The organism is Affinundibacterium fentianense, from assembly GCF_018139545.1.
Lineage (GTDB): Bacteria > Pseudomonadota > Gammaproteobacteria > Burkholderiales > Burkholderiaceae_D > Undibacterium > Undibacterium fentianense.
Window position 1 is genome coordinate 612,664 of sequence record NZ_JAGSPJ010000001.1, and the last position, 57,671, is coordinate 670,334.

The 57,671-nt window shown below is 44.3% G+C and carries 46 protein-coding genes and 1 tRNA gene (1 of these 47 running past the window's edge); 24 read left to right on the forward strand and 23 right to left on the reverse strand.

What is annotated here, in order from left to right; translation table 11 throughout:
* From KDM90_RS18225 to KDM90_RS02835, 12 genes are all read right to left on the reverse strand, one after another.
* Positions 1-11,255: calcium-binding protein (locus KDM90_RS18225; RefSeq protein ID WP_329605284.1), on the reverse strand; the 11,255-nt coding region annotated here is incomplete at its 3' end.
* A gap of 5 nt (positions 11,256-11,260) precedes the next feature.
* Positions 11,261-12,157 (reverse strand): hypothetical protein, encoded by an 897-nt coding sequence (locus tag KDM90_RS02785; protein WP_212674033.1) that lies wholly within the window; start codon positions 12,155-12,157, stop codon positions 11,261-11,263.
* Positions 12,158-12,380: 223 nt separating this feature from the next.
* Positions 12,381-13,820, reverse strand: a complete 1,440-nt coding sequence (locus KDM90_RS02790) for an HlyD family type I secretion periplasmic adaptor subunit (protein WP_212674034.1) — start codon at positions 13,818-13,820, stop codon at positions 12,381-12,383.
* A 72-nt stretch (positions 13,821-13,892) separates the two neighbouring features.
* A complete protein-coding gene (locus tag KDM90_RS02795) occupies positions 13,893-16,043 on the reverse strand; it encodes a peptidase domain-containing ABC transporter (RefSeq protein ID WP_230409563.1) in 2,151 nt (716 codons plus the stop codon).
* A gap of 843 nt (positions 16,044-16,886) precedes the next feature.
* Positions 16,887-16,976, reverse strand: a tRNA-Ser gene (locus KDM90_RS02800).
* Between the two features lie 104 nt (positions 16,977-17,080).
* Entirely contained in the window at positions 17,081-19,105 is a 2,025-nt protein-coding gene (locus tag KDM90_RS02805) for a putative bifunctional diguanylate cyclase/phosphodiesterase (RefSeq protein ID WP_212674036.1), read from the reverse strand.
* Positions 19,105-20,286 (reverse strand): EAL and HDOD domain-containing protein, encoded by a 1,182-nt coding sequence (locus tag KDM90_RS02810; protein WP_212674037.1) that lies wholly within the window; start codon positions 20,284-20,286, stop codon positions 19,105-19,107. Before KDM90_RS02810 ends, KDM90_RS02805 begins: the two co-directional genes overlap by 1 nt.
* Positions 20,287-20,502: 216 nt before the next feature.
* Complete coding sequence (gene hemW / locus KDM90_RS02815) at positions 20,503-21,780, reverse strand: radical SAM family heme chaperone HemW (RefSeq protein ID WP_212674038.1); 1,278 nt, start codon at positions 21,778-21,780, stop codon at positions 20,503-20,505.
* On the reverse strand, positions 21,777-22,370 hold the full coding sequence (gene rdgB / locus KDM90_RS02820; protein ID WP_212674039.1) for an RdgB/HAM1 family non-canonical purine NTP pyrophosphatase: 594 nt from the start codon (positions 22,368-22,370) through the stop codon (positions 21,777-21,779). Before rdgB ends, hemW begins: the two co-directional genes overlap by 4 nt.
* Before the next feature lie 11 nt (positions 22,371-22,381).
* Positions 22,382-23,119 carry a ribonuclease PH gene (rph, locus tag KDM90_RS02825; protein ID WP_212674040.1) on the reverse strand — a complete coding sequence of 246 codons (738 nt, stop codon included), beginning with the start codon at positions 23,117-23,119 and terminating at the stop codon, positions 22,382-22,384.
* A gap of 4 nt (positions 23,120-23,123) precedes the next feature.
* On the reverse strand, positions 23,124-24,059 hold the full coding sequence (locus tag KDM90_RS02830) for a PP2C family protein-serine/threonine phosphatase (RefSeq protein WP_212674041.1): 936 nt from the start codon (positions 24,057-24,059) through the stop codon (positions 23,124-23,126).
* A gap of 61 nt (positions 24,060-24,120) precedes the next feature.
* Positions 24,121-25,131, reverse strand: a complete 1,011-nt coding sequence (locus tag KDM90_RS02835; RefSeq protein WP_212674042.1) for a serine/threonine protein kinase — start codon at positions 25,129-25,131, stop codon at positions 24,121-24,123.
* 150 nt (positions 25,132-25,281) lie between these two features.
* Between KDM90_RS02835 and KDM90_RS02840 the strand changes: the two genes are divergently transcribed.
* From KDM90_RS02840 to KDM90_RS02855, 4 genes are all read left to right on the forward strand, one after another.
* On the forward strand, positions 25,282-26,199 hold the full coding sequence (locus tag KDM90_RS02840; RefSeq protein ID WP_230409564.1) for a YicC/YloC family endoribonuclease: 918 nt from the start codon (positions 25,282-25,284) through the stop codon (positions 26,197-26,199).
* A 90-nt stretch (positions 26,200-26,289) separates the two neighbouring features.
* Positions 26,290-26,937, forward strand: coding sequence for a guanylate kinase (gmk, locus tag KDM90_RS02845; RefSeq protein WP_212674043.1), 648 nt, complete (start codon positions 26,290-26,292; stop codon positions 26,935-26,937).
* Between the two features lie 9 nt (positions 26,938-26,946).
* Positions 26,947-27,150 (forward strand): DNA-directed RNA polymerase subunit omega, encoded by a 204-nt coding sequence (gene rpoZ / locus KDM90_RS02850; RefSeq protein ID WP_212674044.1) that lies wholly within the window; start codon positions 26,947-26,949, stop codon positions 27,148-27,150.
* A gap of 45 nt (positions 27,151-27,195) precedes the next feature.
* On the forward strand, positions 27,196-29,463 hold the full coding sequence (locus KDM90_RS02855; RefSeq protein ID WP_212674045.1) for a RelA/SpoT family protein: 2,268 nt from the start codon (positions 27,196-27,198) through the stop codon (positions 29,461-29,463).
* A gap of 11 nt (positions 29,464-29,474) precedes the next feature.
* On the opposite strand, the gene greB is transcribed toward KDM90_RS02855, so the two are convergent.
* A complete protein-coding gene (gene greB, locus KDM90_RS02860; protein WP_212674046.1) occupies positions 29,475-30,032 on the reverse strand; it encodes a transcription elongation factor GreB in 558 nt (185 codons plus the stop codon).
* A 253-nt stretch (positions 30,033-30,285) separates the two neighbouring features.
* On the opposite strand from greB, the gene KDM90_RS02865 reads away from it, so the two are divergent.
* Together KDM90_RS02865 and KDM90_RS02870 are read left to right on the forward strand one after the other, a co-directional pair.
* Positions 30,286-30,933 carry a response regulator gene (locus KDM90_RS02865; protein ID WP_212674047.1) on the forward strand — a complete coding sequence of 216 codons (648 nt, stop codon included), beginning with the start codon at positions 30,286-30,288 and terminating at the stop codon, positions 30,931-30,933.
* A 74-nt stretch (positions 30,934-31,007) separates the two neighbouring features.
* The gene (locus KDM90_RS02870) at positions 31,008-32,678 is read left to right on the forward strand and encodes a GGDEF domain-containing protein (protein ID WP_212674048.1); all 1,671 of its coding nucleotides are present in this window, start codon (positions 31,008-31,010) and stop codon (positions 32,676-32,678) included.
* Between the two features lie 98 nt (positions 32,679-32,776).
* On the opposite strand, the gene KDM90_RS02875 is transcribed toward KDM90_RS02870, so the two are convergent.
* The 5 genes from KDM90_RS02875 to KDM90_RS02895 form a co-directional block, all read right to left on the reverse strand.
* On the reverse strand, positions 32,777-33,115 hold the full coding sequence (locus KDM90_RS02875) for a flagellar protein FliT (RefSeq protein WP_329605285.1): 339 nt from the start codon (positions 33,113-33,115) through the stop codon (positions 32,777-32,779).
* A 3-nt stretch (positions 33,116-33,118) separates the two neighbouring features.
* Positions 33,119-33,595 (reverse strand): flagellar export chaperone FliS, encoded by a 477-nt coding sequence (gene fliS, locus KDM90_RS02880; protein WP_212674049.1) that lies wholly within the window; start codon positions 33,593-33,595, stop codon positions 33,119-33,121.
* 15 nt (positions 33,596-33,610) lie between these two features.
* Positions 33,611-35,056: a flagellar filament capping protein FliD gene (gene fliD, locus KDM90_RS02885; RefSeq protein ID WP_212674050.1), complete on the reverse strand. Its 1,446-nt coding sequence runs from the start codon at positions 35,054-35,056 to the stop codon at positions 33,611-33,613.
* Between the two features lie 117 nt (positions 35,057-35,173).
* A complete protein-coding gene (locus tag KDM90_RS02890) occupies positions 35,174-35,545 on the reverse strand; it encodes a flagellar protein FlaG (RefSeq protein WP_212674051.1) in 372 nt (123 codons plus the stop codon).
* A gap of 79 nt (positions 35,546-35,624) precedes the next feature.
* A complete protein-coding gene (locus KDM90_RS02895) occupies positions 35,625-38,048 on the reverse strand; it encodes a flagellin N-terminal helical domain-containing protein (RefSeq protein ID WP_212674052.1) in 2,424 nt (807 codons plus the stop codon).
* Between the two features lie 618 nt (positions 38,049-38,666).
* On the opposite strand from KDM90_RS02895, the gene fliK reads away from it, so the two are divergent.
* Genes fliK through KDM90_RS02910 form a run of 3 tightly spaced genes read left to right on the forward strand, consistent with a single transcriptional unit; the run spans position 38,667 to position 40,984 of the window.
* Complete coding sequence (gene fliK, locus KDM90_RS02900) at positions 38,667-39,905, forward strand: flagellar hook-length control protein FliK (RefSeq protein ID WP_212674053.1); 1,239 nt, start codon at positions 38,667-38,669, stop codon at positions 39,903-39,905.
* Positions 39,898-40,203, forward strand: a complete 306-nt coding sequence (locus tag KDM90_RS02905) for an EscU/YscU/HrcU family type III secretion system export apparatus switch protein (RefSeq protein WP_212674054.1) — start codon at positions 39,898-39,900, stop codon at positions 40,201-40,203. Before fliK ends, KDM90_RS02905 begins: the two co-directional genes overlap by 8 nt.
* Positions 40,204-40,222: 19 nt before the next feature.
* On the forward strand, positions 40,223-40,984 hold the full coding sequence (locus tag KDM90_RS02910) for a flagellar brake protein (protein ID WP_212674055.1): 762 nt from the start codon (positions 40,223-40,225) through the stop codon (positions 40,982-40,984).
* Here the strand turns inward: KDM90_RS02910 and fliE are convergent.
* Positions 40,981-41,328 (reverse strand): flagellar hook-basal body complex protein FliE, encoded by a 348-nt coding sequence (gene fliE / locus KDM90_RS02915; RefSeq protein WP_212674056.1) that lies wholly within the window; start codon positions 41,326-41,328, stop codon positions 40,981-40,983. The two genes, KDM90_RS02910 and fliE, sit on opposite strands and share 4 nt — an antisense overlap.
* Before the next feature lie 213 nt (positions 41,329-41,541).
* Between fliE and fliF the strand changes: the two genes are divergently transcribed.
* The 15 genes from fliF (at position 41,542) to KDM90_RS02990 (ending at position 55,929) form a co-directional block, all read left to right on the forward strand.
* Positions 41,542-43,239: a flagellar basal-body MS-ring/collar protein FliF gene (gene fliF, locus KDM90_RS02920; protein ID WP_212674057.1), complete on the forward strand. Its 1,698-nt coding sequence runs from the start codon at positions 41,542-41,544 to the stop codon at positions 43,237-43,239.
* Positions 43,232-44,227, forward strand: a complete 996-nt coding sequence (fliG, locus tag KDM90_RS02925) for a flagellar motor switch protein FliG (RefSeq protein WP_212674058.1) — start codon at positions 43,232-43,234, stop codon at positions 44,225-44,227. Before fliF ends, fliG begins: the two co-directional genes overlap by 8 nt.
* On the forward strand, positions 44,220-44,900 hold the full coding sequence (locus tag KDM90_RS02930; RefSeq protein ID WP_212674059.1) for a flagellar assembly protein FliH: 681 nt from the start codon (positions 44,220-44,222) through the stop codon (positions 44,898-44,900). Before fliG ends, KDM90_RS02930 begins: the two co-directional genes overlap by 8 nt.
* Entirely contained in the window at positions 44,897-46,288 is a 1,392-nt protein-coding gene (fliI, locus tag KDM90_RS02935; protein WP_212674060.1) for a flagellar protein export ATPase FliI, read from the forward strand. Before KDM90_RS02930 ends, fliI begins: the two co-directional genes overlap by 4 nt.
* Positions 46,289-46,331: 43 nt before the next feature.
* Positions 46,332-46,769, forward strand: a complete 438-nt coding sequence (gene fliJ, locus KDM90_RS02940; RefSeq protein ID WP_212674061.1) for a flagellar export protein FliJ — start codon at positions 46,332-46,334, stop codon at positions 46,767-46,769.
* Positions 46,770-46,849: 80 nt separating this feature from the next.
* Positions 46,850-48,349 carry a flagellar hook-length control protein FliK gene (locus KDM90_RS02945; RefSeq protein WP_212674062.1) on the forward strand — a complete coding sequence of 500 codons (1,500 nt, stop codon included), beginning with the start codon at positions 46,850-46,852 and terminating at the stop codon, positions 48,347-48,349.
* Between the two features lie 327 nt (positions 48,350-48,676).
* Positions 48,677-49,171, forward strand: a complete 495-nt coding sequence (fliL, locus tag KDM90_RS02950) for a flagellar basal body-associated protein FliL (RefSeq protein WP_212674063.1) — start codon at positions 48,677-48,679, stop codon at positions 49,169-49,171.
* 6 nt (positions 49,172-49,177) lie between these two features.
* Complete coding sequence (fliM, locus tag KDM90_RS02955; protein ID WP_212674064.1) at positions 49,178-50,191, forward strand: flagellar motor switch protein FliM; 1,014 nt, start codon at positions 49,178-49,180, stop codon at positions 50,189-50,191.
* The gene (fliN, locus tag KDM90_RS02960) at positions 50,184-50,612 is read left to right on the forward strand and encodes a flagellar motor switch protein FliN (RefSeq protein WP_212674065.1); all 429 of its coding nucleotides are present in this window, start codon (positions 50,184-50,186) and stop codon (positions 50,610-50,612) included. The genes fliM and fliN overlap by 8 nt, the downstream gene beginning before the upstream one ends.
* A complete protein-coding gene (gene fliO, locus KDM90_RS02965) occupies positions 50,612-51,055 on the forward strand; it encodes a flagellar biosynthetic protein FliO (protein WP_212674066.1) in 444 nt (147 codons plus the stop codon). The genes fliN and fliO overlap by 1 nt, the downstream gene beginning before the upstream one ends.
* Before the next feature lie 115 nt (positions 51,056-51,170).
* Complete coding sequence (fliP, locus tag KDM90_RS02970) at positions 51,171-51,893, forward strand: flagellar type III secretion system pore protein FliP (RefSeq protein ID WP_212674484.1); 723 nt, start codon at positions 51,171-51,173, stop codon at positions 51,891-51,893.
* Between the two features lie 10 nt (positions 51,894-51,903).
* Positions 51,904-52,173, forward strand: a complete 270-nt coding sequence (gene fliQ / locus KDM90_RS02975; RefSeq protein WP_212674067.1) for a flagellar biosynthesis protein FliQ — start codon at positions 51,904-51,906, stop codon at positions 52,171-52,173.
* Positions 52,174-52,183: 10 nt separating this feature from the next.
* Positions 52,184-52,987, forward strand: a complete 804-nt coding sequence (gene fliR, locus KDM90_RS02980; RefSeq protein WP_212674068.1) for a flagellar biosynthetic protein FliR — start codon at positions 52,184-52,186, stop codon at positions 52,985-52,987.
* Positions 52,988-53,003: 16 nt separating this feature from the next.
* Complete coding sequence (locus KDM90_RS02985) at positions 53,004-54,566, forward strand: NAD(P)H-hydrate dehydratase (protein WP_212674069.1); 1,563 nt, start codon at positions 53,004-53,006, stop codon at positions 54,564-54,566.
* Positions 54,567-54,687: 121 nt separating this feature from the next.
* Positions 54,688-55,929 (forward strand): glycosyltransferase, encoded by a 1,242-nt coding sequence (locus KDM90_RS02990; protein ID WP_212674070.1) that lies wholly within the window; start codon positions 54,688-54,690, stop codon positions 55,927-55,929.
* Positions 55,930-55,954: 25 nt separating this feature from the next.
* Here the strand turns inward: KDM90_RS02990 and KDM90_RS02995 are convergent, their stop codons facing one another.
* The 4 genes from KDM90_RS02995 to KDM90_RS03010 form a co-directional block, all read right to left on the reverse strand.
* Positions 55,955-56,257: a 2Fe-2S iron-sulfur cluster-binding protein gene (locus tag KDM90_RS02995; RefSeq protein ID WP_212674071.1), complete on the reverse strand. Its 303-nt coding sequence runs from the start codon at positions 56,255-56,257 to the stop codon at positions 55,955-55,957.
* Positions 56,258-56,264: 7 nt separating this feature from the next.
* Entirely contained in the window at positions 56,265-56,567 is a 303-nt protein-coding gene (locus KDM90_RS03000; protein WP_212674072.1) for an SCP2 sterol-binding domain-containing protein, read from the reverse strand.
* Between the two features lie 12 nt (positions 56,568-56,579).
* Positions 56,580-57,233 carry a class I SAM-dependent methyltransferase gene (locus KDM90_RS03005; RefSeq protein WP_212674073.1) on the reverse strand — a complete coding sequence of 218 codons (654 nt, stop codon included), beginning with the start codon at positions 57,231-57,233 and terminating at the stop codon, positions 56,580-56,582.
* Positions 57,234-57,306: 73 nt separating this feature from the next.
* Positions 57,307-57,671: the 3' portion of a CysB family HTH-type transcriptional regulator gene (locus KDM90_RS03010; protein WP_212674074.1), read on the reverse strand. The gene runs 577 nt beyond the window's last position; 365 of the gene's 942 nt are visible here — the last part of the coding sequence; the start codon falls outside the window, past its right edge — the gene reads right to left on this strand; the stop codon is at positions 57,307-57,309.

Here is a 57,671-nt window from a genome sequence, read left to right on the forward strand (position 1 = left end):
GGAATACGAATCGAATCAGTCCCACCGAAACTTAATATCAAATCATTTGCGGATCGGGACAATACGACCATCTCAGGTGTTATGGCGGCACCCAATTGCAATATATCTCCACCTTGATTAGAACTCTCATTCAATGTATCGACACCATCACCTACATTAAACTGGAAGGTATCGCTCCCTGATCCACCATTGAGGGTGTCGTTACCTGCTCCGCCAATCAAGGTGTCGTCACCACTATTTCCAATCAAAGTATCATTGTCTGCGCCACCATCTAGTACGTCATTGGACCCAGCTCCAGTCAATGTGTCCGAACCGGCAAATCCATTGATACGATTTGCCATTCCGGTCAATCCCGTCAAGCTATCAATTCCACTAGTTCCGTTATAGGTAACTTTCGATGCGACAGCAGCATAATCCCAGATCGTACTGTCATCGAATTTGATTTGTTCAATAGCGCCATAATTCGTATTTCCATAAAAATACGAATTTATACGAATCGAATCAGCGCCTCCAAAGCTCAATATCAAATCATCACCCGATCTCAATGGCTCGGTCGTCGTTGTTGTGATAACAGCTCCAAATTGCAAAACATCTGTGCCCTGTGCAGAAACCTCGTTAATAGTATCAATGCCATCGCCAAGGTTGAATTGGTAGGTATCATTGCCAATACCGCCTTTGAGCGTGTCATTACCGCCACCGCCAATCAATATGTCGTCGCCATCACCTCCATCCAACACGTCAGCTAGAGATCCGCCCGTTAATGTGTCATTTCCTACTAATCCATTAATGCGATTTGTTGCATCAGATAAGCCAGTTAGGGTGTCCGCAGTGCTTGTACCGTTATAGGTAATTTTCGAGGTAATCGTCGCATAGTCCCAAATCGTGCCGTCGTTAAATTTCACTTGTTCAACGGTTCCAAAATTTCCATTACCGACAAAATAAGATGTGATTCTAATTGAGTCCGCACCGCCAAAACTCAAGATCAAATCGCTGCCAGATCGCACAACCGCACTAATGGAAGCGCTAATGGACGAACCGAGTTTTAAGATATCGGTACCTTGATCCGAACGCTCATTGATCGTATCAATCCCATCACTAAGATTAAATTGATAGGTATCATTTCCTAGGCCACCATTAAGAACATCATTCCCGGAAGCACCGGTCAAAATATCATCGCCATCACCGCCATCTAAGGCATCAGAAAATGCACTACCCGTTAACGTATCGTTGCCATCTAAGCCGTTAATACGATTTGCCGCATCACTTACTCCGGTCAAGATATCTGCACCAATCGTGCCATTGTATATGAGTCTTGACGCAACAGCAGCGTAGTCCCAAATCGTTCCGTCGCTAAACTTCACTTGTTCAACCGCACCGTAGTTCGCGTTTCCAGAAAAATAAGAGGTAATTCGAATTGAATCGGCCCCACCAAAACTCAAAATCAGGTCATCGTCAGAACGCGCTGCTAGAGTCATTACTGGAGTGATGGTCACACCTAACTGCAATACATCCGTACCCTGCAATTTGTTTTCATTAATCGTATCAATGCCATCACCTTCATTATATTGATACGAATCATTACCTAAGCCACCTTTTAGGACATCATTTCCTAAACCGCCAACCAAGATGTCATCGCCATCACCGCCATCTAAAATATCGTCGTCGCTTGCACCAGTAATGCTGTCACTGCCAGCTAATCCATTAATACGATTAGTGGTGTCCGACAAACCAGTCAAATTATCCGCACCACTTGTCCCAGAATAAGTAATCTTAGAGGTAATCGTTGCATAATCCCAGGCGGTGCCGTCAGCAAATTTCACTTGTTCAATCGTACCGTAGTTTGAATTACCTGCGAAATAGGAGGCAATTCGAATTGAATCTGCACCTCCAAAGCTGAACAACAAATCGTTATCGGAGCGCGATACGATAGTCATTGCAGGCGTAATGCTTGCACCTAACTGCGATACATCTGAGCCTTGACCACTCGCCTCGTTGATCGTATCAATGCCATCACCTAAGTTAAATTGATATGTGTCGTTTCCGATGCCACCATTTAGAATATCGTTGCCGATACCACCAATTAATGTGTCGTCACCTGCATTACCATTGAGCGTATCGTCGCCAGTGCCACCATCTAGGACATCGCCTAAAATCGAACCGTTCAAGATGTCGTTACCAGCCAATCCATACAGGTGATTTGGCGCGTCTGACAAGCCACTTAGTGTATCTGCGCCACTCGTACCGTTCACCGTGAGCTTCGAAGCAATGCTCAAATAATCCCACATTGTTCCATCAGCAAATTTTACTTGCTCAATGGTTCCGTAGTTCCCATTGCCAGAGAAATTCGAACTAATTCGAATAGAATCTGCACCACCGAAACTCAGCATCAAATCATTACCTAATTTTGACACTACCGTCATGGCGGGCGTAATGTTGGTACCTAATTGCAGACCATCCGCACCTTGTGCAGTACTTTCGTTAATCGTATCAACACCATCACCAAGGTTAAATTGATACGTATCATTTCCTAGGCCACCAATAAGAACATCATTACCTATGCCACCGGCCAACATATCATCGCCATCACCGCCATCTAAGACATCAGCGAAAGGACCGCCCGTTAAAGTATCGTTACCTTCTAAGCCACTAATATGATTTGCCGCATCGCTTACACCGGTCAAAATGTCTGCACCACTCGTGCCGTTGTATACAAGTTTTGAGGCAATAGCAGCATAATCCCAAATCGTGCCGTCACTAAACTTCACTTGTTCAACCGTACCGTAGTTCGCGTTTCCAGAAAAATAGGAAGTAATTTGAATCGAATCGGCTCCACCAAAACTCAATAACAAATCATTTCCTGAGCGAGTCAAAATAGTCATCGCTGGCATAATAGTGGCACCGAGTTGCAGCACGTCCGTACCTTGCTCACTCAACTCATTAATCGTATCAACGCCATCACCTAAGTTATACTGGTACGTATCATTGCCAAGGCCGCCATTGAGCACATCGTTGCCCGCTCCGCCAGTTAAACTGTCGTCACCTGCAAGCGCGTTAAGCGCATCATCACCCTCAAGCCCCTTTATTGTGTCCGGACCATCTGTTCCTGTTAGTGTGTCTGATCCAATCGTTCCAGTAATAGAAGTATCCGCCATTAAAACCTTGAGCGAAAACACATCGAAAATAGTAAGACCTGCTGTATCTTTAGCACTCACTTTGATATTCAATGTCGCGCTATCAATAGGTGTTCCGGAGAAAGTTTTTGTAGCGCTATTAAATTGTAACCAAGCGGGCAAATTACTTCCGTCTTCAAGCGTTGCGCTCAATGTCAAGGTGTCACCAATATCTGGGTCAGTGAAACTTCCGTTAGTAATGGTGTAGGAATAAGCAGCTTGCGTCGTTATAGTTTGATCTGGCACGGGAATATTCAATACTGGACTGGCATCATCATTTTGAACCGTCAGCATGAAAGACTGGTTCACACTCAACCCAGATTTATCAGTGCCAATAAGAGAAAGTTCTAACACTCCCAAGTTGGAAACTGATGGAAGACCAGAAATAAGACGCGTGTTGTTATCAAAATTTAGCCATGTAGGCAAAACTGAGCCGTCTTTCATTTTGAGACTATAAGTGACGCTATCGCCCAAATCATTGTCAACAATTGTATTTGCTGGCACTGCAATAGAAACTCTATTGTTTGGATGCACAACAACGTTAGACATGGTCAGATTATTTATAGGTGCATGATTAATCAAGAACGAAGAAATCTTCGCAAAGTCCCAGCTGGTTCCGTCAGAAAATTGAAGCTTGTCGATCGTACCGTTGTTAGCATCAACCACGAAGTAATCTTTGATTCGCACAGAATCAGTGCTAGCAACGTGCAATATCAGATCACTATTTTGCCTTTCCACTGTCATACCAGAAGGCAAAATACCTGCGCCGAAAACTAAGGTATCCGTACCCTGATTTACTTTTTCAATAATCGTGTCGCTACCGTCACCAAGATTAATTTCGTAGGTGTCATCTCCCGTGCCACCCAATAACTGGTCATCCCCCGTACCGCCAACCAAAGCATCGTTGAGATTTCCACCATAGATCGTGTCATTCCCGCCCAGACCAAGCAAGCGATTTGCCTGTCCATTCACGCCCAATAGGGTATCCGCATTTTCAGTACTGACTGAAAACTTATTACGCACATCAACATTCGTCCACTTCACGCCATCTGCAAACAGAATATTTTCTATTGTATTACCGTCAAAATAGCTACGAATTCGAACTGAATCAGTCGCATTAAATTGAAGAATGAGATCGGTACCGTCAACAGCTAACACCGTATCCACTGCATTCAAGCCCGTACCTAATTGCAGCGTATCTGTTCCATACGATGCAATGCTTGATTCAATAATCGTATCCGCATCATCGCCTTTATAAAAAATATAGGTGTCATTCCCAAAAAATCCATTGAGGGTGTCGTTTCCTTTCCCACCAATTAAAGTATCAGCCTGCTCCGCACCTACAATGACATCGTTGCCGCCTAAACTATTGATGGTATTTGCCACTCCCATTTGTCCAAATAACTTATCATCACCTTCACTAGGATTTAGACTAAATTTCGAATTGAAGTACGCCTTATCCCAAACGACGTTATTGGAAAATTTAATTAATTCAACACCACCTCCTAAAAAATAGAGTGGCATGCGAATGCTATTGTTCACATCAAAAGTTAAAATAAGATCGTAATTTTCAATGGTAGCCGTGGTTGTTTCTGGCAAAATTCCACTACCAAGTTGCAAGGTATCCACACTACCATTCGCTAGCGAAGGCGATTCATTGACTATATCTTTACCATCACCTAAATTATAAATATAAGTATCATCGCCAGCACCGCCATCAATACTATCGTCACCAACACCGCCATCAATCAAATCATTGCCATCTTGCCCTTGCAAGGTATCATTCCCTACACCACCATAAATCATGTCATCACCAGCACCACCTAACAGTATGTCGTTGCCTCCATTTCCATAAACGAAGTCATTGCCTGCACTACCACCAAAGACATTTGCATTCTCATCGCCAATGAAAGTTTTTCCTACTTTGTTAATGATGTCTGAGCTAGTCCAAGTCGTGCCATCCGAAAAATTCAATTCATCGATCATATTGTCGGCGCCAAAAGACGCTCCGGGCGCGAAGAATCCTAGAACCGTAATTTTGTCGCTTGTTCCATTGATTGAAACAATTAAATCTTGCCCGGCGCCATCACCTGAACGGCTAATTTGTACATCGCCAGGTGAAACCGTCGTATCAAATTTAATATGATCAGTTGAACTTAACGTGCCGGTATTTCTGATCGTATCTTGCCCCATGCCACGTCCAAAAACATAGGCAGATCCATATCCAGAGATTAAGCTATCATTCCCTATTCCGCCTATGAGTGTGCTGGCAAAACCCTTAAGTATGTCATTGCCTTCACCACCATCTAGCAGATTGTCACTTTGATCTAGACCGGTTTCCAAGTAATCATTTCCAGCACCTCCATAAATTTGGTCATCGTTGCCACCGCCACCATAGAGATGATCGTCACCACCAGCACCATTAATTACATTTTCATTCGCATCGCCATAAATGATATTCGCTGAATCATCACCAAGAAATACCATCGTACTAATTTTTTCTAGGTCCCATTTAGTACCATCCGAAAATCGAATTTGATCAATGGGTGTTGATCCCGCTAGGCCTAGTAAAAAATTAAAGAATCCGTCGATCCGAATTGAGTCAGTACTACCTCTGATTGAGACAATTAAGTCGGTCTTATTATTAGGGTCTTGCAACACAGTTACATCAGAAGGAGTCACATCGGCAAGCATTGATATGAAATCAAAATCAGCGCTACTATTGGATGCCAAAATTTCATCTTGCCCCATTCCGTGTCCAAACACATAGGTATCGTTACCTCCATTACCTACGAGAATGTCATTACCGAGACCACCTATTAACGTATCGTCACCATCACCGCCATTAAGGTTATCATCCGCAGAGCCAGCATCTAAGATGTCATCACCAAAACCACCATTCAATTGATCGGAACCATCGTCACCAACAATTTGATCGTTCCCATCATCACCATTCAAAGTATCTACGCCGCTGCCTCCACGAATATTATCGTTACCAACACCACCATAGATTTCATCTTTAAAGTCCCCACCTACTATGGTGTCATCACCGTTTTCACCATAAATTATATTCAAACCACTACCACCAAAAATCTGATCAGCTCCATCTCCACCATATAAATGATCTGAGCCATCTCCACCATAAATGGTGTCATTTTTCAAACCACCCAAGATCTGACCAGCTTCGGTAATACCAAAAATCATATTTGCAAGGTTCAAATAACCTTGGGTCGTGCTATTTGCGTTCCCATACAAAGTAACAAAAGGAAAGTGTGCGAATAAATGAGCATAGTCCCATATAACCCCATCAGAAAAGGTAACCTGATCGATACGACTTTCATCGTAATTAATTCCAAAGAAACCTTTTATGGTGATTGAATCGTTTGTTTCTTTGATCCTAAAGATCAGATCTACACCATCGCTGTTATTTGAACGCACAAGAACAATATCTTCAGGTGCGATACCAATACCAAATTTAATCGTATTTACACTTGGTTGCTCAGAATAAGAATCGATTGAATCTGCGCCATCACCTCTGGAGAACAAAATTGTATTGTTACCACCACGAGTTTGTATTACATCGTTACCAGTACCCCCTTCAAAAAAATCATCGCCGTCGCCCGCTAAGAGTTCATCCTCTCCATCACCGCCGTGCAATTCATTATTCCCAGCGTCGCCCAACAAATGATCACTTCCATCACCACCGCTCAAAGTATCGTCACTTGATCCACCTCTTATAACATCATCGCTCGCGAAGCCCACAATTTTATTTGAAACGGAAAAATCTCCTGCAATTTCAGTTTGCATTTGATAACCTTGATCAACAAGAATTCTAACGATAGCGCGGTAATCCCAAGCACTACCATCACTAAATCTAATTTGTGTTATGACTTCCGTCGAAGGTGTGAATTTCTGAGTAGTAAAATAATCAAAGATGTTAACACTTTGTCCAATACCAAAACCGAGTATCAAAGCATTACTTTGCTTTGACACTTTAATGATGTCTTTTGTAATTCCCGCACCGAATTTTAGTACATCATTCTCATTTCCATTTCCCAACAAAATGACATCAGCACCATCTCCAACGTTATAGACAAACGTGTCGTTACCAGTATTCCCTTGCAATTGATCATTACCGTGGTCACCAACAATTACATCGTCTCCTGCATATCCAATGATTAAGTCGTCTCCGTCACCGCCATTAAGGTAGTCATAACCATTTTTTCCAAAAATCCGATCATTTCCACCTAGTCCAAATACTACGTCACCAATATTTTTTGAATCTAGAACCTCACCATTTGTCAAGGCCGATGTAATTAGCGCGTTAAATTCGGGATCATTTGGATCAAAACTCCCAACGAACTCATCAAAATTTGAATTTGCAACCAGATTTCTGTTTAAAAGCAATAACACAAACTCATGAAAAATTTTACTGCCCGAACTAGGTTCGTTTATTATTGCATTCTTAAGAATTGACACCGTTGGCAATAGATCTGCAATCAATTCTTGCGTTGTCGAACTTCGTGAAAATTTAATCGCGTCATATATTGGTTTCAGCGAAGTTTGGCTTAGCCACTCACAGTACAAGTTAGCAACAAGAAGGTCATATTTGGCATTAAGAGCCGAACTTTCTTGAGGTCCACCAGTCGGGACTCCACCCGTTACTTGTTTAGAAAATTGACGCCCTCCAAATTGCTCTAGTACTGTAAGTTTTTGAGCGTTAAAAGCGCCACGACTATTTACTTCGACACGATCAGCACCCGTCCACTTAAATAAAATTTGTTCAAAAATATCGGTTTTGTTATTTTCAAAAGTAGCACTGAGCATCTCTCGCACAAGCGTTTCGAGTTTGCCACTGCTATCTCGCGCCAATGCTTGATGTAAATCATAAACTTTTCCATCTCCTCGCAGATTCGGCAATATAGCAATTGAATCTGGAATATCAATTTCAACGTCAGGAAAAGAAGTTCCTAGATATGAATCAAACCAAATGTCAGACACCTTATAGGAAATTCCATTATTGGCGGTATAGCTACCATTTTGTCTGTGAGCATTGTTTTGCGCATCAATATATGTAGACGATGTATAACTGATTCCGATCGATGTCACGCCGACAGTATCTAAAGAAAACAACTCGCCTGTATTCGTGTAGCCGTTTGCATCAAGATCACGCCAGATTTTCAATTTTATCCAATCCAAATCCTTAACATCAACCACGCCATCGAAATTTGAATCATATTCTTTCAATGCATCAAAACCGTTGGCTGCATATGAGCCATTCGCCAAGAAGGTATTATTCCCAAACAATTCGTTGCCGTTATCTACAGTGCCATTACCATTTTTATCGACAACGAGTAACCCATCGTTGGGTCCAATCCACCCTGTTCTCTCGGAAAAACCATCGTCTTGATGGTCAAAGAACGCAGCACCATCCCGTCGCCTTGTCTCGATTATTTCATCTCTGTTCAAATCTAAGACCAAAGGGGAAACCATGTACTCAGCAAAATCAAAAGGATCAGGAAAACCCTTGTCATCCCGAAGTACTATTCCCAAATTAAATTGCTTAAAATCTTTTACTGTGATCTTGCCATCAATTATTAAATCACCACCATCCCAATCATATGTGTGCTTTCCATCTCTACTTTTATAAACAGAATCTCCTTTTTTTCGAAAACCACCAGTCAAACGAATACCGTCAACAAGTATTTTTCCCTTTTCGTCAATAATTACATCCAGACCATCTCCCGTTTTATAAGTGTATCGATCAAAACCATTACCACCGATCAAAACATCGTCACCTTCGCCACCATCAAGCGCATCATCACCGTCACCGCCCAAGGTAATATCCTTACCAGCCCCCCCAAACAATTTATCATTTCCATCATTACCTTCAAGATAATCGTCGCCTTGGTTTCCTTCAACCTGATCATCACCTCCGCCACCATATATGGCATCGTCATTTTCACCGCCAAGAATATCGATTTCGCTGTTTTCAGAGCCAAATTTAAGATACCTCTCAACATCCGACATTCCGCCGATTCGGAATTTAATTTCGGACAAGCGATCTTCCACATTCCACAAAAATTGGAGGCTATTATCGAACGAATAATTTCCATCGTTACGAAAATTTTTATAGTTAATCCATGAAAGCATTTGCGCACGATCAGTCAAAAACCGCTCGCTGAAATTTTCAAGACCTTTACCGCGATCATTCCCATCAAGCGCATTGTCGGCATCCCATTTCTTTTTTAGTGTTTCGTGCACGCTTCCCAATGTATTAATCACTGTTGCATCATTTGATTTCAAAAACAATGGCAACAAAAAATAAGTATTTAAGAAAAATGAAAAATCATCTCTCGCCATTTGTGCATCACCTGCAGAACAGGTAATTAGAAATTTACCGTTCAAATTTAATTCATCAATTTTCTTTCCTATTTCACTAATTCGTTTATGAAGCGCTTCCCTGTCATTGATGTCAGCCCATGTACCGCCAGATGGATTTCCTTGCAAAGGATATACGGCATATCCAAGTAATTTGCTCAACGAATTTAAGACATTCTCTAACACATCACCTTCCGCCAATCCTTGTGCGCCGACGATTATATTGCCCACTTGCCCTGGGTCGGATTCCTCGCCTTGTACTCGCCTTTGAAGATTAGAAGCAATTTGGAATATCGAACTCAAGCTAGCAGGAGTCGCATTGGGATCAAGTGTTGTCAGTAGATGTTGAACACGCAGAGAATCTACTAATAGGACCAAGCTATGCGTATCGCCAAAGTCAGTTTTTGCGTAATTTGGAACAAGTAACTTCGTTTCACCAAATAAAAAATTTGATTCCCCAAAAACTGAACCAACATAGCCATTACGCCAAAGTGGTTGATCTTCAATATAGATCGGCACACCACTACCATAATGGTGCTGCGAGTTAGCTACTGCAGATGGATACGGATTTCCATATAAATTGACCACTGGACTCATATAAGAGTTTTGGATATACGTACGGGGGTTTTCATACGCTTGGCCTAGACCATCAAGAATTCCGGACTTATACGATTGCGTCATTTTCGATGCACGCAAAATGCCAAGTTGATAGTCGAGATTAATGGCACCAATACTTGGTATCGAAACCGGCCCCGCATTATCACCTAGACCTGACGGAATGCCATTATTTACGCGTGTAGCTTCATCAAAAATCAATTTCATGCGTAAAACTGCATTCTTTAAAATGCGAAGTTGATCGACTCTTTGCGTTTGCACTACAGAATTTTGGATTTCATTTGCTTGGGCAATTTCGAATAATATTCTGCTATTGGCTCTAGACAAGTCACTATCATCGATAGTCAAGGAATTCAACGTCGGCCGAATATCTTGATAAATCTGCCTTGCGATCTCGTCGTTAAATAAGTCTACATTCCCATTAATTTTGCTTACATAAAACTGATTTAATGCGCCTGTCAAACTTTGACCCGGTAAAACTTCGCCGACACCAGCACCGTTAAACGTAAAAGTATTTGTAATCGGGTTACTTGACCGAACACCATTTGATACCTCTTCCGCCATCAACATATTAAACGACGTTGCAATCGATGCACCTAAACTATAACCAGTTAAATTAAACTGTTTTCCGCCAGCAAGTGGTCCGTTAGGTACTGACAAGCGATCATACCAATCGACCATGTCATTTAGCTGACCAAAAGCAAAGCCGAATTCCTTCAATTCTAAAGTGTTAGTCGCTTCGTTATCACGCGCCGCATCATCAATAAATTCGGTCGAACGTACCGACATGACCAGTTCACCTTCTACATAACCTAATGCTTCGTTTGATTGCGTGCATTTAAATAAAGTGCCGCTAAATCCAGTTGTGGTGTTGGAGATGTGTTCGATTACTGTCCAAAAATTGCCGAAATCTCTGGCTAATTCTGGTGGGAATTTGCTGGCATGTGTATTGCCTATTTTTAAATTTTCAATATCCAATAACCCGCCAACTTTTCTACCAGGGACTCCGTCTTGTACGACACCAAATAATGACTCTGCGGCCATTTGTAAATTCGCGTATTTCAAGTATTGTGTAATTTGATTTGGCATAGCGATTAATCCTTCTTCGGTTTTAATACTTGGTCTACAAAAAAGCGAACTGATGTGTTAGGCCACAATTTATCATTAGGGCAAAGTAGAGCGAAACGCCATGGCTGCCGAGCGTGCGCAAGGCTTCCCTGACCGGGCTCATAGACATATCGAATTTTTTCCGCCAAGATCTCTTTCGTTTCTTCATCCTTTACAGTTATTTTTACTCCGGCAATCCACAATTTTCGATCGTCTGGATCGATAAAATTCACTAATTCGACTGAATAGCGCGCAACACGTCCCGTTACCAAATCCTTAGACAAATCACGAAAAATTGCTTGATATTTATAACGAAATATCCGATGTTCATCGTCTATCACATCGACAAATCGATACCCAGGCAAAACATCTTGTTTCATGTATCTAAGTTGTGGACGAGGATCACTTGTCACATATCCACGAGACTCTCGCTTGTCTTCGTGATGCTCCCATCCTAAAAACTCTTCAATATATCCATTCGCCTGCCGTTCATGGGCCAACGCCGCATCAGGCCAATTTGGATCCTCAACCTCCGTTCCTTGTTCATCTGGTCGAACGTTCCTCAACAATATTCCCTCGACGTCATCGACCGTACGATAGATTTTCTCGCCAGAACTTTGACAACGCAGTTGAAACTGCGCCTGCACTTTGTCCATATGCGACTTCCAAACTTGTTGCTCTTGATATCTCAGATAAAAATAATATGCCACAGGCAATACCAAACATACCAATGCCAAAACAATACAGACAATCTTCCACCACCACCCGTCAATCGTAAACAAAATGATGGCAATTACCCCTAAAACAAAGAGCCAATACAATACGCCTATGCCCTGTAAGGCCGCACCAAACGGCGTAAGGTCTAATGGTGTTCCAGTTAGCATAAATATTCCTTATCAGTTTTCTTCATATTTTGAAGACCAAAAGATTTTGCATTTCTAAACAATTTCTGATTTTGTGTAGGCCTCGTTGGCTTCGACGTCTGAACGCATTCTTCCTACTTTACGCGTTCGTTCTCCTGATGAACGTGATCTTGCGACATCAACACTTCTACTAATACAAACAATTCGGGGCTTTGGGCATAGTTCAAAATAATAGTTTTTCGCGCTACCTTTCCCTACCTGCTTCATTAATCGCCTTCTGCACAGGCGACAACAAATATTCCAACACACTACGTCTACCCTGATTGATCTCCGCTACAATTTGCATCCCCGCATTGAGCTGATGTTTATTACCTTGTGCATCAATCAAACTCTGTTGATCCAATTGAATGCGTGCCTTATAAGTCGCGATCGTACTGGCGTAGTTTTCATTCGTGCCTGCCGCATTGGAGTTGTTGCCCGTCGTGTGAGGTTTATTTACTTCAGTCGCATCGGCACTGAGATGGGTGAGCGTTCCACTTAACATGCCAAATCGTTGAAACGGATAAGTCGCGATTTTGACTTGTACTGCTTGACCGACCTCAACAAAACCTACGTCTTCGTTTTTAATATTGACGTCGGCATATAGTTGTTCATCTTTCGGAACTAGGGTCATGAGGACACTGCCAGGTTGCGCCACTGCACCAACCGTGGTGGTGGCAATGTCTTTAATGGTTCCGTCTTGCGGAGCTTTGAGCTCCATCAAACCTTGCTTGTAACTGCTTTTAGCGAGATTGGGTTGGATCTGTCCAATCTTTTGTTGGATATCAGCAAGTTCCTTTTGTAGCTCGGATTGGTAAGTACTTTTGAGTTGGATGATGCGTTTTTGTTGGGCGATGATGGTGGCGTTAAGTGCAGCGATTGTGGCTTGTTGGGCGTCGAGATTCTTTTGGGTTTCGATGGCAGCACGCTGTTTTTCTGCACTTTGTGATTGCGTGACTATGCCTTCTTTCTCCAAATCAGCATAAGCATCAGCAGTCTTCTTGTGTGAAGGTAAGGTTTGTTCGTATTTACTTAAAATCTCTATCGCGCTCTTGCGTTCGTGTTCTGCTTTTTGGAGTAATGCGAGTTCTTGATCTACGTTATCGCGATGATTTTTTCTGTGGGCTAGGTATTGATCGTAGATTTGCTTGAAGAGGCTCAAGTCGTCACCTGCTTTGTTTTGCATGGGGACGTCGTTGAGTTCAGCTTGTATTCTGCGCACTTGCATTTGTTGGGTGTGTAGATCATGGTTAATACTGCTTTGATCGGCATTGGCTAAGGTGGTATCTAGTCGTGCTATGACCTGGCCTGCTTTGACGCTGTCGCCTTCGTTGACTAAAAGTTCTTTAATGATTCCTGATTCTGCAGGTTGCACGATTTTTACTAAGGTTTGCGGGACTAATTTTCCTTCGCTACTGGCAATGATGTCGAGTTTGCCAAATGCTGCCCAGATAACGAGGATGAAGACTAGCATCGAGACTGACCATAGGACGATGCGACCAATTTGACTTGGTGGATTATTTTGAATTAGTTGTAGTGGATCGTGCCAGCGCGTGGGTGGACGCAATTGCACGACCTGTGAGGTGGTCGCATTGCTTGATGCTTGTGTTGACGACACAGATTGATGGGCGCTTGTTTGATTCATTCTTTTTGCTGTGGTTTGTTTTAGTTTGTTTTAGTTTGTTTTGCTCTGATATACGTTCGTCGGTGTTAATGTTTAGCTGCCGACTGCGGTTGCTAATGCAACACGCTGCGCACCTTGAGCTCCTAATCGATACACGGCATCGACATGCAAGCCTTTGGGCAGTCCATGCGTGATAAAGAGCATCGTGACTTTGCCACGCAGGCTATTGATAGTTTGCGCAAAATGTTCGGCGGTGTGGGTATCTAAGGCACTGGTTGCTTCGTCAAAGACCAAAATACTAGGACGTTTAAGTAAAGCGCGGGCAATGGCGATGCGTTGTTTTTGTCCGCCCGATAGTCCAGCCCCACGTTCGCCGATCTCGGTTTGATAGCCTCTGGGGAGCGCTTCTATGGTTTGGTGAATCTCTGCCATTTTGCAAGCAGCAGCAATTTGTTCGAAACTGGCGTTTGGGCTCGCCATTTGCAGATTGTCATAAATGGTACCGGAGAATAGCGTGGTCTCTTGGGGTACCACACCGAAGTGAGCGCGTAGTTCATTAGCGGATAAATAGCGAATATCAACGTCATCGACTAAGATACGTCCGGCAGTCGGTTGATAGAAGCCTTGCAAGAGTTTAGCGAGCGTACTTTTGCCACATCCGGATGGTCCCATGATGCCGATGGTTTGACCTGGCTCCACCGTGATACTGAGGTTGTCATAGACCAGTGGTAATTCTTCAGCGTATTTGAAAGCGATTTGTTCAATCTGCACTCTGCCACTCTTTTTACCATCACGACTTGGCATCATGGAATAAGGTTCTGTGGGCGCATTCATTAAATCCCCCAAACGATCGACAGACAAACGCGCTTGTTGAAATTGCTGCCAAAGTCCCACTAAACGTAGCATGGGTTGTGATAAACGTCCTGAGAACATTTGAAAGGCAACCAGCATGCCGATGGTGAATTCCTTACTGTGCATGACGGTATAAGCACCAATCGCAAGAATGAGCAAGGTCATGATTTGCTCTAACAAATTAGAGACCGTGTTGTAGGTATTGGCAAGTTGTTTGGTGTCGAAACCAGCTTGCAGATAGCTGGCTAAATAGCCGCTGTATTTGCTATTGAGTTGCGGTTCTAGTTGTAGTGATTTGACGGTTTCTAAGCCAACGATGTATTCAGTCATAAAGGCTTGATTGCGGGCTCCGAGTTGAAATTGTTGTTGCAACTTGGTTTGAAACATAGGTGCGACGATAGCACTCAGCGTCACGATCACGGCGAGGACGGCTAATACGATCAAGGTCAGCGTGACGCTGTAATAAAACATGATGGCAACGAAGATCAGCAAAAATGGCAAATCCAAGATGATCGTGACGGCCGCACTGGCAATAAATTCGCGTATGGTTTCTACACCGTGCATACGCGCTGAAATCACGCCCGTAGAACGGTGTTGAAAGTACAGTGGCGGGAGTTTAAACAGACGTTCAAACACGGCAGAGCCTAACACAGCGTCAACGCGATTACCTGTGTGTAAAATCAAATACTGACGCAACCATGAAAGCGCCGCCGAAAAAATCATGAAGACCAACATGCCAATTGCGATAACGATCAAAGTGCTTTGAGTGCGATGGACAACAACTTTGTCGATGATGGCTTGGGTGAACAAAGGCGTGGCTAAAGCAATGAGTTGAATCACCAGTGAAGCAAGTAGAATTTCTTGCCAAAGCTTTTGATGCTTTAAAAGTTCTGGGATAAACCAGCGAAAGCCAAATCGTCGTGTTTGGCGTTCTTGTTCCGCACTATCCGCGTCTATCCCCATATCGATCTTGGGTGTCACTCGCGTAATTTGGCCTGAATAACGTTGTTGGAATTGTTCTAAGGTGATGGTGTGCGGTGCAGCGTCGGTTTGCTCCACCACTAATACGTGCATCCCGTCTGCTTGCAGGATTAATGCAGGTGTAATGAAGTGATCTACATTTGCTGCGCTATTAATTTCATGCTCAGGCGGCGCTGACTCTCGACACCAAGCAATGAGAGGAAAAGATTCTTTAAGTAGTTTTTTGATAGAACATTGGTGAGCAGTTATCAAAAAACCAGTTTGCTCCAACATAGCATGCAAGGATTGATTGCTGTACGGCGCAGCGCATTGTTGTTCTGCCAACTCGAGTGAGAAGGGCTTTCTATGCAGCGCACACAAGCCTTGCAGCACCCAGAAGAAGGTATTTTGTCGGAGTTCTTGAAAATTCATTGCGATCACGCTCATCACAAAAATTACTTTATGAGCATGACTTTATAGCAATTTAAATGATTATCAATGTCAACTTGACATTAAAAGTAAAATATTTTCAAGTAATTTAATTAATTTAATTTCATCAAGAGATTTCCATTTGGCAATACCATCCTTGAAAATATTAATTCGTCCGAAATGAATTTCCAAATCGACGAAAATTGATTCATTCGGAACCTAATCCCGCAAGTGACAATAATGAATGGAACCAACAATCAAGACACCACGATCGCCCACCTCACGCGAAGGCGCATTGCATTTGACCATGGCATTAGTTCTTCGCTGTGTGGTATCAGTCGTAGCGAAACATACGATCGATAGTATTCGATGCGCGATGCCGACCGCCAGCCTTGGCTTGACAGCGAACTGCAGAACAATAGTGCGTACTTCTACGTCAACAAATTCAAGACGACTCTTGCGACCGAGGGCTCCGAATAAAACGTGGAATGAAATCGGACCACAGCGACTCCCAAAAATGCGTTCAACGACCTCAAAATATTTGAGAGAATTTGACCTTTTCATCATCCTGCTAGCGCATGAGTTTATCTGCGCACAGGTGATGGAAAAGAGACTCAGCAATCCGACCAACGAACACGCGTTAAGCTACATGTAGAGGAGGAAATTTCATGGCCGACAAGACAAAGTCGACTATAGGAAGCCCTTGGGACAATGAATATTTTGAAGTCGATAAAACGATGCCAACAATTGCACGATGTGATTACATCGCGCGACTCACATAAAACGAGCATACCAAAGTACAAAAAGAAAAAGCCCTAGATTTCTCTAGGGCTTTTTCAATAATACTGGCGGAAGCGGTGAGATTCGAACTCACGAAGGGCTCTCACCCTCGCTAGTTTTCAAGACTAGTGCCTTCAACCACTCGGCCACACTTCCTTATCTATACTTCACTAGCAAATGACACTGCTTAAACAAGTCATCTTCTAAGCCCGAAATTATATCTGTTTTTTTTCATTTGAGGGAGAATTTATCAAATAAATTTATGAAATATGCGTGGGCAAACTCAATTTCTTTGCGATCAATTGTGCAAAAGCATCGACATCCAATGGCCTCGAGAATAAGTAGCCTTGTATTTCATCGCACCCCATTTTCTGTAGAAAGGAAAATTGCTCGCGATTTTCAACGCCTTCCGCAATCACTCGATGCTTCATTTGTTTTGCCATGCTGATGATTGCACTAGCGATCGCACAGTCATCAACATCATCTGGGATGCCCTGAATAAATGAGCGATCAATTTTTAAGGTATCAATTGGAAATTTCTTAAGATAGGACAAACTCGAGAATCCGGTGCCAAAATCATCTAGGGCTAACTTCACGCCTTGCGCGGTGATTTCGTTCATAATCCTGACAACCCCATCTGCATTTTGCATCAACATACTCTCCGTTATCTCAAGCTCCAACCATGCTGGGGAAATTTGATGTTTGCGTAAAGCGTGTTCAATTCGCTCAGGCAAGGATGACGTAAATTCTTTAGCCGAGACATTCACTGCAATCGGGAAGGCGAGAACGCCTTCGTCTTGCCAGCGTTTAGCTTGTGCACAGGCAGCATCTAAAACCCATGCATCGATTTGTAGAATGAGATTGGTCTCTTCAGCGACACCGATAAACTCTATCGGAGAAATAATGCCGTCTTTTGGATGCGCCCATCGTATCAAAGCTTCGGCACCAATTACCGCACCAGAATGAATATCAACTTTGGGTTGATACAGTAAGAAAAATTCGTCATTTTGCAATGCTCTGCGAATACCAGACTCCAAATACAAGCGCCCTGCGATTAAGCGATTCATTTCCACATCGTAGAAGGCATAACTACCGCTCGCTTTTTCACTTTGTCGTTTGGCTTTGAACATCGCAATGTCAGCCTTTTGGAGCAAAGCCTCGGCGTCCTCACCATCTTGGGGATAAATACTAATACCAATACTCGCCCCAAGTCTTAATTCATGATTTTCGATTTGAAAAACCTGCTCTAGGGTTGCAAGCATCTTTTGCGCAACTAGCCCGGTGTGAAAATGTTGCTTGACGTCGTGCAGCGCGACCGCAAACTCGTCACTGCCCAATCTTGCGATGACATCGTTCTCGCGCAATGCAGAACGAAATCGCTGTGCAACTTGAATCAAGAGCTGATCGCCAACATTGTGCCCCAAGGTATCATTGATGGGTTTAAATCGGTTGAGATCGATAAACATCACCGACATCGAAACCTCATTGCGTTGGCTTTGTTGCAGCACATTATCAATCAACTTTTTGAATAAAGTTCGATTCGGTAAATCAGTTAAGGGATCGTAATAGGCAAGGTGATTAATTTTTTCTTCTGAGCGTTTTCGTTCCGTGATATCGGTCAAGTAACCGATCATTCCAATCGGAATATTTTTTTCGTCGTTTAATGTCGACAGACTCAAACTAGCCCAAAAAATTTCGCCGTTTTTCTTCCGACGGCGTACTTCCATTTCACGCCCGCCTTGCTCTAAGAAGATGTCACGATTACTGTCGTCATCGACTTCTTCGTTCTCATATAAAAACAAAATGTTTTGGCCGACAGCTTCATTCGCGGAATAACCAAAAAGTTTTTCAGCTCCCAAATTCCAGCTCAATATAAATCCAGCCAAATCCATCGTGATGACGGATTCGTGGATCTGATCCAATATTTGAGAATGAAGCGATTGCGCTCGAATTGCAGCATCAAATTTGGTATGTAGAACTAATTTTGATGAGAATAATTGTGCGGTCAGAGCAGTAAGATAATTTAGTTTATCTAAATCAGATTCTGAAATGTGCCCATGTTTTCCAGATAGGACAAAATAATTTTCAGCAACAATTTGGCGACAGACAGAATCATCAGTCGAAATCGGCAGCGTCCTTCTGAATTCTAAATTTGCTTCGTCGAAAATTTGTTTCGCAAGCCGATTCAAGGCAGACTCAAGTTCGTCATCAGCAAAGCACATGATAGCTTCGCAAAGCTCAGCACCAATCCTCAGATCTTGTAGCAAGCCGGTCGATGAACGCATTACATGTCCTGACAAACTTGATTTACCCAACTATACGCTTGAATCAAATGCTCATAATAGGAGTCGATCGGAAGTCGCTTGTCGTCGCTATTTTCGGCAGTATTAGAAGTGCCGATTCGGTCCGCCTTCTCGGCCAGCTTGAGAAAGGCGCCAAGTTGACCGCTCCTCTCTAACAAAGCGTCGCGCACCTCATCTGGCAGGCTTAAAGGCTTGAGAATCTCCCACATCGGACACGCAAACAGCAAGTCCAATAAAGAAAACATGCCCACCATAAAGGCAGCATCTTGCGCATCTCGATCACCGCCCTCGCCGCGAATACATGCTTCCATGAAACTCGCGCGAAATGCAGCACGCAACATCAGCGGATTTAAACTATTTCCCTGACCATGCTGACGTGCATAGAGAAGCAATTGCAACCAACGCTGCAGCTGACGCCGTCCAAGTAGGCTAATCGCTTGAATAAAACTATTCACTTTGACAGTTTGCGCAAACGCTGCAGAACTGACCAATTTAAACAGCATGAATGACAATGCTGGATCTTGTTTAAATAAGGCTTCCAGCTCGCGGGAATCCGCATCCTTCGCAACCAAACCCAACAACTTTAAGAGCCTTGCACGGGCGCTGGGATCTGCCGTGCGCGTATGGTTCGAACTAGAAAACGCGTAATCCCCTGAAAAAAAACTAAAGCCCGCGTTATGCGCCTGTTCAAAGCTCTGCACAGAATGGAGATTTTTTGCCAAGTGCTGACTACTTTGAAGACTAAACAACCAAGGCTGTACGTGAAATGGAACGCCATTGGTGCAATCGACTCCAATCCCACGAGTATCAGCCCACAGCAATTGAGCCTTCGATTGAAAGTCATCGACAATGATCCTAACTCCTGACTGCTGCCAATGTTTTAGTCTCTGTTGCGATTCTTTGGTATTACAACAGGATTCGAGAATGCAAAGCACAACACTCTTGGCAAATTCGCGCTTTTCGAAATCACCTGGCAGACTCATTGGATCTGCGATGTCAATAAAAAGAAACAAGCCTGGCAATTTTTCAAAAAGCCCCAAAGTGCTCATCTGCGCTAAAAATTGGAGGCTTGTTTGATCATCGCTTGTAGAAAATTGTGGGTATAAACCGACCAGCTTCTGTTGGCTATTAACAATCGGCAAAACCTTGGCGATCGGCATCATTGAACGCGTATTCCCTGTTTTATGTGTTTTTTATAATCAAATGCTTTAAAGCAATTTATATCCTGATAGTAAGTTGAAAATTACACAATTGCAAGTGCATTTTTAACATAATTTAAAATTTTGTGACTTGCATTGAACGAGCAAACAACTTGACGCTGAACTTTCCGTGACTGGAGTGTCGTGCCAGCACGCAAATACACACGTTGACATCCAACTCTATAGAAATAATTGCTGCAGGTCGTTTAAAAATCGACGCCCCAATTCTGTCGGTTGAATTTTTTGATGGTCACGCTGAATTAGACCTCGCGTCTCGGCATCATTGAGTGCCGTCTCGATCGAATTGATCAGCATCCCTGTCCTCTCATAAAAAAGCTGAGGATCAAACCCTTGATTCAAACGAAGCGCGTTTAACATAAATTCGAACGGCAGCTCATCCCGAGGAATTTCATGACTCTCCTGAATCATATTTCCCGTTCTTGCAGCCTCAATATATGCCTTCGGCTGTTTATGACGCACCTGCCGAACGATTCTATGTGGAAAGGATATTTTTGAGTGGGCGCCAGCGCCAATCCCCAAGTAATCGCCAAAGTTCCAATAATTGAGATTGTGTCGAGATGCCTTTCCTGGCTTCGCAAACGCAGAAACTTCATAATGCAAATAGCCAGCGCCAGCCATCTGCATCTGGATCTGCTCTTGCATTTCAGCACTCAGATCGTCGTCAGGCAAACTAGGAGGATATTTCGCAAAGTAAGTGTTAGGTTCTAAAGTCAAATGATAGAGAGACAAATGATTCGGATCGAAACTCAAGGCTTTTCTTAAGTCGATCATTGATTCGTCTAAAGTCTGCGATGGCAGGGCAAACATCAAATCAAGATTGAAATTCTCAAAATTTTCACGCGCGATCGCGATTGCTTTCTCCGCTTCAGCGCCGTCATGAATACGTCCAAGCGCTTGCAAATGCCGCGAGTCAAAACTTTGTATGCCAATTGACAGACGATTGATTCCGCTCTGCTTAAATTGTTTAAATTTTTCCGCCTCAAATGTCCCTGGATTCGCCTCCATCGTGATTTCGGCTGCGGAATCAATGGGTAGCAAGGTCCGAACATCGGATAGCAAACGATCTAATCCAGCGGCAGACATAAGGCTAGGTGTACCACCACCAATAAAAATCGTATAAATCTTCCGCCCCCAGATTGAGGGCAATGCCATTTCCAAATCAAGTTTCACAGCATCGAGGTAAGCTGCCTCATCAAATTGATTCTTCACTTCATGCGAATTGAAATCACAGTACGGGCACTTTCGAACACACCATGGAAAATGGATATACAAAGACAATGGCGGCAAACTCTGGAGGTGCAAGCTACCAGGTTGCAAAAAATTATTCTGCACAAGTGCAGGTAAATCACTCAATGAATTCGGTGAAGAATTTTGTGTCGAAGCGCTCTTTTCGCCCTGGCCTGAACCAGACATGCCAACAGGTTTAATCGGTATCATCGCAATTTTTTCAATAATTCTTGTAGTGCTAGCGCGCGATGTGACAATCGATTCTTAGTCGTACTATCTAGCTGCGCGACCGTCATTTGCAATTCTGGCAGATAGAAATAGGGATCGTACCCAAAACCACCCTCGCCTTGCGCATCGAAGGCTATCTGTCCATGCCATCGTCCATCCGCAATCACTGGTTGTGGATCATCCGCGCTGCGAACGAATACCAAGACACAATAATAATATGCAGACCTGTCCGCAACACCGTTCAAAGACTCGATCAGCTTCGCATTATTCCGTTGATCCGATTTCGGCTCTCCAGCAAATCTCGCAGAGTACACGCCTGGTGCGCCACGCAAAGCGTTAACACAAATTCCAGAATCATCCGCGATCGCCGGAAGCCCGGTCAGTTTTGAGGCATGGCGCGCCTTAGCCAAGGCATTTTCAACAAATGTTATATGCGGTTCCTCTGCATCTGGAACACCGAATTCAGCCTGCGCATGCAATTCGAAACCTAAAGTTGAGAGCAGTTGCTGAAACTCGCGAAGTTTGCCTTGATTATTGGAGGCAAGAACTATTTTCTTTTGATCGACTTCCATCTTCGACTACCTTACAAAGATAAGCATTGTTTTTGCAAAGTGATGATTTCTTGAATCCCGAGCTGTGCCAAATCAAGCAATTGATTCAATGTGGCGCGATCAAATGCAACGCCTTCCGCGGTACCCTGCACTTCAATAAAATGACCATTTTCGCTCGCGACAACATTCATGTCTGTGTCACAGTTCGAATCCTCTAAATAATCCAAATCCAAAACTGGCAATCCTTGATAAACACCGACCGAAATCGCGGCAACAAAATGTTTAACAGGTATAGAGGCAATGCTGCCACGCTCTTTTAACTTCGAAAAGGCGTCATATGCAGCTACCATCGCGCCGGAGATCGCCGCAGTGCGAGTACCACCATCCGCTTGTATTACGTCGCAATCCAAATGCAAGGTTCTTTCGCCGAACTGTTCGAGATCAAACGCTGCACGCAAAGATCGACCGATAAGGCGCTGGATTTCTTGGGTGCGGCCCGATTGCTTGCCCTTTGCTGCCTCTCTATCCATTCTGGTGTGCGTCGAGCGCGGCAACATTCCGTACTCCGCTGTGAGCCAACCCTGTCCCTTTCCCTTTAAAAATCCGGGAACTTTCTCCTCAATCGAGGCCGTACAGATGACTTTCGTGTCACCAAATTCGACCAACACCGAGCCTTCCGCGTGTTTGGTAAATTGACGAGTCAATGTTATTGGACGTAGAACGTGCGCAGCACGACCGCTTGGTCGTGCTACCTGAATTTGATCTGACATAGGTTTAACTCTTATTAGTTAGCTTGGTAGAATTGTGAATCGCGTTGCGAATCTCGTTAATGGCTTTTTCGATCTCTTCATCATTAAAAATATCCGCCTCTTGTGCTTCATCATCCACATCAAGAGGGACTTGAATCGTTGTGGCGATTGAACCAACTGGCAAAGTATTGGTTGAAATAATAGAAGAATTTTCGAGAATATCATTACCTTCCCACATCATCGCGAGTGCCGTGGCGTTATCACCTTGCCGTCCAGCTATTTCAACCGCTGACCGAACAAGTTCTGGAATTGCGCGTACGATGGTTTGTTCGTGTAATCGTTGGGCTAACATGTGATCCGGCAAAACACCCCAAAGTCCATCCGAACACAGAAGAATAAGGTCCCCTGCTTGCAAGGAGGCTCTGCGAGAGAGCTCAACAATGGGTGCATTCGGTGCACCTAGGCAATTAAACAACTTATTGCGATCTGGGTGGGTATTGCGTTCGGAAGGATCAACTTTTCCTTGCTCAATTAAAGTCTCGAGGCGCGAATGATCTTTGGTGCGCAACAAAATCTGCCCATCTCGCATCCAATATAAGCGAGAGTCACCGCAATGGGCCCAATATGCATTTCCGTTTTGAATCAGACAGGCGACAATTGTTGTCCTCGGTGTCTCTGGTAAGTTTTTTAATTGTCGAAAACGATGAATTTCATTGTGGGCAGACAAAAAGCCACGCTCTAAAAATCTTTCGGGCTTATCAATCATAGGATGGGCTTGTTGTTGAAACAAACTGCCAATTGTTTGCATCGCGATCGTTGCGGCCATCTCGCCCATAATATGGCCGCCCATACCATCAGCAAGCAGCAATAGAATTGCATCGCGCGTAAAGCTATACCCCATGCGATCCTGATTCACCTTACGTCCGCCAATGTGACTCTCTTGATAAACTGAAAAGCGCATAAAATTGGAATAACCTTGATAAATTTAAATTAACTAAAAACTTGCCCGCGCACGCTAGCGACTACATGGTATCTTCCTGGATCGTCGTGAAATCTTTATCTTCGATATCTTTGCCGTTCTTACCAATTAAGCTTGAGATTTTCAACTTAGCTCGTTCAAAAAATCCCAGTTCGCGCTGAGGTGGCGCCTTCACCGTTAATGCCTTTTGAAGTGCAAAAACACTTTGTGGTCGCTCCATCGGGTCGAGCTTCAAACACATCCGAACCACATCAATCAGCTCAGCGGAATATGTCCCCTCAAGCTTTTTGTAATGCGCTTCCATTTTGTCATTTGATTTGCGTTGGTCGGCGGGTTGTGGTGGTGCGCCAACCATACACGCAAACATCGAAGCTCCAATACTATAAATGTCTGTCCATGGTCCCAAATTACTGTTTTTTACGTATAGTTCTGGAGCCGCGAATCCAGGTGTGTACATTGGATACAGTTTAGGCATATCCGTTTTAAGGGTTTGTCGTGCTGCGCCAAAATCAAGCAAAATCGGCGTACCATCCATTCTGAGATAGATGTTGGCTGGCTTTAAATCCAAATGTAATAATTTATTAGTATGAACTTCACGTAGTCCATTCATTACGAGATTAAACATTTTTCGAATGAATCTTTCCGAGACTAGCGGTTTTTCGCCTTTGTCACGACGTCGCAAAATATGTTCTTGCAAAGAGCGACCCGATTCATAGGCCATTACCATATAAACTGTTTCATTCGCTCTAAAGAAATTAATAACACTCACGACATTTGGGTGAGAAATCCTCGCAAGTGCCCGTCCCTCTTCAAAAAAACATTTCAAACCGATCCGATAAACTGGAAAGTTTTCGGCAGAAATCGCTGGAACAAGCTCGCCAACCTGTCTTAAAGCGAGTGAACTGGGTAAATATTCTTTGATAGCAACGGCATTGCCATCTTCATCGGAAGCCAGATATACGATACTAAAGCCACCAGAGGCAATTTTCTTTACAATACGGTATCCGGCTATTTCCAAACCGTCCGGCAATGGTGCGTTATTTTGTGCTGCCATAATAAATGAGGTCTCACTTAAGAAAATAGCGGAAGAATTATTCTACGCATTGTACAGTGTCACTTTTGACCGAATGAGTTTTGCAAGGCAAATAATGAGTCAAATAATTAACTATTCGCAAAATCGCAACACGAATAAAGAGGATTCCAATTGAGTATTTTTAGCATGACTGGTTACGCTACCAGTACTAATGAAACTGAGAACGGCACGATAACGATAGAAGTTAAAAGTGTCAATTCACGTTTTTTAGACTTGCAATTTCGGATTAATGATGAATTTCGTTCGATTGAACCTCTGTTTCGTGATGCGCTCACTAAGAAAATAGCGCGTGGCAAAATAGAATGTCGTTTTAGTTTCGGCAAGAAACTTGCAGAGGAAAAACAAAAGACACTGAATGCAAGCTTACTGAATCAACTCAAGACTTTTCAAGATCAGCTGAAAGGTGATTTTCCGAATTCCGCCGAATTGAGCATGAATGAGCTGTTACGCTGGCCCGGTGTGATTGAAGAGGGCGAGATGAATTCTGAGCATCTTCAAGCAGCGATTTTGGAGAGCATAGAATCCACAATCAAAGATTTTATTCAAAGCCGAGAACGCGAAGGCGCGAGCTTAGCTACGGTGCTGTTAGGTTGTGTTGATGAAATGGAAGCGATCGTTGAACGCATCAAACCCTTACTTCCGACCGTTTTACAGCAATTCCAACAAAAAGCCATCAATCGATTGGAAGAGGCCTTAGGACTGGCCTTAGACAAGCCTGATTTGGTCAACGCTCCCAGCATTCCTCGTGAGGAAGTCCTTGATCGTATCCGTCAAGAAGTGACGATGTACGGAATTAGGATTGACGTTGCAGAAGAATTGACGCGACTGTCTGGTCATTTGTCCGAAACTCGACAAATTTTAAAAAAAGGTGGGCAGGTTGGGAAGCGCCTCGACTTTATGATGCAAGAACTAAATCGAGAGGCTAATACGCTAGGCTCGAAAGCTGCCTTAAAGGAATTGGCAGACGCATCAATGGAATTGAAATTATTGATCGAGCAAATGCGTGAGCAAGTTCAAAATCTCGAATAAACTATCATCAAATTGATGATATCAACTACCAATCAATAACACTATTTAAAGATATTATTTAAATAGATAATCAAATTTCGGTGAATAGATATGTCCGTCCGCCCCCTTACTTCTGGATGTTTATTTATGATTTCCGCGCCTTCTGGCGCAGGCAAATCGTCGTTGGTTAGCGGCCTACTAAAACTAGAGCCCAACCTCAAACTTTCAATATCTTTTACAACGAGACCCCCGCGCCCTGGCGAAGTCGATGGTCGTGAATATCACTTCATTACAGCCAACGATTTTCTGATCAGGAAAAACCGCGGAGAATTCTTGGAATTTGCGGAAGTTCATGGAAATTACTACGGCACATCGAAATTGCTGATCCAAGAAGCCATGAAATCTGGCACCGACATCCTTTTGGAAATTGATTGGCAAGGCGCGCAACAAGTCAATAAACAATTTGATCAAGTCGCGAGTATTTTTATACTTCCACCATCCATTGATGCCTTAGAAGAACGTCTAAATAAGCGTGGACAAGACTCTCAAGAGGTAATTACACGAAGGATTTTGGCTGCGGGAGGCGAAATGGCACACGCTCCCGAGTTTGAATATGTTATCATCAACCAAGATTTTGATTTAGCATTGTCCGAATTGCGTGCCATAGTTAAGGCAACACGCTGTAGGACAAGCCAACAAATCGTGCGCAACGCCGCTCTTTTTGCCCAGTTAGGCATACAAACAAACACTTCGTTTTAAGGAAACATCATGGCTCGTATCACCGTCGAAGACTCTCTCAAACAAATTCCAAATCGCTTCCAATTGACTTTGTGCGCAACCTATCGTGCTCGTCAACTATTGCAAGGTCACACGCCAAAAGTTGATGCCAAGAACAAACCAACGGTAGTTGCCCTACGTGAAATTGCGGATGGCAAAATCGGCATTGAAATGTTGAAAAAAGTTCCGTTTTAATCTCGCATTGCGCGGCTAAAGTGAAGCAGTCAGGAAAATCAAGGTATGAATTCGCAAGACGAAAAATCAACACCCACCCTGACCGCTGAAGCCGCAGTTATCCCGGCACACCCTCCCAAAAAGCAGCGACAAGCAGCCCAACAAGTTCCGCCCCCAGTGACGCCAAGCGTCGCATCGATTACTGAACTGACCAATCGGCTTAGCGAATACCTATCTGCCAGTGATTTAAAGCTTGTCAAAGAAGCCTATCGATTTTCCGACGAAATGCATTTAGGGCAAGTGAGGAAATCAGGCGAGCCCTATATTTCCCATCCAATCGCGGTTGCCGAAATCTGCGCAGAGTGGAAACTCGATGTACAGGCCATCATGGCGGCACTTCTGCATGATGTAATGGAAGATCAAGATGTCAAAAAAGAAGAGCTCATCGAGCGATTTGGAGCGCCAGTTGCAGCACTCGTTGATGGCCTATCCAAATTAGAAAAAATAGAATTTCAAAGCCATATCGAGGCACAAGCAGAGAATTTTCGAAAAATGCTGCTTGCGATGGCTCGCGACGTGCGTGTCATCTTGGTCAAACTCGCTGACCGATTGCACAACATGCGCACTCTAGGTGTGATGTCTGCAGAAAAACAAAGACGTATCGCAAGTGAAACCATGGAAGTTTATGTTCCCATTGCGCATCGCTTAGGGCTAAACAACATTTATCGAGAACTGCAAGATTTGTCTTTTGCGCATATCTATCCTTTGCGCTATCGCACGCTCGCAAAAGCAATCAAATCGGCGCGTGGCAATCGACGCGAAGTTGTCAATAAAATTATGGCCGCAGTAAAAACCACACTGTCTGAAGCGGGGCTCGATGCCCAAGTCGATGGACGAGAAAAAACGCTGTACGGTATTTACTGCAAGATGCGGGACAAACAACTCAGTTTTTCACAGGTGTTGGACATCTACGGATTTCGTATAGTCGTTGACAATTTTCAAAACAGTTATTATGCACTCGGCACTTTACACGCTTTATATAAGCCCATGCCAGGCAAATTTAAAGACTATATTGCCATCCCAAAGTCAAACGGATACCAGTCATTGCATACGACCTTAATTGGCCCATATGGTACTCCAGTAGAGTTTCAAATTCGTACGAAAGAAATGCATCGTGTAGCCGAATCGGGTGTCGCAGCGCATTGGCTGTACAAAAATGAGGATGCTAGTCTAACTGACTTGCAGCAACGTACTCACGCATGGCTACAATCGCTACTCGATATCCAAAAACAAACTGGTGATTCAGCGGAATTTTTAGAGCATGTAAAGGTCGATTTGTTTCCTGACTCGGTGTACGTTTTTACACCAAAATCAAAAATTTTTGCGCTCCCCCGCGGTGCGACTGCGCTGGATTTTGCCTATAACATTCACACTGATATTGGTGATCAAGCGATTGCGACCCGGATTAATAACGAGCCCGTACCTTTGCGTACCGAACTCAAAAATGGCGACATTATTGAAATCATTACGTCGCCCAATTCCCGGCCGACACCCAACTGGTTAACCTATGTGAGGACGGGAAAGGCGCGATCGGCAATTCGGCACTACTTACGCACGATCAACCTCAATGAATCAACAGAACTTGGCAAACAATTGCTTGCACAAGCCTTGGTTTCATTGCACCTTAATCCTGATTTACCCGACGCACTCGTCGATAAGCTCCTGAACGAGTCGAGTGCCAATACACTTGAAGAACTACACACTGACATTGGTATTGGCAAAAGAATGGCGGCACTTGTTGCGCGTCATATTCTAGATTTAGTCGAGAATGATTCACCTTCCATCCCTTTTCAACACTTGGGTGATGAAAAGCTATCCAAGCCTGATCCGGTCATTATTTACGGGAGCGAAGGTGTATCGGTACAACTATCACCGTGCTGCTTACCTATCCCGGGCGACAGCATTGTTGGGCAACTAAAACGCGATCAAGGATTGGTCGTTCATAGCAGTGACTGCAAGAATGCGAAACGTTTACAAGTAAAAGAACCAGATCGTTGGATTGATGTCACTTGGGGAGACGACTTAAATCGGCGTTTTGACTGCCGTATTTCAGTCATCGTCAATAATGAGCGCGGTGCATTAGCGCGTATTGCTGCAGAGATTGGCGAAGCGGATGCCAACATTATTCACGTGAATATGGAAGATGGAGAATCCAAGGACATGACTAAAATCCATTTCACCATTCAAATTGATGACCGCGTTCATTTAGCAAGAATCATTCGCAACGTCAAACACCTCAACGGCGTGAGCAAAATTCGTCGAGAATATTCTTAATTGCCCTCGCCTTAGCTGCCACGGCTTGGATAGTCGACCTGTAGCACAAGCAATTCGTCTACACCGTGTGGCGTCTTTAGTGAAACCGTATCCCCAACTTTTGCTTTAGTCAAAGCGCGAGCGACCGGCGATATCCAACTAATTTTTCCATTCAGAGGATCAAATTCATCAACGCCTACAATACGAATCGTTGTAACTTCCCCCTCTTGATTTTCATATTCAACTGTCGCACCAAAAAAAATTTGATCTGAACCAAAATGCACACTAGGGTCAACGATCTCTGCCAGATCCAATCGCTTAGTCAGAAAACGAATTCGCCGGTCAATTTCACGTAGTCGTCGTTTCCCATAGATGTAATCACCATTTTCAGAACGATCTCCGTTCGACGCTGCCCACGAAACGATCCGCACTACTTCTGGTCTTTCATTATCGATCAAATTCAAGAGCTCCGTCTTCATCCTAAGGTGCCCTTCTGGGGTTAAATAATTTTTCGCACCAGCTGGAATCGGCGGCGCACCAAACTCCTCTTCGTCATCTTGTTCCGACTCTTTTACAAATGCTTTACTCATTTCGATTTCATCTTTCGTAAATTAGCTCCACAGTGATTTTACATGGTTGCAGCTTGGCGTATCGGCCTAAGAAGAAAATACTGAGTGATCATGAAAAGAGCGGCCAGCAAAAATACCCCGATCTCCTTCTCAAGTTGCAAGAAGACTTTATTTCCGTGACGCATCATGCAATAATCGCCTAGGCTTATCAACACGAGCAATTTGAAGAAAACGATGTCTAGAAAATTGCCTCGTCACCTCCGAAAGAATTTGCATGACTGAAGATGCACGCATCAAACTACTTCTAGTCGACACCCATCCAGTCGTACGAGAAGGAATTAAACAATTCATTCTCAATTCGAGCAATATCAAAGTCGTCGCTGAAGCAAATAATGGACAGGAAGCCTTACGCATTATTCGACAAAAGTCAGTTGACATTATTCTTATCGAAATTGCGCTCAAAGATAGAAATGGAATTGACCTCATCAAACAAATAAAACGTGAATTTCCAGAAGTAAATTTGATCGTTTATTCTTCACATCGTGAAGACCAATATGCCATTCGGGCTCTAAAGGCAGGTGCGGCAGGCTTTCTACACAAGTCAGCACAAGGTTCAGACCTGTTAGATGCCATCAACCAGGTCGCATCCGGATTGAAATTTATCAGTCCCGAATTGGCGCAAGAAATGGCTAACAATTTAAACACTGATCACAGCAACGAGCCACACAAATCATTATCTGATCGTGAATATCAGACAATGATGATGATCGCATCAGGAAAAAGTGTGAGCGACATTGCAAAAGAATTATCGTTATCAGTCAAGACAATTAGTGAATATCGCTCGCGAATATTACTGAAGATGAAATTACGCCACAACGCAGAACTAACACATTATGCGATTAAAAACGAGCTGGTAGAATAAAGTCCACGAACGAATACTCGATCAAAGAATAGTCAACGCAAGGTAGTTCCATCGAATTTTACTGAAGGCGCATCATGTCAGATAAGTTGAATACGAACGCAAGTAAATCGCCCACCGATATTGCGCGCGAAACCTTCAAACGTCTCGCTCTCGAACGAATCGCGCCGACCCCAGAAGCATACCGCAAGTTGTATCTTGAAATTTCAGGTGTCGCCGATCACGAGACTGCCAAAGTCGAGCTCCCACAAGTACGATCAATTGACGAGATTCTCCCATCAGAAGCAGAAAATATCCTCAATGGTTTCGCCAAATCCTTGCAAAAATCAACTGGTGAGCTCGCAAGTTTCGGGCATCGTTTCAGTCGCGCACTCAAGGCAAAAAATTGGGACGATTTCGCGAAAGGACTGAATGAACTAGCTGGTAAAGTCACCACAAAACCCAATCCGATCAATCAAATTGAATTAGCAGAACTGCCGCCAGTGGCTGCGCCAACAGCAAAGAAAATTTCATTGGTTGACGATGAACCTATTGGTAGCAACAATCAAAAAGAATCCATTCTTAAAGATCTATTATTTCGGACTTTAAGTATGGCTTTAACATCGTTACTTAAGACGACCCCGCAACTGGCTGAAGAATCGGAATCGATAGGCAACGCCATCAAATTGGCCAATAACGAATCAGAGTTAAATCACATTGGCGCTCGTTTAAAGCAATTATGTTTTCAAATTGAATTGAAGAGTGGCGATACAGCCGAGCAACAAGAATTACTCCTAAGACTTTTTTCATTGCTGCTCGAAAATGTGCGCGAACTCCTCGATGATGACAATTGGTTGCGAGGTCAGATCGAAGTTGTCCAAAACTTGATTGCTGGACCAATTGATCATCGCGCACTGCAAGAAGCCACGCGTAGTCTAAAAGATGTCATTTATAAACAAGGCGTCCTCAAACACAGTCTCGCCGAGTCCAAGACCTCTGTGAAGAATATGATGGCAACTTTTATTGACCGTCTCGATGTAATGACAAATACGACATCGCATTATCAAGAGAAAATTGACCAATACTCAAAAAAAATCAGCAACACGCGTGATTTAAATGAAGTTGAAACCATCATTCACGGAATTCTGAATGAAACTGAAACAATCCAAAACGAAGCATTGAATTCCCGCCAAATTATGTTGGCAGCGCAAAAAGAGGTCAAAGAAGCTGAAATCAGGATCAAAGAGTTAGAAGACAAGCTAGCCCATATGAGCGAACTCGTTCGTGAGGACCAGCTTACAGGTAGTTTGAATCGGCGCGGATTAGACGATGTGTTCGAACGCGAAGCGGACCGCGCAGATCGACGTGGAACACCGCTTTGCGCTGCAATGCTTGATCTCGACAACTTTAAAAAACTCAATGATACGCATGGACATGCTGCTGGTGATGAAGCTTTGATTCATGTTGTGAGAATAGTCAAGCAAACATTGCGTTCAATTGATGTGATCGCTCGCTATGGTGGCGAGGAGTTTTTGATCGTTATGCCTGAAACCAGCCTTGAAGAAGCAGCCCGCGCGATGACTCGCGTCCAGAGAGAATTGACGACACATTTTTTTACCGCCAATGATCAACGATTATTCATTACATTCAGTGCTGGCGTGGCATTACGCGCAGCACATGAGTCACAAGAATCTGTGCTTAAAAGAGCGGACAAAGCAATGTACGAAGCCAAGAAAACAGGAAAAAATCGCGTCGTCGTAGCGCAGTAATTCCCCAACATCGCAGCACAATTTATATATAAAAAAACTCACCATCGAAAATTTTCGGGTGAGTTTTTTTTAACATTCTTGGATAAGGTTTGTTGTGCTTAGGCTACCTGATTCGAACCATATGCCTGCACTAATTTACGTTCAGTTTGATTACTACGTATGAGTTTCGAAAGATTAGCCATCCAAGGTTCAGTCAAATCGCGAATTTGTCTATCATCCGCGAGAATTTTCTGAATTATTTTCACCTTACGGTCCCGAGTTTCCCCAGTTAACTTTATCGGTCCCTCTCCTTCTCGCAAACTGGCAATATGCTCGGAACACTGGCTTTCAAGCTCCGTCAATCTATCCCAGTCTGCGTTTTTTGCAGCGAGTAACATTTGATCACTGATCACTGCAACTGTTTCGTAAATGCTTATTACGTCTTGGCTATTCAACATAATTCAGGCGCTCGTAAAAGTGGTTGAACGTGGGGCTAATGCGTCATATATTGGTGGCGGTTTTGGAACGCTACGAGCCGCTGGCAAACTATTCGGCGCGATGCCATTCCACGAGCTTCTCAAGTCTTCTAATAAACTCAACACTTCATGTAACAACTCTAATCGGTTTTTTAGGTTTGCTTGCAATAACTGCATACTCATATATTCGTACAAAGAATCTAAATTGGCAGCAATTTCACCACCCGCTGTTTTATTCAAACTCGCACGTAGGCCACCGTCTATGATCAAAATCGTACGAGAAATCGCACTACCCTTGCCGGGGATATCGCCAGCATTCATCAACTGAATTGCGGACTTTAAAGAAACAATTGCACCGTCAAACAACATCACGATGAGTCCGTGCGGACTTGCCGCAGCAACGCCTGTTTCCGTACCTACTGTCGCATAGGCATTTGCGCCACTTTGAGATGATCCAAACATATTGTTCTCCGAATATTAATAACTGGTATTTTGCAGTGCTGATAATTGTTGCGTCAGATAATTGCTCGTTGACGTCATATTTGAAATCATCGTGTCCAGCGCCGAAAATTGCTTTGTGTAGCGATTTTCAACCTGGGTCAGGCGATAATTTTCCTTGGTTTTTTGTGTGCCAATATCCTTGATTGAAGAGTTAATCCCCTCAATACGTCCATTTAAGGTCGCATCTTTGCCAAAAATCATGCTACTGACTAGTGAATTGATGCGCGATCCAAAACCTACCGTTCCATCTGCATTTGCAATAAATAATCGCTTTAAATCTTTGGATGGATCCGCCAAAGTTTGGCTCAATTTGTCAGACTTTAGAACCAGGGTCCCATCGGACTGAAAATTAATTCCCACGTCAGATAAAACGGATAAACCTGCCGTGCCTCCTGGGATTGCGCTAGTCAATGCGGAGCGAATTTGTGTGATGATATTTCGCGCGGTCGCGTCTCCAGTCAAAACGCTGCCTTTACCAGTCGCTACGTTATATGCCGTTGCGTCGGTAATCTGTTTATTCACCGCGTTATAAGCAGTAACGAAAGCAGTTAATGCCGTACTTACCTTCGAGTTATCGGTAGTGAGGGTGAGCTTGGTGGTGACATTTAACGCTGATTCTTTGGTCAGGTTTAGCGTGACACCAGAAATGGCGTCAGAAATCGAATTGGTCGATTTCGTAATAGTGACGCCATCCACTTTAATAACGGCATTCTTTGGCTCGACATTTTGCGTCATATTCGAAGTGCCGCCTGTTGTTCCATTGTATGCCAACATAGAAAGTCCGGCAGCGCCTGATTCAACTACTGTAATTTTTGCAGAATTTGCTAAGCCTGACTCTTTTGAGCTGAGCGAAAGTTTGAAATTGGTACCATCATTGATGATGGTCGCGGTCATCCCTGTGTTGGCATTATTGATCGCATCTCGGATGCCCTCCAAAGTATTATTTGAGGAATCAATCGTAATACTTTTTTGTGCGATCGTCGTATTTGCGGTGAACGTTACAGGTGGACTACCTGAATCACTATACGTACCAAAGTCTAACGTGATTGTGCCATTACCCACTGTCGCTGTTTTACTTGCAACGCCTGAAGATATCAGTTTTTGGGCTTGAGCTAAGGACTTGACTTCCACGCTATAAGAGCCCGCTCCGGATGCACCACTCACAGAAGCTGAAAAAATTGAGGAGTCAGCGACGCTAGCGGTCGCAGAAGTGAAAGTGGAACTGAGATTTAGGGTCTGCGCTGCCGTTTGCAAGTTCGATAGCGCACTTTTCATCGAACCATAGGCTGATAACTTCGACTGATAACTGGCTTCTTTTTTTTCAAGATTCTTCAATGGCAATTGTTCAACTGTCATCAATTGACTGATGATTGTCTTCACATCCAAATTGGAACCGACTCCAGCGGAACTGATGGTCGCCACGAATATCTCCTCAAGAAAACCGTACTATACCCAGTTATCGGCAAGATTTAATCTAACTTAAGAGGGAGAAAAACCCGCTAATTCTAAGACTCTGCTCAAAAAACAAGCAGCCTTTAACTAAGCTGTTTGTTTGATAAGCAGGCCTATTGCTTGATCCATTGCCTTGGCAATCTTCAATGCCTCCTCAGACGGCATTTGACGAATCAATTCTTTCGTATTCTGATCAATGACCTTAACAATCACTTGGCCATTATCATCATCCACCGAAAATTCAATGCCTTGCGCATTGTCTTTTAAGGACTTGTTGATTGACTTCACCGCTTCGCTGACTTGAACCGCATTAACTCCCTGTTCTAAATCCTTTACGGCAGCGACGATCTCTCTCTGCGGCATTGCACTGTTTGCCGTCACATTAACGGGTGGTGCAGTCGTTCTTTTCGATACAGTTGTGGTGCTTGCCACACTTTTCCCTACTTGTCCGATCTCCATGATTTCCCCCTTGAATGGACAAAAACCTGACCGATTTACCGGTCAGGTTTTGCACTAAATACACTACTTACCGAGCGGATTAGCCTCGTAAAAGAGCCAACACACCGTTTGGTAATGAATTAGCTTGCGCCAACATTGCAGTACCAGCTTGTTGCAAAATCTGACCGCGAGTTAAAGCTGCAGTTTCCGCCGCAAAGTCCGCGTCTTGAATACGGCTACGAGACGCTGCTGCATTTTCAGAGGACGCTGTCAAATTAGCGATCACTGAATCGAAGCGGTTTTGAACCGCACCAAAAGTACTACGCAATGTACTGACTGTACTCAAGGCACTATCCACACGTTGAATCGCATCAAGTGCGTTGCTCACTGTCAGTGTGTTTGCAGAACTCAAGTTACCAGAGTTTGCAGTTACTGTTGTCGCTGCATAGCCTAGCGCTCCTGTTGCCTCTGCGCCGCCCAAAGTGATGTCAGACGATGAACTCAATTTCAATGCACCGCCTGCTTCAACACTCGCATACACACCAGCCACTTTGCTATTGATCGCGTCAGCTAAATTAGAAGAACTGCTGTATGTACCAGCTAATGATGTTCCGTTAATCGTAAAATTGGAGAGCGTTGTCGAACCCGCTGCAACACCTGCTGTACCACTACGATATCCAAAGCCCGCTGCCGCTGCATTCGCATCAGCTCCAGTAATATTTACCGCTGCTGTCGAACCAGTTTTCGAAATCGTGATTGCACCTGACACTGCCGCCGTAGCCGTATAGCCCGTCAACTGCGCTTGGATTGCAGCAGCAACACCGTTGCGATCGGTTAAGTTCGTATTCAAGGTCACGGTGTGGCCATCCACATCGAAGCTCGCAGCACCGCCCGTAGTCGAATATGTACCAGCCGTACCAGCAACACTAGCACCAGACAAACCTAAGCCAGATTGTGCATTCGCGTCCGCACCAGTAATATTGACCGCAGTCGAACTTGCGCCAGTTGAAGTACGTGCGATAGAAATTGCGCCTGCCGTGTTTGTCACTGCAAAACTACCACCCAACTGCGCTTGAATCGCACCTGCCAAGCCAGCGTAGCTGCCGTAGTTTGAATTCAATGTCACAGCCGTGCCATCAATTGTCAAACTAGCTGCGTTACCGCCGCTTGCAGCGACACCAGCAACACCAGCTGTATTACTAAATCCAGCTGCAGCTGCAGGAGCACTCACGTTTGTAATCGCAACTGCTGTCGCACTACCTGCATGTGTAATGACGAGGTTATTGCTACCGTCAATTGAAGCACTGTAGTTTGCACCAAGCGCGGACGCTTGCATTTTTGTGGTCAATTCCGCAGCAATCGCAGCGCGATCGGCATTATTACCGCTGAGCGTAATATTTGTGCCATCAATTGTCATCGAACCGTTAGTTGTCGCAACAGCTGCACTACCTGCAGTACCAGCGGAATCGGCGAAACCAGCAGTGATCGCATTCGCGTCAGCATTCAAGATTTGCAAAGCGGTGGTTGAACCTGTGTTACTGAAAGTAATACCAGCACCAGTGCCAGTGACAGTAAATCCAGAGCCAGCAAGTTGCGTATTGATTGCGGAAACTAAACCAGCTTCATTGGTGTAGTCAGCTGTCAATGTTACTTGGCGGGTTGTTGTACCGTCCGTGATATCAAACTGAGCTAAGTCACCACTAAAGTCAAACGATGTTGCGCCACCGTTTGTGGTCGTTCCAGTTACGGCGGCCTGCACGTTGGTACCGTCAACTTGCGCTGCACCCGCTGTACTAAAGTTGAAACCAGCAGAAATCGCTTGCAAGGAAGACGTACCATTCACGGCCGCAACCGCACCAGAGAAATTGAAAGTCGTCGCAGTAAAGCCTACGTTACCAGCTGTATCAGAACTTCCTAATGCACTAAAGTTGAAGGTTGTGTTCACGTCAGAGACAACACTACCATTTGTCGCCGTCGCACCAAATGTACCAGAAGTTGTCGTCGCGATTTGACCAATCGCAGTATTCCGCATGCTAGTCGATAAACCAACTGTGATTGTTTCACCAGCGTTCGCACCAACTTGGAAATTCGCCGAACCAAACGTACCATCAAGAATTTTTTGGCCGTTGAACGAAGATTGCGAAGCAGTACGATCAATTTCAGAGAGACGTTGTTGAACTTCGAGATTGATCGCAGCGCGATCTGATGCAGAGTTAGTGGAGTTAGCTGCTTGAACAGAAAGTTCACGGACACGTTGTAAGTTGTTCGTAATTTCAGCGAGAGCGGACTCACCTGTTTGCGCCAAAGAGATACCGTCATTTGCATTACGAACCGCTTGGTTCAAACCATTGATCTGTGTTGTAAAACGACTTGCAATCGCCAAACCAGCAGCGTCATCTTTTGCGCTGTTAATACGCAAACCAGAGGACAAACGTTGCAACGCGGTTGTAAGACCCATTTTTGAACTGTCGAGATTGCGTTGAGCATTTAACGACGCGATATTACTATTAATGATACTGGACATTTTGATTCTCCTTTAGGATGCTAATTTCATCAAGCTCAAGTGCGATCAACTTTAATTCGTTCTTTGTTTCTCAAACAAACCACTGTTGCTCTATTTATCGGACAAGGCTGGAAAAAGTTGAATTGACATCGTGTTCTTCTTTTTCATTTTCTGCTCGCTCTTGTGCCGCGCAATCCTTCTACGGAATATCAAAAAATTTCTTTAGAGAAAAGTACGTAAAAAATTATTTTTTTGCTTTTTCTCATTTTTATCAACAAAAAACCTCAAGGATTTAAAAAACCATCCGTTAAGCTTGCCCGCAGAAAAAAAATGACCCAATTTCATTACATTAAAAACATCAAAGTTCTTTTCACTCATCAAAGCTATTTGGCGAAAAAGAACTATGAAATGATCTCGGAATACAATCTTGTCATCTAATAACAGCGAAACAGATACAAAAAAGACATATCGACTCATCGAAATACGCTATTCTGCCGTTACACATATAAAGCAAACAGGTGAGTTAAAAGTGATGCAGGTCGCAATTTGACTTCTTCTCTTCAATCTTACTTGTCAGTTCCATCAACCGAGGAATCCGCCACCTAACCTCAACTAGAGTATTTCGCTTCGGAGCAAAGAATGTCAGAGATATTTCCACGCTTGGATCCAAGGCTTTCCATCACTACAGGCGTGGAGGCACCAACTTCGGTCAAACTCGTCGAGCTAATCAAACAAGATACGATCCTACGATTAAGTCAAGTTGGCTTAGGCAATCATGCGCAAGCAGAAGTCGTCGCGAAACTCGACGACGGTAGTTACATCGCCAAAGTGGCCGGTGTTCCCTTACACCTTGATCTGCCGAAACAAACCAATGTTGGTGACAGACTTTCGTTACGCTTAACGGCATTAAGTCCTAAAGTTAGCTTCTTACTCGACATGGCAAATCCGCTCAATCCTGGTGGCACCGCAGCTATAAAAGAAGGCATTTCAAGCCGTGAAATTTCCTTACTACCGCCGCTACTCAATCACCCCTCAATGGAAATTGATCACCAGCAGTCAACTTTGAATATACCCGTTACGCAACACGCGGCCGTCGGCACTGCCTATCCAAAGAACCAACGTTTGCTGAATCAATACGCCCAAACCAACCTAACCGAACCGAGCACGCAAACAGAACTGAGCCCCGCAGGGCAATTAATTAGCGACTTACTAAGCGAAACAAATCAGGTGAGCGACCGAGCAATACGTATTTTAGATAACCGCCCTATGATCGCCAATGTCGCAATTGGACAATTGAAAGAGCTCTTGGCCCCCATGCTTGAGGATCAATTGAAACATGCTGTTCTTAAAAGTGGTTTATTCTACGAGTCCCATCTTGTCGAGTTCCTTCAAGGCCATCGAAGCCGAGACGAAATTCTACGAGAACCACAAGCAAAACTCACCACGCCCAATCAGGATGGCACCGACTCAGTGCTAGTCGACCAATCCGAATCGAAACATCCTGCCTTAGTCGAATTGGTAAGACACCAGCTTGATACACTTGATCAAGGCAAGTTTCAATTGGCCGGTATGCTCAATCCACAGATTCCTTTTCAATGGACAATTCACGAGAAAACCCAAGACCAACGAGAATGGCAAGAGGATCAAGAGCACACTCCCCCCACCAGCATTCACCAAAGTCATCTCAAACTTAATTTGCCGCATCTCGGTGAAGTTGCAATCGCAATTCATTTAAGAGGCAATCAAGTGCAATTAAATATTCACGCAACAAGCAACGATGCGATCTCGACCCTCAACACACACTCGGGTAGCTTGAAATCAGCACTTGAACTCAGCGGGACCGAACTAGTCGCCTACAAGGTAAGTACTCATGACTAAATCAGAACAGCCAATACGCAGCGCTGTCGCGCTAAGTTATAGTGACGATGCTCCAGCGCCGAAAGTCGTCGCGAAAGGCCGCGGGATGGTGGCAGAAGAAATCATCAAGCGTGCCAATGAGCACGGTGTTTATGTTCACCAATCAAAAGAACTGGTGACATTGTTGATGAAGCTTGATTTAGACGATGCCATTCCACCAGCCTTATACCGAGTGGTTGCAGAACTACTCGCTTGGCTATACCATATTGAATCGGGACTATCGGCTTCATCTGTTCCGCCCTTACCTCCATTAAAATAATCATAAGATAAAACGCACTATGCAAGCGAACTTCCCGTCATTAGGAACCGAAAATCAAAGCCCATACCAAGTTGAATCTAGACGAGAAATTATTGCTCTGCTACGTGGTTTCAAAGAAAAAAATCAATTAATCAGTATGCTGATTAATAACGGCTCCGAGGCTTTCATTACATCGGTTTTAGAAGTCGATGACACCAATAATGTGGTGACACTTGATAGCGCACCAGGTGCTGAAGCAAATCAACGCATCGTCGAAGCTTCACAGGTATTCTTCGATGGATTGCTCGATAAAATCAGTATTCAATTTTCGTCATCAAAATTACAACGTACAATTTTTGAAAATCGTCCGGCATTACAAATGCCAATGCCTAGCACTTTAATTCGTCTGCAACGACGGGAAAATTATCGCATCAACACGCCGTTATCAACGCCGATTAAATGTCTTATTCCTATCGAAGTCGAAGAGGTCCAAAGAATTTATAAATTTTCGTTGGTAGATATCAGTTGCGGCGGAATCGCCTTGTTGGATGAGCAGCGCATGCTCGATATTACAACCGGCACGCGCTACACCGATTGTCAGATTGATCTGCCTCAAATCGGGCTAATTGAATTAAATATTGAGATTCGTAATTCACAAGATTTAACGCTTTTAAATGGTCGAACGACACGTCGTGTTGGGTGCGCATTCCTCAATCTTTCAAGCCGAACTTTAGCAACAGTACAACGCTACATCATGAAATTAGAACGCGAACGCAACGCGAAAATGACTGGCATTGTCTAAATTTGCATGTTCATGATGTCGTGGTAGGCACTCACGAGCTTATTACGCACTTGAACAGTAGTTTGAAAAGAAATACTGGCTTTTTGCATGGAGATCATCATGTCAGATAAACTGACACTGTCATCGCCCATCGCAAATTTCTGTCCCATATGCTGAGAACTTGCTTGTGCTGCATTCACTTGATCAAGTGAATTTTTTAGTGCATCAGCAAAATCTAATTTAGGCGTTGCGGTGCTTGCCGTGGCCGATAATTCTCCAACACCGCCCTCCATCTTTGCGGCTGCCGCTTTTAGTTGCGCGACCATCGCGTCAATACGACTTTTATCAATCCCTCCGATATTCATGTCCAATCTCCACTTATTTCCGATGACAGAAGCATATCATCGAGAGAATTTGCCTTAATTTGAATAAGACGGGTGAAACCTGTCTTTTTCTTCCATTCAAATAAATAAAACTATCGCACAATTCGTATTAAGGAAAAAACCTTCAAATCGGATCAGAACGCTACCGCGCTTTTTTTCGCTTTTGACTAGACCTATCAATCAGGAGCAGTAAATATGGCAACCGCAAATGAGGCAACACTAACGCCTCCGCCACCCGGGCTTTTTGGAATTCCACAAACGCCAGGCGTTCGTACGATCGTCCTGTCAATCGGTGCAGCCATTACAATCGCAATCATGGTCGGCGTTTGGATGTGGAGCCAAGCACCAGATTATCGAGTGTTATTCTCAAATTTCAACGATCGGGATGGCGGCGCAATCGTTGCAGCACTCCAGCAAATGAATGTGCCATATAAGTACTCTGAAGGCGGCAACGCCATTCTGGTTCCTTCTAATCAAGTGCACGATGCCCGCCTCAAATTAGCATCGCAAGGTTTGCCAAAAGGTGGCAATGTTGGTTTTGAATTAATGGAAAATCAAAAGCTTGGAATCTCTCAGTTTCTCGAGCAAGTCAATTTTCAACGCGCGCTTGAAGGAGAACTGGCGCGGTCTATTCAATCTGTCTCTGCCGTGCAAACAGCACGCGTGCATTTAGCCATCCCTAAAGCATCGGTATTTGTTCGTGAACAGCAAAAACCAACGGCCTCCGTTATCCTTAATTTGTATCCAAGTCGTGTCCTTGATCAGCAGCAAGTCAGTGCAATTTTGCACTTGGTCGCAAGCAGCATTCCCGAGCTATCCGCAAAAAATGTCACGATTGTGGATCAAAATGGCAATTTACTATCTGATCCTAGCAAACAAGTTGCAAACAATAATCTCGACCCTTCACAACTGAAGTATGTTCAAGAATTCCAACAAAGTATCGTAAAAAAAGTCGAATCAATTATTTCCCCGATTGTTGGAATTCAAAATGTCCGTGCTGAAGCCACAGCAGATATCGATTTTTCTCGTAGCGAACAAGCGGCCGAAACTTACCGCCCTAACTCTCCTCCTGAGGCCAGCACTATTCGCAGTCAACAAAGCAGTGAAACTTATGGAAAGCCTGCTGTCGCGTCTGGTGTTCCGGGTGCTTTAAGCAATCAACCACCTGTACCTGCAACAGCACCGATCACAGGTGCACCAGCGGTGAACGCCCAAGCGAATGCCGCGTCAGCAACTGGTTTGACACAGAAAGATTCAACCGTCAATTTTGAAGTTGATAAAACGATACGCTATACCCAACAAGCGATGGGTGGGCTGAAACGCCTTTCTGTCGCGGTTGTAGTCAACTACAAAACGGAAATTGATAAATCGGGCAAATCGATTACTCGTGCACTAACGGAACTAGAGAAAACGCAAATTACTGATTTAGCGCGTGAAGCGATGGGCTTTAGCAAGGAGCGTGGCGACACCTTAAATGTTGTGAATAGTCCATTTGCAACACCAGAAAAAGTTCCTGCAGAGGACATCCCACTTTGGAAACAAACCGATGTGATTCAAACAGCCAAAGAACTGGGAAAATATCTGATTGGTGCATTACTATTACTCTATCTCTTCTTTGGCTACTTAAAACCGACTTTGAACAAACTGACCGGGAAAGACAAAGAGTCGCTGAAAAAAGAGAAAGAACGCGAACGTGAAGAAGCAGAGGAAGAAGCACGTCAAGAAGCAGAGGAGGAAGAAGCGGCAATCGTCAGCTTGAATTCCGAAGCGGAGGCACAAACTAAAAAGCAACTTTCGAGTTACGAGATTAATATGGATATGGCAAGACAACTAGCGTCTAGTGATCCAAAAATCGTCGCAAACGTAATTAAAACTTGGGTGAGCAATGAGTGAAGACGGCATACAAAAAGCGGCAACATTAATGCTTGCGCTTGGTGAAGATGCGGCCGCAGAGGTAATGAAACACCTTGGTCCGCGCGAAGTACAAAAAATCGGCGCGGCAATGGCGAGCATTGGCGCTATCCCGCACGAAACAATCGCGAAAGTCTTGGAAGATTTCAAGTCCGAAGCAGATTTAAGTTCCTCGGTTGGTCTCGATTCGGACGAGTACATTCGTAATGTTTTGACCAAAGCGCTCGGTGATGACAAAGCCTCTTCCCTGCTTAACCGCATCCTAGGTGGCAAAGATGCCAGTGGTATTGAGAGTCTCAAATGGATGGATTCTGCTTCGGTCGCGGAATTAATCAAGAATGAACATCCACAAATTATTGCCACCATCCTTGTGCATTTAGAAAGTGACCAAGCGAGCGAAATATTAAATCATTTTAGTGAGCGTTTGCGAAACGATGCTGTACTACGAATTGCCACACTAGATGGGATTCAGCCAACCGCTTTGCGCGAATTGAACGACGTTTTGACGAAACTGCTGACTGGCAATGAAAGTCTGAAAAAGAAATCGATCGGTGGTGTTCGTGCTGCTGCTGAAATTCTGAATTTCATGAGCGGTGAAAATGAAGCCTCGATCATGGAAAATTTACGGAAATACGATGGTGACATGGCTGAGAAAATCATGGATGAGATGTTCGTCTTTGATAACATTCTCGAAATTGATGATCGCGGTATTCAATTGTTACTGCGAGAAGTACAGTCAGATTCGCTGATCATTGCACTCAAAGGTGCGAATGCGGATATGCGTGAGAAAATATTCAAAAATATGTCGCAACGTGCTGCCGAAATGATGCGTGAGGATTTGGAATCCAAAGGCCCCGTCCGTCTATCAGAAGTGGAAGCACAACAAAAACAAATCCTGCTGATCGTGCGCCGACTCGCAGATGAAGGTCAAATCATGTTGGGTGCAAAAGGCGAGGATGCCTATGTCTAGTGCACTACCGAAAGGTCAGCAAACTGCTTATCAACGTTGGGAGATGATGTCCTTTGGCGATGCTCGTCCAGCGCAGGTAGAGCGCGAACAGCAGGTTGCAAAAGTAACGATGGCTGAGATTGCCGCGATTAAAGAACAAGCACGCAATGAAGCCTATACTGCGGCCTATAAAGAAGCATACGCGCTCGGGTATCAAGAGGGGCAGCAAGCCGGCTCTGCAGAAATGCAAGCTCAGTCCATCAAACTGCTGGGGGACCTTGAAACCCTCAAAGCGAATTTCAAATCACAGCTTGAACGTGCACATGATGACATTGGCGAGGACTTAATTGAATTGGCAACCGATCTAGCTAGCGCAATGACCAAACACCAATTTGAGCACCACACCGAAGCCATTATGGAGATTGTCAAAGAGGCGATTGATCTCCTCCCTGCGATCCACCAACCAGCGCAAATCTTCTTCAACCCGGCCGACTTAAATCTAATCAAAGAACTGATGGGAAATGCACTAGAAAAAGATGGTTGGCGTCTAATGCAAGATGGCCACATGACACGCGGCGGCTGTCGCATTGAGACAGCACAGAACCTCATCGATGCGACATATGAAACCCGCTGGGCTCGCCTCAGTGAAGCCTTGTTAAACGCGCGCAGTCGTAACATTAACGAAACATCATGACTGAAATTTTTTCCCCGCAACGTTGGAAAGAACAATTTGCTGCGAGCACAAAATCCATTGCTCACATCAAAAGTGAAAACATTTCAGGGCGAATTGTCAAAGTGACCGGCCTAGTAATGGAAGCTGTAGGGATTAAATTACCTGTTGGTAGTGCCTGCATTATCCATTTGCAGACTGGGGTAAAAATTGAAGCAGAAGTCGTTGGTTTTGATGGTGATCGACTATTTCTGATGCCGCAAAGTGATTTGGATGGCGTGACGCCTGGCGCCCCCGTATTTCCCGTCAACTCAATTGAACCATCCGGAAGCGACACCCCGCACCGTAGAAATGCTGACAGAACCAAACATTTACCAGTAGGAGAAGAACTTTTAGGACGCGTTTTGGACGCAAACGGACGCCCTTTAGATGCGCTCGGTCCACTGGTATGCCGAGCCACCGCCCCACTCGGCGCAAGGATTTATAACCCTCTATCGCGAGCACCGATTAAAGAAAAACTCGACGTTGGAGTTCGCGCAATTAATAGTATGCTAACAGTAGGACGTGGTCAGCGACTTGGCTTGTTCGCTGGTTCTGGTGTGGGTAAAAGTGTCTTACTTGGCATGATGGCGCGCTACACAACAGCTGACGTGATTGTGGTTGGGTTAATAGGTGAACGAGGACGCGAAGTAAAAGAATTCATCGAAGAAATCTTGGGGGAAGAAGGATTAGCACGATCTGTCGTGGTCGCAGCGCCTGCCGATGCGCCGCCATTGATGCGCATGCAGGGTGCGGCATACACGACAACGATCGCCGAGTATTTTCGAGATCAAGATAAGAACGTCCTATTGATCATGGACTCGTTGACACGCTACGCTATGGCACAACGTGAAATTGCTTTGGCTATCGGCGAACCTCCAGCAACCAAGGGATATCCTCCTTCTGTTTTTGCTAAATTGCCTATTCTGGTTGAGCGCGCTGGGAATGGACGCGAAGGCGGTGGCTCTATCACCGCGTTTTATACCGTACTGACTGAAGGAGACGACCAACAAGACCCCATTGCAGATTCAGCACGGGCGATTCTTGACGGTCATATCGTGTTAAATCGAACTTTGGCGGAAAGCGGACATTACCCAGCAATTGACATCGAACAATCAATTAGCCGTGCTATGCACGGCATTACCTCGCCAGAACATCAAAAATTGTCGCGCAAGTTAAAACAACTATACTCACGATACGAACGAAGTCGCGACCTTATCAATGTCGGAGCCTATTCAGCGGGTTCTGACCCAGTATTGGATGAGGCGATTCGCAAATATCCTCAAATTCAATCGTTCTTGCAACAAGATATCACTGAAAAATCCTCCATATCGCAGAGCTTAGAGGGACTTTCCGCTCTATTCAACGCTTAGAAAAATGCTTTGCTCGATAAAATAAGAAAAGCGAAAGAAAAGCATGGCGAGTTCCGGATTACAGACTTTGATTGAATTAGCAGAGAATGCGGTCGATACCGCGGCGAAAAATCTCGGACGGTCGATTAAAGCGCGTGACGATGCAAATGAACAATTAAATTTGTTAGAACAGTATCGAACTGACTATGAGGCAAAATTTCAATCACATGCCCAGCGCGGCTTAAATGTCACGCAATTTACCAATTATCAAGGATTTATTGGGAAACTCGACCTAGCAATTGAAGGACAAAAGAAACTCGTGATGGATGCGGAATACCGGATTGATATTGCGAAACGAGCTTGGCAGGAATGTGAGAAAAAACGTTTGTCGTATAAAACTTTAATTGACCGTAACGCACAAGTTGAACTTAAAAAAGAAATGAAGCGAGATCAGAAACAAACTGACGAGCGAGCAACACGAAAATTGTTTTACAAGAAATAAACATGCGGTACTACCTACTGTAGAGAGACTAAGTTCTTCTACAACGCAACACATACAGTTGACTAATTGAAGGTGACAAAATGCCTAATTCGCATACGATTACGCCGATACTACCAATCATCGCTGCGGCGAAAACGACTCCGACTTCCCCCGAATTAAGGAGCGGAAATTCCTTCAATCAAGTTCTCAAAAACGAATACGCCAACAAAGCGAAAAAAAGTGGGAATGAGTCACCTAAGAGTCCGACACCGGCACAGACTAAAGTAAACGCGTCAACGTCTCCGACCACGAATAAAATTAGCACAGAAACCAGCAATTCGGATAATCGAGACTCAATTCAGCAAGATGACCAGGAAAAAGACGAAACGGTGTCGGTCAATCTCGCTGACCCCGCGACATTACTGTCATTGGTCAATCGGCTAACGATCGTTGCACGAAATGATGCAAGCCCCATTGACGAAAATAGTGGCAAAGAACCCGACCTCATAGCATCGGATAGCTTGGTAGGCGATGCCAGTATGGGCCTGCCCGTCACCTCAACTGATGACAATGTGACGACAACAGCAAATGCGGATGTGCAAGATAGCGAAATGACGTTTTCCAGCTTTATGGAAAAACTTCCCAAAAATATTGATCCTGCCGGCTACCGAAATCAAATTGACACTAGTAAATCCGAATTGACCGAGACCAATCCGAGTTCGGAAAAAAGTACTTTGACCAGTTTGGTCGCTCAAGATCTGTTAAGCTCGCCGGCGCCGATGACCTCGGAATTAAAATCTTTGTTGTCCAATCAAAGTTTAACGAATCAAGCAACAGTAGACATCGATGAGAGAGTAGCACCCGACGATATCGAACTACCACTCAAACTCTCGCCCCAAACGGACAACACGCTCACTGACACGGAAAATGTGCGCATAGAGCCCTCACAAAACAAGGGTGTCGATATTACGCCACAAGATAGCTTCCGTAACCAATTGAATGCCAAATTCGAACAAGAACACCTTGCAGAGGCGAATACCCAAAGAATAAATTCGAATGAAACGTTCAATGTCTCGACACAAAACCGAGCGGAAGCCATGGTGCCAGCGCCAAGTTTGCAGTCCAATATAGAAACACTCAGCAGCTTACCCAGCACTGAACATATCGGGCCGCGAGTAGGAAGCAAAGCGTGGGATCAAGCTATTGGACAAAAGATTGTTTGGATGGTTGCAGGCGGTGAACAAAGCGCACAATTAAGTTTAAATCCACCTGATCTTGGTCCACTTCAGGTTGTGTTAAGCATCAGCGATAACTTTGTTGACGCAAGTTTTGTCTCTTCGCATTTAGACGTAAGAGAGGCAATCGAATCGGCCGTCCCAAAACTGCGGGAAATGATGGACAATGCGGGCATTTCTTTATCCGGTTTTTCAGTCAGCGCAGAATCACCTCAGTCTGGTCAGGGATTTCAATCTGACAGTTCGCAACGTACGCAATTTCAATCAAGCCAACGCGCCGACAATGCAAGTGAAATTGAAATGCCTATAACAACTCCAGCTCGGGCGACAGGCAGAGAACTCGGTTTGGTTGATACTTTCGTGTGAAATTTTCGTACGAATAGGTAAAATGTTGTCAATGCGTGATGAAAATCCATGATTTTTATCACGCGTTTCGTATTCGGGTCATGGTGCTCAAAAACGATACTATAATTAACCGCGAGCAAAATTCCTTTGTATTTGCTTACGATCTTCGCTTTGTTTAAATTAAATCATCGCGAGACGTACGAATCGAAGAAAGAATAGTCGTTAAGTTTGTCTTATAAATTGAGAGCTAAGCAACAAAAACCACTCTTTTTCTAAGATAGAAACGATACAAAGTACGCGATAATTTCTTCAATCGAACCAACATTTCAATATCGGCGAGAACTCAATATGTCAAAAGCACCCGCAAAACCAGCTGATTCAGAAGCCGCACCAGCTGGAAAATCAAAAAAGAAACTCATCGTCATTGGCGCAGCAGCCGTTCTTCTGCTTGGTGGCATCGGTGGTGGTGCAATGTATTTTATGAAAAAAAAGCCTGCTGCCAAAGAACACAAAGAAGAACCAGCCAAGGCACCAGTTTTCTTGCCTTTAGAACCTTTCGTAGTCAACTTGCAGTCCGAATTTGGTGAAAAATATTTGCAAGTACAAATGACATTACAGGTGCGTGATGATGCAACGGTCAATCTCATTAAAGCAAACCTGCCACAAGTGAAAAGCCGCTTGATTATGCTGTTGTCCAGTAAGAATGCAGAAGAACTACTCACCCCTGAAGGCAAAGACTTATTAATTCAAGAAATTACCCAACAGATCAGTTTGCCCTTTGTACCAAAAGGTGAGCCACAAGATGTCAGTGGCGTTTTCTTCACTTCTTTTGTAGTTCAATAAAATATCGTGTCTGATAATTTTTTATCACAGGAAGAAGTTGACGCCCTACTAAAGGGCGTCACTGGCGATCAAGACGACTCAGAGTCGCTTGAAGATACCTCAGGCGTCCGCCCCTATAATCTGGCGACTCAAGAACGCATCGTTCGTGGTCGGATGCCGACCTTGGAAATTATCAACGAGCGATTTGCTCGGCTATTGCGTATTGGTTTATTTAACTTTCTTCGTCGCAGCGCAGAAGTCTCTGTCGGTACGGTAAAAGTCTCTAAATATAGTGAATTTATTCGTAATCTAGTCGTCCCGACCAATCTCAATCTGACACATATGAAGCCGCTTCGTGGCACCTCTCTGATCGTGTTAGATCCTGGTTTAGTTTTTCTTTTGGTAGACAATTTATTTGGTGGCGATGGCCGCTTCCATACCCGCGTCGAAGGGCGTGATTTTACGCAAACCGAACAACGAATTATTCAAAGAATTTTAGAGATCATTTATGAAACCTATGCCAAGTCATGGGAACCGGTCTATCCAATTCAATTCGAATATATTCGTTCAGAAATGAACACCCAATTTGCAAATATTGCGACACCAAACGAGGTCGTTGTCTCGACAACATTCACGATCGAGTTAGGCCCAGTGAGCGGCGAAATGCACATGTGCATGCCGTATTCGATGATAGAACCAATTCGTGATTTGTTAACCAGTAGTTTGCAAGGTGAAACACTCGAAATTGACAAACGCTGGGTTCGCCTCATGACCCAACAAATTCAAATTGCGGAAGTTGAAATCGTTGCAGATTTAGGAACAACAAAAGTTAGTCTGGGCGACATTTTGAACATGAAGGTGGGAGACATTATTCCTTTGTCCGTACCAGAAATCGTGTCAGCTAAAGTCGATGGTACGCCAGTGATGGAATGCAAATACGGCGTATTCAACGGACAGTATGCCTTGCGTGTCGAAAAAATGCTCGGTTCCAGTGTCAATGAAATAGCGCATGAGTCGCTGCAGGGAGAAAATAATGGATGAAAATGACAATCCAATCAGCGAAGATGATTGGGGCGCGGCGATTGCCGAACAAGAAAAAGCAGATGCAGAAGCAGCCGCTCGCGCGGCAAGTGGCGCAAATGTTCAATCTGGTGCGGGTTTATTCCAAGAATTCGGCAAGGGTCCGCAAACCCAGACCCACAACGACATTGATTTCATTCTCGATATTCCCGTTCAACTCACAGTTGAATTAGGACGTACCAAAATCGCGATCAAAAACCTACTGCAATTGGCTCAAGGTTCCGTGGTTGAATTGGATGGCCTCGCTGGTGAACCGATGGATGTTTTGGTAAATGGTTGCTTAATCGCCCAAGGTGAAGTGGTGGTGGTCAATGATAAGTTTGGTATTCGATTGACCGATATTGTTACACCGGCAGAGCGCATCAGAAAGCTTAATAAATAATGATAGCCCGAAGCACACCGCTTGCTTTGCATGCCTCTTTCGCCATCATCATGTTGGGTATTGTAGATTTCGCCTATGCACAATCAGGTGCGGTCGCTGCCAGCACGGGTCTATTACAGATATTTTTGGCGCTCGCTGTCGTGATTGGCATTATGTTGTTGCTCGCTTGGATCGTTAAACGTGTTGGTCCAATCGGTAACAATCAGCAACTCCCCGTTAAAATCATCGGTGGAACCACCGTTGGTAATCGAGAGCGTGTGATGGTAATCGAAGTTGCCGACCAATGGTTGGTGATCGGTGTGACGTCTCAACAAATCAATGTTTTATCAACGATGCCGAAGCAAGACATTCCGGCAAACAGTCACCCAACAACAAATGTATCGGTTCCGTTCGCCGATTGGCTTAAGAAAACGATCGACAAGGGCGCATCGCCTAATCCTTAAATCTGCGATTTTGCGGATGCTGTTTATGAAAAAAAATCTGTTTACATTTTTCGGCGCAATTTTTTCTTCGGATGGACTCAAGCGCCACCGTATAGCATTGCCCTCCTTGTTGGCCATGCTATTTTTTTGTCTGTCGACAACAGACTATGCAATTGCCCAAAGCGCAGGATTGCCAGCTATCACTAGCGCACCAGCCGCAGGCGGTGGTCAGAATTACTCGCTAAGCATACAAACGCTGCTTTTCCTCACTTCGTTGGCGTTTATCCCAGCGGCGCTGTTAATGATGACCAGCTTTACACGGATCATCATCGTTTTATCATTATTGCGACAGGCGCTTGGGACGCAATCTGCCCCGCCCAATCAGGTGTTGATCGGGCTTTCTCTCTTTCTTACGCTATTTGTAATGGGTCCTGCATTTGATAAGATTTATGAAGACGCTTATCTGCCATTTTCTGAAAATAAAATCACGATGCAAAAAGCAATGGAGAAAGGTGTCGAACCGCTAAAAGGATTTATGCTGAAGCAAACTCGCGAGTCCGACATTGCGCTGTACGTCAAGCTCTCCAACACGCCGGCATTACAAGGACCAGAAGATATTCCATTGCGCGTTTTGATCCCCGCGTTTATTACCAGTGAATTGAAGACGGCCTTTCAAATTAGTTTTGCGATTTTTATTCCTTTCTTAATTATTGATATGGTCGTCGCAAGCGTTCTAATGGCGATGGGTATGATGATGGTCTCCCCTTCCATCGTTTCATTGCCATTTAAATTGATGTTGTTCGTGTTGGTAGACGGTTGGCAGTTGTTGATCGGCTCACTTGCTCGAAGTTTTTACTAAAGGAAAAACCATGACACCAGATAGCGTAATGACGATGGGTCGTCATGCAATGGAAATTACTCTAATGATTTCCGCCCCCCTATTGCTAGTAGCGCTAGGGGTTGGGCTGATTGTCAGTATTTTTCAGGCCGCCACCCAAATTAATGAAGCGACGCTTTCGTTTATTCCCAAGTTAGTCGGGATATTTATTACGCTCGTTGTTGCAGGCCCATGGATGTTAAGCGTCCTCGGGGACTACATGCGCGAAGTATTTACAGGTATTGCCATGGTTTCTGGCTAATTATATTGGTATGGTCTCTATCAACAGCAATGATCTAATTGCATTAATTGCCGCATTTGTGTGGCCATTCACTCGCATTTTAGGATTCATTGCCATTGCGCCTCCATTTGGAAACAACGGCGTACCAGTCAGAGTGAAGATCGCGCTAGGCTTTTTTCTCGCAATGATCGTTGCGCCGAGTATCCCTGCAATCGATCATGTCGATTTAGTTTCGATTACAGGGATTGCTGTTATCTTGCAACAACTGATCATTGGGGTTGCAATGGGTTTCATCGTTCGCGTTACTTTTGCTGGTGTCGAGATGGCGGGCGAGATGATAGGCTTAACAATGGGTTTAGGTTTCGCGACATTTTATGACCCACAAACACGCGGTCGATCCTCTGCGATCGCACAATTTTTAGTCATTATTACGACTTTGATCTTCTTGAGCTTAAACGTTCATCTTGCGATGTTTGAAGCATTAATCACGAGTTTCAAAAGCATTCCTATTTCTACCTCATTGCACATGGGATTTAGCCCTCAGCGTTTGGCTATTTGGGGCGAAGAGATTTTTAAGATCGGCATGTTATTGTCGATGCCGATCGTGGCTGCCTTGTTGATTACCAATATCGCTCTCGGGATTTTGACCCGCGCAGCGCCACAACTGAACTTATTCGGAATCGGGTTTCCTATCACGATCACGGTCGGCTTTTTGATGTTAATGTTGATCCTTCCCTATTTGTTACTGCCGTTGGAAAATATGTTCCAACATGGACTCAACACAATCCATTCGTTAGGAAGCGCGCCTCCAACAATTCCTATGAAGAGACCCTAATTCCATACAGGTACTTATGTTTCAAGGTATTGCATCCGAAAGCAACAATGCTATGGTCACTCAGGAAGAGCTATTTCAACTTGAACAAATCCGAGCATTCGAACTCGAAATGAAGCGGAAATTACCCATCGGTGCTTTGATGCAAGCAGCGGGCAAGGCCGCGGTCGATTTAATTCTAGACTTGCTGGGTAGCAAGACCGGAAATGTCCTAATACTTGTCGGCGCCGGGGACAATGGGGGTGACGCTTTCGAAGTCGCAGCCGAATTAGCCAGCAAAGAATTCATCGTCGATATCATCATGATGGGACAAGTGGAAAATTATTCCGCTGAAGCGCAGATGAGTCTGCATAAAGTGAAGAACTTTGATCAATCCAAGATAAGGTGGATCTCGCTCGCAAGGTTTGAGCAGTCCGATTTACACAATTGGGCGATCATTGTTGATGGTTTATTTGGAATAGGACTCAATCGCCCTATTGATGGCAAAGTTGCTGCTCTAATCAATTCGATCAATTTAAAAAATACCCCTCCTTTGGTCCCCGTCCTAGCCTTAGATGTCCCGAGTGGATTAAATGCTGATACGGGTCAACTATTTGGAGACCATAGCCCAGCTATTCGGGCTAGTCACACGATAAGCTTTATCGCGAACAAGCCAGGCCTTTACACAGGCAAAGGAAAAGATTACGCAGGCCAAGTTCATCTTGCAAATTTAGGCTTACGGCTGGATGTACCCTGCGTTCCAAGCGCAATACTATTGACACCATCGATGATGAGGAATTATTTGCCTACGCGCTTGCAGGATAGTCACAAAGGAAGCTTTGGCGAGGTCTTAGTTATTGGCGGAGCGGAGGGCATGCAAGGTGCGGCGATTCTATCTGGGCGCTCAGCATTATTCGGTGGTGCGGGGAAGATTTTTATTGGATTCTGTGGCGCAGTGCCGTTATTTGATTCCTTGCATCCCGAACTCATGTGTCGCGACGCCGAACGCATTCCAGAGTCGGTATCGGTGCAAGTTGTCGGCCCAGGCTTAGGAAAAAGTGAAAAAGCACTGCGTTTAATTGAACGTTCCTTGACCGATTGCAAAAAACTCGTCATCGATGCAGATGGGCTCAATTTAATCGCAGACTCCACCTCGCTTCAAGCTTATTTGCGTGATCGCCAAACCAATCATCTTGATACGATCATTACCCCTCATCCCTTGGAGGCAGCACGTTTACTCAACACAACGGCAGCCACCATACAAAGTAATCGCATGCAAGCAGCACAAGCATTGGCCGAACAATTTAACGCCACGGTGATTCTCAAAGGAGCAGGTACAGTAATCGCAGATTCAAAGAAACTTTGGATTAACAATACGGGAAATCCAGCCTTGTCTACGGCTGGCACTGGCGACGTCTTAGCTGGACTATGTGGCGCACTTTTGGCGCAAGGACTATCAAGTTCACAAGCAGCTTGTTTAGCCGTATTTACGCATGGCTTAGCAGCAGATACATATGTTGAAGAAGGCATGGGTCCAATTGGCCTGTGCGCCAGCGAACTACCCACACAAATTCGTCAGATTCTAAATCAACTACAACGCTAGGACGACATACGCCCTGTCTGACATGCCGATCAAGTTAAAGACGTTTAATGGTTAAATAAAAAACAACGCAAACTCAGAATTCAATTTACAATTCTTGCTCTTGAGATCCACTTTTCGTCAAATGAAAATTTTATTCGTACACCAAAATTTCCCTGCACAATTCAAGCATCTTGCGCCAGCACTCGCCCGAGATACAAATAACGAAATAAAAGCAATTTGTTTGACCCCACAACTTGGGAAGGTTTGGAACGGTGTTTCTATCCACAAATACGCAACCCGCCGTGTCAATTCAAGAGATATTCATCCTTGGTTGATCTCGACGGAGAGCAAGATCATTCGTGCTGAGGCAGTCATGTATTGTGCACGGGAATTAGCAAAACAAGGATTCCACCCTGATCTAATTTTTGCCCACCCAGGCTGGGGAGAAGCCATGTTTCTCAAACTGGTTTGGCCCAATGCAAAGCTGCTCCTCTACTCCGAGTTTTACTATCACAGCAAAGGTTTTGATACTGGGTTTGATCCTGAATTTCCTCTTGCCGGTATTGGATCTGAGTGTTCGATCGAACTTAAAAATATGCACAATCTGTTTCAAATGCAGAACGCGGATGCTGCCCTTAGCCCGACACATTGGCAAGCAAGTAGCTTTCCATCTTGGTTTCAAACAAAGCTACGGGTTATTCATGATGGAATTGATACTGATTTAGTTAGACCCGATGAGCAAATCAGTTTTCAAGTCAATTCCGCGCTAACTGTAACAAAAAAGGATGAAATCATTACTTTCATCAATCGAAATTTTGAACCTTACCGCGGCTACCATATCTTTATGCGAGCGCTTCCCGCACTGTTAAAGGCACGCCCCAACGCGCAAGTCCTGTTGGTCGGTGGAGAGAGTGTGAGCTACGGGGAAAGCGCCCCCAAAGGTCAAAATTGGAAAACTATTTTTTTTGATGAAATTAAACCGCAGCTTAGTCAACAAGAAATTCAACGCATCCATTTCTTGGGCACTGTACCGTATGCAAGATATCTCGCTCTTTTGCAAGTCTCGCGCGTCCATGTCTACTTAACCTATCCATTTATTTTGTCTTGGAGTTTACTCGAAGCGATGAGTGCTGGCTGTGCTATCGTCGCCAGTAATACAGAACCTGTCAGTGAGGTTATTCAAGACGGCGTTCAGGGAAAACTAATGAATTTTTTCGACAGCGATGGATTACAAAAAACGATCTGCGATTTACTCGAAAATAAGGACGAACGCCAACGTTTAAGCACCAATGCGAGGCAACTGGTACGCGAACGCTACGACCTGAAAACTGTTTGTCTACCGGCACAATTAGCTTGGGTCAAATCACACGGGACTGCTCTCTAATTTACCAATCCATCGAAAGCAAATGTTACAACACGACGATAGGCCAATCTAGAATCGCGATGTCTGAACGAGCAATCGCTACGCAAGGTAAAATATAACCATCCTGTTTCTCGTCGAAACTTAAGCTTGGCCACTCAATTTGGTAATACACCTCACCCAATTTAGTCTTGCATAAGCAGGTCCTGCAACTGCCATTACGGCACGAGTTCGCTGGGCGGACGCCTTGTCGTAACGCTGCCAACAATATTGGTTCGCCCTCATTACAGACAAATTCCCTGTTTTGCTTAATCAACGTTACTCGAAATTCTCGCGAATTCTCGGTAGACATAGCTTACTCAAACGACTTTCTGCAGGCGCATAGCGACACTCATATCCCCCGCCAATTTCAAACGACCGCTCATGAAACCCTGAACAGGCTTCAATTCTCCATCTAAAAGGGCAACTAAATCTAGCAATGACAAAGTCACAGTGCAGATTGCCTCGCGGCTTTGATTGTCAACGATGTGGGGATTTTGCAAGGCATCGACGAACACGACCCCTTCCACTCCACAATCAAATTTCAGAGTCGCGTGCAAACTACTGTTCTGCCCCAACTTTTCACGGATTCTATTCGTACACTCGACGAGCTGACTGTTCATCCCACACACCCTTTATTTCAATACGCAAGTCAACATCCAAAAGAACTCATTACGACTTAAACGAATATCGCGGGCGACGGCAGAAAATTTCTTCTTTAAGTAGCTATCAGTGGGAAAATTCTTGATGATTTCAAGGCGACTCCCGTCAGGTGTCTCGCGAATTTGATAAGTATTACCGTCAGAATCAGTACGCGCAGTGGGAGCAGTAAAGTCCTCCACAACATTGTCATCAATCAATACCAATAATCCACCGCTGCCAATTGCTTTCTTAATGTTCGCTAGGACCATGCTATATTCATCGCGCCGTACATGCGACCATACACCTGCGGCAAAACACGCGTTGAATTGCCGATCATTCGGCAAACTTAAATTGCGCCAATCTGCTATCGCAAACTCGACTTTACCATCGGGATAATCATGATCTTGCGCGATTTCCAGCATCACTTCATTGATATCTGTCGCCAACACTGCGTTTGCTGTTTCAGCGAAATGTTGCGTCCAGTAGCCGGTACCACAGCCCAGCTCCAAGACTTCTCGCCCTGCTAAAGCGGCACTTACGTGTTCCGCTGCCGCATAGGCATCTTCTTCCAAATCAGGTTCTTGGTATTTCTCATCGTAATTTTCTGCACATAGTGCATAATAATTTGCCAAAACTTCAGTTGTCATTGTGTTCTTTCAAAACGCTTCAATCCCCTACTTCTCAGTGCTTGAATCTCAGGGTAAGTTGATCCAAATAAAATTACAGGTCGTAATTATCCTTCCCCCCCTGCATCACTTGATCAATTAGTTTTCTGTTCATGGTCGGTGACAACATTTCAATAAACGTGTACATGTAAGTTCGCAAATAAGCCCCTTGGCGCACTGCAACTCGCGACACATTCATCCCAAATAAATGCCCAACGGGAATCGCACGTAAATTGACATCACGTTCAGCATCAAAGGCCATTCCGGCGATGATGCCTACGCCCATTCCTAATTCGACATAAGTCTTAATCACATCGGCATCAATCGCTTCCAATAAAACATCGGGTTTCAACTGCCTTAGCTCAAAAGCGTGATCAATCTTGCTACGCCCAGCGAATGCCGCATCGTACGTAATAAGTG

What these genes read in the sequence shown, in the direction of transcription:
- rpoZ (WP_212674044.1), top strand. Translation starts at nt 26,947, where the DNA reads ATGGCTCGTATCACCGTCGAAGACTCTCTCAAACAAATTCCAAATCGC.
- fliQ (WP_212674067.1), top strand. Translation starts at nt 51,904, where the DNA reads ATGACACCAGATAGCGTAATGACGATGGGTCGTCATGCAATGGAAATT.
- KDM90_RS02995 (WP_212674071.1), bottom strand. Translation starts at nt 56,257, where the DNA reads ATGTCTACCGAGAATTCGCGAGAATTTCGAGTAACGTTGATTAAGCAA.
- fliR (WP_212674068.1), top strand. Translation starts at nt 52,184, where the DNA reads ATGGTCTCTATCAACAGCAATGATCTAATTGCATTAATTGCCGCATTT.
- fliG (WP_212674058.1), top strand. Translation starts at nt 43,232, where the DNA reads ATGAGTGAAGACGGCATACAAAAAGCGGCAACATTAATGCTTGCGCTT.
- greB (WP_212674046.1), bottom strand. Translation starts at nt 30,032, where the DNA reads ATGAGTAAAGCATTTGTAAAAGAGTCGGAACAAGATGACGAAGAGGAG.
- rdgB (WP_212674039.1), bottom strand. Translation starts at nt 22,370, where the DNA reads ATGGAAGTCGATCAAAAGAAAATAGTTCTTGCCTCCAATAATCAAGGC.
- fliI (WP_212674060.1), top strand. Translation starts at nt 44,897, where the DNA reads ATGACTGAAATTTTTTCCCCGCAACGTTGGAAAGAACAATTTGCTGCG.
- KDM90_RS03000 (WP_212674072.1), bottom strand. Translation starts at nt 56,567, where the DNA reads ATGAACAGTCAGCTCGTCGAGTGTACGAATAGAATCCGTGAAAAGTTG.
- KDM90_RS02990 (WP_212674070.1), top strand. Translation starts at nt 54,688, where the DNA reads ATGAAAATTTTATTCGTACACCAAAATTTCCCTGCACAATTCAAGCAT.
- fliF (WP_212674057.1), top strand. Translation starts at nt 41,542, where the DNA reads ATGGCAACCGCAAATGAGGCAACACTAACGCCTCCGCCACCCGGGCTT.
- KDM90_RS02855 (WP_212674045.1), top strand. Translation starts at nt 27,196, where the DNA reads ATGAATTCGCAAGACGAAAAATCAACACCCACCCTGACCGCTGAAGCC.
- fliE (WP_212674056.1), bottom strand. Translation starts at nt 41,328, where the DNA reads ATGAATATCGGAGGGATTGATAAAAGTCGTATTGACGCGATGGTCGCG.
- KDM90_RS02890 (WP_212674051.1), bottom strand. Translation starts at nt 35,545, where the DNA reads ATGGAGATCGGACAAGTAGGGAAAAGTGTGGCAAGCACCACAACTGTA.
- fliP (WP_212674484.1), top strand. Translation starts at nt 51,171, where the DNA reads ATGCTATTTTTTTGTCTGTCGACAACAGACTATGCAATTGCCCAAAGC.
- KDM90_RS03005 (WP_212674073.1), bottom strand. Translation starts at nt 57,233, where the DNA reads ATGACAACTGAAGTTTTGGCAAATTATTATGCACTATGTGCAGAAAAT.
- hemW (WP_212674038.1), bottom strand. Translation starts at nt 21,780, where the DNA reads ATGATACCGATTAAACCTGTTGGCATGTCTGGTTCAGGCCAGGGCGAA.
- gmk (WP_212674043.1), top strand. Translation starts at nt 26,290, where the DNA reads ATGTCCGTCCGCCCCCTTACTTCTGGATGTTTATTTATGATTTCCGCG.
- KDM90_RS02785 (WP_212674033.1), bottom strand. Translation starts at nt 12,157, where the DNA reads ATGCTAACTGGAACACCATTAGACCTTACGCCGTTTGGTGCGGCCTTA.
- fliJ (WP_212674061.1), top strand. Translation starts at nt 46,332, where the DNA reads ATGGCGAGTTCCGGATTACAGACTTTGATTGAATTAGCAGAGAATGCG.
- KDM90_RS02835 (WP_212674042.1), bottom strand. Translation starts at nt 25,131, where the DNA reads ATGGCAGCACAAAATAACGCACCATTGCCGGACGGTTTGGAAATAGCC.
- KDM90_RS02790 (WP_212674034.1), bottom strand. Translation starts at nt 13,820, where the DNA reads ATGAATCAAACAAGCGCCCATCAATCTGTGTCGTCAACACAAGCATCA.
- KDM90_RS02985 (WP_212674069.1), top strand. Translation starts at nt 53,004, where the DNA reads ATGTTTCAAGGTATTGCATCCGAAAGCAACAATGCTATGGTCACTCAG.
- KDM90_RS02870 (WP_212674048.1), top strand. Translation starts at nt 31,008, where the DNA reads ATGTCAGATAAGTTGAATACGAACGCAAGTAAATCGCCCACCGATATT.
- KDM90_RS02910 (WP_212674055.1), top strand. Translation starts at nt 40,223, where the DNA reads ATGCAAGCGAACTTCCCGTCATTAGGAACCGAAAATCAAAGCCCATAC.
- KDM90_RS02830 (WP_212674041.1), bottom strand. Translation starts at nt 24,059, where the DNA reads ATGCGCTTTTCAGTTTATCAAGAGAGTCACATTGGCGGACGTAAGGTG.
- fliK (WP_212674053.1), top strand. Translation starts at nt 38,667, where the DNA reads ATGTCAGAGATATTTCCACGCTTGGATCCAAGGCTTTCCATCACTACA.
- fliO (WP_212674066.1), top strand. Translation starts at nt 50,612, where the DNA reads ATGATAGCCCGAAGCACACCGCTTGCTTTGCATGCCTCTTTCGCCATC.
- KDM90_RS02945 (WP_212674062.1), top strand. Translation starts at nt 46,850, where the DNA reads ATGCCTAATTCGCATACGATTACGCCGATACTACCAATCATCGCTGCG.
- KDM90_RS02805 (WP_212674036.1), bottom strand. Translation starts at nt 19,105, where the DNA reads ATGCGTTCATCGACCGGCTTGCTACAAGATCTGAGGATTGGTGCTGAG.
- KDM90_RS02875 (WP_329605285.1), bottom strand. Translation starts at nt 33,115, where the DNA reads ATGTTGAATAGCCAAGACGTAATAAGCATTTACGAAACAGTTGCAGTG.
- KDM90_RS02865 (WP_212674047.1), top strand. Translation starts at nt 30,286, where the DNA reads ATGACTGAAGATGCACGCATCAAACTACTTCTAGTCGACACCCATCCA.
- KDM90_RS02895 (WP_212674052.1), bottom strand. Translation starts at nt 38,048, where the DNA reads ATGTCCAGTATCATTAATAGTAATATCGCGTCGTTAAATGCTCAACGC.
- KDM90_RS02905 (WP_212674054.1), top strand. Translation starts at nt 39,898, where the DNA reads ATGACTAAATCAGAACAGCCAATACGCAGCGCTGTCGCGCTAAGTTAT.
- fliL (WP_212674063.1), top strand. Translation starts at nt 48,677, where the DNA reads ATGTCAAAAGCACCCGCAAAACCAGCTGATTCAGAAGCCGCACCAGCT.
- KDM90_RS02930 (WP_212674059.1), top strand. Translation starts at nt 44,220, where the DNA reads ATGTCTAGTGCACTACCGAAAGGTCAGCAAACTGCTTATCAACGTTGG.
- rph (WP_212674040.1), bottom strand. Translation starts at nt 23,119, where the DNA reads ATGTCAGATCAAATTCAGGTAGCACGACCAAGCGGTCGTGCTGCGCAC.
- fliS (WP_212674049.1), bottom strand. Translation starts at nt 33,595, where the DNA reads ATGTTTGGATCATCTCAAAGTGGCGCAAATGCCTATGCGACAGTAGGT.
- KDM90_RS02810 (WP_212674037.1), bottom strand. Translation starts at nt 20,286, where the DNA reads ATGATGCCGATCGCCAAGGTTTTGCCGATTGTTAATAGCCAACAGAAG.
- KDM90_RS02795 (WP_230409563.1), bottom strand. Translation starts at nt 16,043, where the DNA reads ATGAATTTTCAAGAACTCCGACAAAATACCTTCTTCTGGGTGCTGCAA.
- fliN (WP_212674065.1), top strand. Translation starts at nt 50,184, where the DNA reads ATGGATGAAAATGACAATCCAATCAGCGAAGATGATTGGGGCGCGGCG.